Raw genomic sequence first — 56133 nt, 5'->3', positions numbered from 1 at the left:
GTACGGGCGGCGAACCTGACCGGGGCCACGATCGCGACGGATTTCCAGGCCGAAGTGCTCACCGTCGGCCACGCGATCGTGCACGACAAGATTGTTATCATCGATCCGATGGAGGACAACGCCACCGTCATTACCGGCAGCCATAACCTCGGTTACAAGGCGTCCTACGAAAACGACGAGAATTTGGTCATCGTGGAAGGCGACAAGACCTTTGCCGCGGCCTATGCCGTGCACATGCTCGACGTCTTCGACCACTACAAGTTCCGGGCCTGGCGCAGGACGATCGGCAAGGGGCCTTCCGACGCTGACGGGATTGCCATCGACGACAAGTGGCTGAAGCCCTATGCGGACGGCAAGAAAGGCGCAATCGCCCGCTACTTCCCGTAGCCGTCGCGTTCTGCTTCCAAGTTCATTCGGGACCGATTGGTGTCGGCCGGTCGGTCGATTTCCTTGGTGCAAGCGGATCTCCGGTTCGGCTCTTCCTTTCCTCTGGTCGAACCAGTAGCTAGTCGTGCTTGCTGGCCGATGGCCGCATTGACATGGATGACGGCATGGTCGCGACCGGCTCGAGCGAAGGCGAAGCGGGAACGCAATGGGCGGCGCTCGCGGGCGTCACCGCCGCATTAGCCATGTTCGGAGCGGCGCAAGGGTTGAGCTCGCCGCTGTTCACGCTCCTGATGCAGAAGCAAGGCATGTCGCCCGCCCTGATCGGCTTGTCGGCGGCGATGATGCCGGTTGGCCTGATTCTTTCGGCCTCTTTCGTGCCGGCTGCCGTGCGGCTGGTCGGGGCGCGAAACCTGGCGGTTGGCTGCTCGCTGATTGGGGCGATGTGCTTCCTGGCCATCTTCTGTCTGCAAGACTGGGTTGCCTGGTACGTCATCCGATTCATCATCGGCATCGTCATCAACCCGCTCTATGTGCTGGGCGAAGTCTGGGCGCTGTCGCTGGCGCCGCCGTCGCGGCGCGGGCGAGTGATGGGCGTGTTCAACACACTGATGGGCGCCGGCTATGCCGCCGGCCCCTTTACGCTCACTCTGGTCGGTATCGAGGGCTGGGCACCTTTCAGTGTCGGCATTGGCGGGTTTGTGCTTTGCGCCGTCATTTTGCGCCTTGTCTCCTCGAAGCTCGCCGGTTTCGAGGATGACGGCCAGCCTGCCGGCAGCTTTGTCGGTTTTGCCCGGTTGGCGCCGGCGCTGCTGCTGGCGGTGCTGGTCTCGGCCGCCGTCCAGCAAAGCACCTATGCCCTGGTTCCTGTGTTTGGGGCCGGCTATGGCTTGCCGGAGGCGGTGCTCGCCGCGCTGGTGATGTCGCTGTCGCTGGGCAACATCCTTCTGCAGATCCCGCTCGGCCTGCTCGCCGAACGCTTCGGTGGCCGACCGATGATCCTGGCCTGCGCGGTGGCGACGACCGTTTGCGCTGTTCTGCTCCCGCTGCTGATTACCACACAGCTGATCTGGGGCGTGCTTCTGGTGATGGGCGCGGTGGGCTACGGTGTCTATACGATGGCGCTGGTCGAACTCGGCAGCCGCTTCAGAGGTTCGCTGCTGGTCACCGGCAATGCGGCGTTCGCCTTGCTATGGGGTGTCGGCGGTATCGTTGGTCCGCCGGGCGCGGGCCTGCTGATGCAGGCGATCGGGCCGGTGGGTTTGCCAACCGTGATCATTGGCCTCGACGCTTTGCTGGTCGCCTTCGCGCTTTATAGATCGGCCAGCCGCGCAGGCTCCTGACAGGGTTTGGCTGGAGCCGGGCATCCGTCCGGGCCGCGGGGCTTACCGCCGCCGGGCCGAACCGCTAAGTCTGCAACCGCGACAGCGTTATGGATCATGGACCTGGTGGACACGAGAAGCGACGAGACGATGCAATGGGCGGCGATCACCGGTGTGATCGCGACCGTGTCCGTTTTCGCCATCGCGCAGGGCCTGTCCTATCCGCTGCTGAGCTTCATCCTGCAGCGCCAGGGTGTCTCGCCCGCGATGATCGGCCTGTCGGCGGCGATGACGCCGATCGGGTTCATCGTCTCGTCGCCAATTATTCCAGCGCTGGCGAGGCGGTTCGGAGCAGGGCGCACGGCCCTCACTTGCGCGGCGCTTTCAGCTGTCGTGCTGGCGCTGATCGGCTGGACGCAGAACGTCTATCTCTGGTTTCCGCTGCGCTTGCTGATCGGCGCCGTGACCAACCCGCTCTATGTGCTCAGCGAAATCTGGGTAATCGCGCTGGCGCCGCCGGCCCGGCGCGGCCGCATCATGGGCCTCTATTCGACGATCATTTCGGCCGGCTTCGCCTCCGGCCCGCTCTGCCTGCTCGCCGTTGGCACAGAAGGCTGGCCGCCGTTCCTTGTTGGCATTGGCGCCTTCGTGCTCTGCGGCATCTGCCTGGCGTCGGTTCTGCCACGGCTGCCCAGAGTAGACGAGGCCGGGCATCAGGTTTCGGTGATGGGTTTCATGCCGCTCGCCTGGCTGCTCCTGTCGGCGGTGGTCGTGGCCGCCGGCTTCGAGCAGGCGGTGCTGGCGCTGCTGCCCGTCTACGGCACGCATCATGGCATCGCGGAGGCTCGCATGTCGGCGCTGCTGTCGGTCATGATCGCCGGCAACATCGCCATGCAGGTTCCGCTTGGCCTGCTGGCCGAGCGGCTGACGGCCCGTCTCGTGCGCTTCATCTGCGTCCTGCTGACGCTGTTTGGCTGTGTGCTTTTGCCGATGCTGATCGACACGCCGCTGATCTGGCCTTGCGTCTTCGTCTGGGGAGCTGTGTCCTACGGCATCTACACGATGTCCATCATCGAACTTGGCGAGCGCTTCACCGGTTCGGCGCTGGTTGCCGGCAATGCGGCATTCTCCCTGATGTGGGGTGTCGGCGGCATTGTCGTTCCGCCGCTAGCGGGCGGCATAATGGATGTGACCGATGCGAGCGGCCTGCCGCTGACGCTCGGCGCGATCTGCGCCATGCTTGCGTTGGCGACGATTATCCGTCGGCGGGTGCGGTGAAGCAACGCCGCGAGGGCCGCAAAAGACCGTATCGCACCTTGAATGTCAGCGCCGCCAACGCAATGTAGGCGAAGCCGTTCAAAATCCCGGAGACCTGCATGACCGCTTCGACGACCAGAGCCCAGCCCTTTCAGAAGACCGGCGATCCGTTCCTCTGGCTGGAGGACAGGACAAGCAAGGAATCGCTCGACTGGGTGCATCGCCAGAACGAGGTCACGGTGGCGGAATTGCAGGGCGATCCATCCTATCAGGCGTCGTTCCAGACGGCGCTCGACCTGATGACGGCCGAGGACAATATCGCGGTTGGCGCGGCGATCGCCGGTCATGTCTACAATTTCTGGCAGGACAAGACCAATGCGCTCGGCCTGTGGCGCCGCACGACGGTCGCTTCCTACAAGACCGACAAGCCCGACTGGGAGACGATCATCGACTTCGACCAGCTGGCTGGGAAGGAGGGGATAAAATGGGTGTTCGGCGGCGCGGTCAGGCTCTACCCCGATTTCAACCGCTGCCTGGTCTCGATGTCGCCCGATGGCGGTGACGCCAGCGCGATGCGCGAGTTCGACATCGCGGCCAAGTCCTTCGTGGAAGGCGGTTTTCAGGCACCGGCCTCGAAATCGGGCTTCGGCTGGCTGGACGAGGATACGGTCATCGTCTCGGCCGCTTTCGAAGAGGCCGACAAGACAGAGTCCGGATATCCGCGTGTGGTCAAGCTCTGGAAGCGGGGCACCAGGCTGGAAGAGGCGACCCCGATCTTCGCGGGAGAGATCGAGGATCTTGCCGTTGGCGCCGGTGTCGAGTTCGACGGCGAGAAGCGTCACCTGTTTCTGGCGCGGACACTCAACTTCTTCGCATCACACAGTTTCCTGCGCCTGCCTTCGGGCGAGAACCGCCGCATCCCGCTGCCCGACGACGTCACTGACACCTCGCTCTTTAGGGATCAACTGGTGTTCGGGGTGCGCACGCCATGGACAGCACCGGACGGCACCGCATGCCAGCCGGACGGGCTTTACTCCTTCGACTTCGCGCATTGGATCGAAACCGGCGGTTTTGGCGCCATCGAAACCTTGTTGGCGCCGGCGCACCGGGTTTCCATTGCCGGGCTCGCCAGAACGCAGGACCGCCTGTTCATCAGCTTGATGGACAATGTGCGCGGCAAGATTCTCGTCTGCGAGCGCGACCGCGGCGCCTGGTCGCTGAAACCCGTCATGCTGCCTGAAAACGGCACTGTCGGGATCAGCCATGCCGAGCATTTCGGCTCCACCGTCTCCTTTTCCTTCACCGATTTCCTGACGCCAAGCTCGATCATCTGGTCCGATGACAATGGCGAGACGCTCGCGACCGTGAAATCGCAGCCGGCCCGCTTCGATGCCTCGCCGCTGATCTCGGAGCAGTTCGAGGCGCGCTCGAAGGACGGCACGATGATTCCTTATTTCGTCGTCAGGCGGCGCGACCAGAATGGTCCGGTACCGACGCTACTCTACGGCTATGGCGGTTTCGAAGTGCCGCTGTTGCCCGGCTATGCCGGCGTGCGCGGCAGGCTGTGGCTGGAGAAAGGCAATGCCTATGTGCAGGCCTGCATTCGCGGCGGCGGCGAGTTCGGACCGGCCTGGCACCAGGCGGCGCTGAAAGGCAAGCGCCAGAACGGCTTCGACGACTTTTCGGCGGTGGCCGAAGATGTCGTCAGGCGCGGTATTGCCACTGCTCAATCGCTCGGCATCCAGGGAGGCTCCAATGGCGGCCTGCTGACCGGCGCTTCCCTGACGCAGCATCCCGAGCTTTTCGGCGCCGTCATCATCGAGGTGCCGCTGCTCGACATGCTGCGCTACACCGAATTGCCGCCGGGCGCTTCGTGGATGGCCGAATATGGCGATCCGTCAAAGCCGGAAGACGCCAAGTGGCTTTCCGCCTATTCACCCTATCAACATGTCAAGGCCGATGCCGCCTATCCGCCGGTGCTCTTGACGACCTCGACCGCCGACGACCGGGTCCATCCCGGCCATGCGCGCAAGATGGCGGCCCGCCTGCAGGAGGCAGGACACGGCAAGACGCTGTTCTTCGAGGAGACCGAAGGCGGACATGGCGGGCGCGGCGACCGCCGGCCGCAGGCGGCGCAGACGGCGATGAAGTATGTCTTCCTGCAGCGCGCACTGAGCGGAAAAGCCTGACCTCATTCCATGGCACCCCTGAGCAAAGGGTGGTTCACCTCGACCGCCCTTTGCTCTAAGGTACCTTCATGGCTCTCGCTACACTATCAGCTCGCGCATTCCGGGTCGCGGTGACACCGTCGTCACGCACGCTGCGCGCCGAGCTTTTGCGGCTGTGCGCCCGCATCGGCTATTCGCCGCCTGCCGTCCTCTGACGAATTCGCCCCGGCACCGCCGGAATGATTTCAGAGGAAAGACCAGATCAATGACCTACCAGAATTATTCGCTGAAGCAGCTTCAGCAGATCGACGCCGCGCATCACCTGCATCCCTTCACCGATCATAAGGAGCTGCGTGAGGCAGGCGCCCGCGTCATCACCCGCGCCAATGGCCCGTTCATCTACGATTCCGAAGGGACGGAACTGCTGGACGGCATGGCCGGCCTGTGGTGCGTCAATATCGGCTACGGCCGCGACGAGCTGGCCGAGGCCGCCTATGCACAGATGAAGGAACTGCCTTACTACAATTCCTTCTTCAAATGCTCCACGCCGACGCCGGTGCTGTTGTCGAAGAAGCTGGCCGAGATCGCACCACGCAACGTGAACCAGGTGTTTTACGGCTCGTCCGGTTCGGAGGCCAACGACACCGCCTTGCGCCTGGTGCGCCATTACTGGGTGCTTGAGGGCAAGCCGGAGAAGAACCGCGTCATCTCGCGCAAGATGGCCTATCACGGCTCGACCATTGCCGGCACTTCGCTCGGTGGCATGGATGCCATGCACAAGCAGCTCAACGGTGCGGTGCCCAACATCGTCCATGTGATGATGCCCTATGCCTACGAGCTGGCTCTGCCGGGCGAAAGCGACCACGATTTCGGCCTGCGCGCGGCAAAGTCCGTCGAGGACGCCATCCTCGAGGCCGGTGCCGACAAGGTCGCGGCCTTCATCGGCGAGCCGGTGATGGGCGCTGGCGGCGTCAAGATACCGCCGACGAGCTACTGGCCCGAAGTGCAGCGCATCTGCCGCAAATACGATGTGCTTTTGATGCTGGACGAGGTCATTACCGGCTATGGCCGCACAGGTGAGTGGTTCGCGGCGCAGACCTTCGGCATCGAGGCGGACACCATCACCACGGCCAAGGCGCTGACCTCGGGCTATCAGCCTCTTTCGGCGCTGCTGGTTGGCGACCGCATTGCCTCGACGCTGGTCGAGAAGGGCGGCGAGTTCAACCATGGCTACACCTATTCGGGGCACCCGGTGGCTTGCGCCGTGGCCTTGAAGAACCTGGAGATCATCGAGAGGGAAGGGCTGGTCGACCGTGTCAGGAACGACACCGGACCTTATTTCGCTAGCGCGTTGCAGGAGCGTATTGCCGGGCATGATCTGGTCGGCGAGGTGCGCTCGATCGGCCTGATGGGCGCGATCGAGATCGTCAAGGACAAGGCGACGAAGGAGCGCTTCCTGCCGTCGGGGAGTGCCGCGGTGACGGTGCGCGACCACGCGATCGCCAACGGCATGATGCTGCGCGCCACCGGCGACACGATGATCCTGTCGCCGCCGCTGATCTGGACCCGTAATACGATCGACATGGCTTGCGAGCGCATCGGCAAGGCGCTCGACCTGGCACAGGCGGACCTGCGCAAGCGATAGGAGCAAACCTCGATTGGGCGTTTTTGCGAAGAAACGCCCAATCCCGGAAATATGCGCTATGAGCGGGAACGAATTTCGCCTTCGGCGCGTAATGTAAGGGGCGGCCGATCCGGCCGCGACAGGGGATTGCCCACATGAGAAAGACCGGCAAAAGCCGACGCGTGCAAGAGGCGGCCAGCCTTGGCGCGGACCTGATGCTGGCGCCGCTGGTGGTGATGATGCGGCTGCCGCTGATGGCCATGGAGGCGCGAAGCGGCGAGCCCTGGAGCGCGGAGACGGCAATGGCTGTCAGCGAGAAGACCGTCGCCATGGCCGAGGGCGCGCTTGCGGCGCAAATGTCTTTCCTGCAATCGGCGTCACGTTTCTGGCCGGAGGTTCTCTCGGGTCGAACGCCGTCGCTGTTCAACGGCGTCGCGGCCGAACGGTCGATCAGCGCAGCGCTGAAGCCGGCCGGCCGCGCGGTGAGGGCAAATTTTCGCCGCCTTTCCACAAAGGGTTGAGGCGGAAGCCCCGGAACTTTTTTGCGCATCGTCGAAGTCTTGCGCTAGAACCAATCGGCATACACGCCGATGGGGAACAACATGGCCGGACAACCGCTCAACCAACCGGCTGAAATTCCAGCCGAACTCGATCGCTGGAACTGGGGCGCCTTCTTCCTCAACTGGATTTGGGGCATCGGCAACAGCACCTTCATCGCGCTGCTGGCGCTGATCCCCGTCGTCAACCTCATCATGATCTTCGTGCTCGGCGCGCGCGGCAGCCGCTGGGCTTGGCAAAACCGGGCTTGGCGCGACGCCGAGCAGTTCCGCAAGACGCAGCGCAATTGGGCGATTGCCGGCCTTGCCGTATGGGTGGTCAGTATCGGCGGTTGTGCGACGATGGTCGGCAGCATCCCTTTCGTGCTCAAAGGCAGCGACGCCTACCGCATGACCATGGACGCCGTCCGCACCGATGTTCGGGTCAAGGCCGCCATCGGCGACGATTTGGCCGACAATTTCTGGGTCGGCGGTCATCTCAACGTCAATGCAAATGGCGCGGGCGACGCCCAGTTCAGCATTCCCGTCCACGGCGCCAAGGGCAAGGGCACCGTATATTCCCATCTGGTTCGCAATGCCGGCACATGGAGCACGCGCCTGCTCGTGGTCCGCGTCGACGGCGTCGATGCACCGATCGTGCTGACCAATGAAGACCATGTGCCGATCCCGGGTGCGGCGATCGGAATATAGACGGATCGTCGGTAATAAAGGGGCCGGAAATGCAAAAACCGCGCCCCATCGGGAACGCGGCTTTGCCAGATACGCATGGCGTTTCGCTACCAAGACACTTGCGAAACTTACGGGCTCCGGTACGCGAGACCTGATCCGGAGCGCCGGGCGGATGCGATATGTCCGCCTCGCAATCTGTTTTATAGGGACATCGTTACCGCGGAGTTATCGAGAGCTTAAGCAAATCTAAATTTGCGGCCCTTGGTCCGAAGAACCCGAAAAAAACTAAACCAAATCCGCTGCTTACGCCGAGTTGCCGCGCAGAAAATTTATTATGCCGGAGAAATCGGCGCCGCCATGGCCCTGGGCGTTGAAAAGGGCATAGAGCTGCGCCGCTTCTGCGCCAAGCGGTGTCACCGCGCCCGCGCCAAGCGCTGCTTCCTGCGACAATTTCAGGTCTTTCAGCATAAGAGCCGCCGCAAATCCGGGCTTGTAATCCCTGTTGGCGGGCGAAGTGGGAACCGGGCCAGGCACGGGGCAATAGGTGGTCAGCGACCAGCACTGGCCCGACGAGGTCGAGGCGACGTCGAACAGCGCCTGATGCGACAGGCCGAGTTTTTCCGCCAGCACGAACGCCTCGGCGACGCCGATCATCGAAATGCCGAGGATCATGTTGTTGCAGATCTTCGCCGCCTGTCCGGCGCCGTCACCGCCGCAATGGACGATGCGGCCGGCCATCGGCTTCAGGATCGGCTCGGCGGCCGAGAAAGCATCGTCGGCTCCCCCAGCCATGAAGGTCAATGTACCGGCCGTGGCACCACCGGTGCCGCCCGAAACCGGCGCGTCGATGGACAGCAGGCCGTGCTTTGCTGCAATCGTATGCGCCTTGCGCGCCGATTCGACGTCGATCGTCGAGGAATCGATGAACAGCGCGCCGTTCCTGGCCTTGGGAGCAATGTCCCCATAGACCGACAGCACGTGCTTGCCGGCCGGCAGCATGGTGATGACCACGTCGGCATCCTTCACCGCCGCGAGCGCATTGGCCATAACGACGACGCCATGTTCGCGCGCGACCGCGAGGTTTTCCGGCATCAGGTCGAAACCGTGCACGGCATGCCCAGCCTTGACCAGGTTTGCGGCCATCGGATTGCCCATATTGCCGAGGCCGATGAAGGCGATCGTCGTCATAGTCTCTCTCCCGGAGTTTGCTGGCGTCAGCGGCCGATCAGGGCGCGCGCGATGATGACGCGCATGATTTCATTGGTGCCTTCGAGGATCTGGTGCACCCTGAGATCGCGCACCAGCTTCTCGATGCCGTAATCATGCAGGTAGCCGTAGCCGCCGAGCAGTTGCAGCGCGTCGTTGGCGACGTTGAAGCCGGTGTCGGTGACGAAGCGCTTGGCCATTGCCGACCATTTACCGGCGTCCGGCGCCTTGCGGTCGAGTTTGGAGGCCGCCGCATAGAGGAAGATGCGCGCCGCCTGCAACTCTGTCTCCATGTCGGCCAGCCTGAACTGCAGGGCCTGGAACTGGTTGATCTTCGAGCCGAATGCCTTGCGCTCGGCGGTATAGGACAGCGCCTTGTCGAGCGCCGACTGGGCGCCGCCCAGCGAACAGGCGGCGATGTTCAGCCGGCCGCCGTCGAGCCCGGCCATGGCGATGCCGAAGCCGGCGCCTTCGCCCGACAAGAGGTTCTCCGCCGGCACCTTGCAATCCTCGAAGATGACCTGGCGGGTCGATTGCATGTGCCAGCCCATCTTGTGCTCATTGGCGCCGAAGGAGAGGCCGGGCGCATCCTTGGGCACGACGATGGTGGAGATGCCTTTCGGGCCGTCGGCGCCGGTGCGCACCATGACGGCATAGACATCGCTGTCGCCGGCGCCGGAGATGAACTGCTTGGAGCCGTTGAGGATGTAATCGCCGCCGCTTTTCGCCGCGCGCGTCTTCAGCGCCGCCGCATCCGAACCCGAGCCAGGCTCGGTCAGGCAATAGCTCGCCAGCCATTCCATGGAGGTGAGCTTCGGCAGGAAGCGCTGGCGCTGCTCATCATTGCCGAACCGGTCGATCATCGAGGCCACCATGTTGTGGATCGAGATGAAGGAGGAAAAGGCCGGGTCGGCGTGCGACAGCGCCTCGAAGATCAGCACGGCGTCGAGCCGGCCGAGCGCGGAACCGCCGACATCGTCCCTGACATAGATGCCGCCGAGGCCGAGCGGCCCCGTCTCGCGAATCACATCGGCGGGGAAATGTCGCCTGCGGTCCCAGTCGAGCGCATTGGGCGCCACGCGATCGGCGGCGAAGGCCCGCGCCATCTCCTGGATGGCACGCTGTTCCTCATTGAGTTCGAACTGGCTGGTGCTCGCATCGACCGCGGCGTCCATGGCGTGCTCCCTGTAGGCTGGCCAGCTAGCCCGCTGGCCTGTCGTTTTTGGCTTTGCGCGCGCATCAATCTAGACCAATGATGCCGCCGCGCAACCCGACCTATCGCGGAGCGGCTGTGCACCAATGCATGCCCGGAGCAAGATGTGACGACAAAATTCGATGAGCTGCTGGAAAAGTTCCACGCCTATCTCGCTTCCGTCCATGACGCTCTGGTGCGCGACGCCGTGGCACGCACAGGTTGGGACATGCCGGCCCGAAAGTTGGAGCCGCATGCGCTTGGCTGCCTGCGCCATCTTGATCGCGGGGCCGGACTGGCACCGCCGGATGCGAGGCCGCTGGTGCGATTGCTGGCCGAGCAGCGCAACGAACTGCATTGGGGACAGACCTACACCGAGGCTGATTTCGGCAGGGCCTTCATCGACAATTACGGCTGGCTGGAAATCTTCGGCACGCGTGGGCACTTCGTCAACGAAGAGGCTGCCGCCGGGCTGCTGATTCTTGGACCCGGGATCGTCTACCCCGACCATCATCACGTCGCCGAGGAAATCTATATTCCGCTGACCGGCGGTACGGAATGGCGCATGGGCGAAAGCGGTTTTCGCAGGCGGGAGGCCGGCGAGGTCGTCCACCATGCCTCCAACGTCAACCATGCCATGCGAACGGGCAAGGAGCCGCTGCTGGCGCTCTATATCTGGCGCGGCGGGCCGTTGGCGCAAAAATCCACGATCACCGGCACCGCGACGCAGGTCAGAGGCTGATGGCCAGGGCAATCATGCTGCAAGGCACAGGGTCGGATGTCGGCAAGACGGTGCTGGTCGCAGGCCTTTGCCGCGCCGCGAAAAAGCGTGGCCTGAAGGTGCGGCCATTCAAGCCGCAGAACATGTCGAACAACGCCGCCGTCGCCGATATCCCCGGCGACAACAACCATGGTGGCGGCGAGATCGGCCGCGCGCAATGGCTGCAGGCGATCGCCTGCGGCGTGCCGCCATCGGTGCATATGAACCCGGTGCTGCTCAAGCCGCAGACCGATGTCGGCGCGCAGGTCATCGTCCAGGGCAAGGTGTTCGGCGAGGCGCGGGCGCGCGACTACCAGGCGCTGAAGGGCCGGCTGATGGATGCAGTGCTGGAGTCCTGGGGCAAGGTCGGCGAGGGCGCCGACCTCGTCATCGTGGAGGGCGCCGGCTCGCCGGCCGAAATCAACCTCCGCAGCCGCGATATCGCCAATATGGGCTTTGCCACGCGCGCCGATGTGCCGGTGGTGCTGGTCGGCGACATCGATCGCGGTGGCGTCATCGCCTCGGTCGCGGGCACGCATCTGATCCTGCCGCAAGAAGACCGGCGCATGATCGTCGGCTATCTCATCAACAAGTTCCGGGGCGATGTCTCGCTGTTCGATGACGGCATCAAGGCGATCGAGAAGTTCACCGACTGGCGCTGTTTCGGCGTCGTGCCGTGGCTGAAGGCTGCGGCACGGCTACCCTCGGAAGATTCCGTGGTGCTGGAGCGGCTGGCATCCGGCGAGGCGCGCGCGCTCAAGGTGGCGGTGCCGATGCTTGGCCGCATTGCGAATTTCGACGATCTCGACCCGCTCAAGGCCGAACCGCAGGTCGAAGTGGTGTTCGTGCCGCCGGGAAAGAAGCTGCCGCCCGATGCCGGGCTGGTGGTCATTCCCGGCTCCAAGTCGACGATCGGCGATCTCCTGAAGTTTCGCGAGAATGGTTGGGATCGGGATCTTGCGGCGCACCGCAAGCGCGGCGGCCATGTCGTCGGCATCTGCGGCGGGTTCCAGATGCTCGGCCGCATGGTACGCGATCCCGACGGCATCGAAGGCTCCGTCATGGAAGCCGAGGGGCTCGGCCTGCTCGATGTCGAGACGGTGATGGAGCCCGAAAAGACGGTGCGCAATGTCAGCGCGCGCTCGATCCAATTCGACCTGCCGCTCGAAGGCTACGAAATCCATCTCGGCAGCACCACGGGCCCCGACACCAGGCGGCCGTCGGCGATCATCAATGGCGCCGAGGATGGCGCGATCTCGGCAGACGGCAAGGTGATCGGCACTTACATGCATGGCCTGTTCGGCGCCGACGGCTTTCGCGGGAAATTCCTCGAAAGCCTAGGCATCAAGGGCGGTGGCCTCGACTATCGTGCCGAAGTCGAGCGGGCGCTGGACGAAGTCGCGGCCGAGCTGGAGACCCATCTCGACTGCGACGCGATTTTTTCGCTGGCGCGTTGAAGGTCAGGCCTTCTCGCTGGCCTTCGGCCAGTACGTGCCGAACGACCAGACATCTCGATTGGCATTGCCCATCCTTCCGCCAAGCGAATCTAGCAGAGCCCGCATTAGAATCAAAAACGCCCGGCTTGGCCGGGCGCTCTCAGTCCCCGCTTGTCGAGGGAAACTTGTCAGGCGCCGCGCATCAGGCAGCCGGCGGCCAGCACGATGTAGGCGATAAGCACAATCCACACCGATGCGATCGGAATGAACGCAAGGACGCCAAGCGCGGCAAGAATGCCGATGATGGCGATGACAACGGAGATGATGAAAACAATCTGGGTAGGCGCGCTGAGATTCATGTCTGGCTCCTCCAACATGATTCGAACATCAGCATTGTAACAGGCGCGTGATTACAGACCAATCATGACGCGCAACGGGTTGGCCGGATCGGCAAGCAGCTTCACCGCCAGAGCCACGCAGACGATGACCAGCAGCGGCTTGATCAGCTTGGCGCCGATGCGCATGGCCAAGCTCGCGCCGACGCGGGCACCGAGGAACTGGGCGACGCCCATCATCAGGCCAATCTTCCAAGATATGACGCCGACGGCGGCGAAGATGATGAAGCCGCCGATGTTGGAGGCGAAATTGAGCAGTTTGGTGTGCGCCGTTGCCTTGAGCACGCCGTAGCCGGCGAGCGTCACGAAGGCCAGCATGTAGAAGGAACCGGCGCCCGGCCCGAATACGCCATCATAGAAGCCGATGGCCGGCACCACGGTCACGCCGAACAGGAAGGGCGACAGGCGCTCGGCCCGGTCGACATCGTTCATGTTGGGCTTGAGCGCGAAGTAGAGCGCAATGGCAATCAGCACCAGCGGCAGGGCCGCGCGTAACAGGTCGCCGGGCACGATCGTGGCCAGCAGTGCGCCGATGGCGCCGCCAGCGAGGGCAAGCAGCGCCGATGGCAACTGCCGGCGCAGGTCGACATGGCCTTTCGAGGCATAGTGGATCGTCGCCGACCCGGAGCCGAACATGCCTTGCAGCTTGTTGGTTCCAAGCGCCTCGACCGGCGAAAAACCGGCGAGCAGCAGCGCCGGAATGGTGATCAGCCCGCCGCCGCCGGCAATCGAATCGACAAAGCCCGCGGCAAAGGCGGCGAAAGCGAGCATGGCGATGGTCTGGGCGGTGAGGTCGATCATCTGATATGTCGAGATGTCCGTCGGCTGCAGCGCGCGTTCGACCACGGCCACCCCGTTTGCGCAAGGCCGATTCCGCGCTAATTCTGTTGACGAGGAATCGGAAAGGGGCCGTTCATGGCATTCGCATTGCTGGACCAGATACGCTCGATCTTCGACGGCGACCCGGGCGTGCGCAAGGTCGCGGACGATCCCGTCCTGTCGGCGGAACTGCTGATGCTGTTCCGGATGATCCTGGCCGATGGCACGGTGAGCGAGAGCGAGATGATCGCCTTCCGGCGCATCTGCAAGGATGCTTTCGGCATTCCGGAAACCAGCATCGACGCGGTCATCGAATATCTCAACGAATTCGGCTACGAGACCAACGGCTCGCAGGCGATCGCGCTGTTTCGCGACCTCGACGTCGGGCGGCGCAAGCAATTGGCGCAGCACATGGCGGAAATCGCCAAGGCGGATTCGCAACTGGCCGAGACCGAGGTGCGCCTGTTGCGCCGCACGCTCGATTTGCTCGACATCAGCCCGGTCGATGTGGTGAAGCCGGAAGAGTAGCGGGCGGATCGGCAACTCACCCTTGTTCCTGCATCCGTTTCGCGATCGCCCGGCGCAGATCCGGCGCCGCAGCGACAAGCGCCTTGGCCGCCTCTGATTGTGGCTGATCGAGCACTTCGCTCGTCCTGCCGCGCTCGACGATCTTGCCGTCATGCATGACAAGCACCTCATCCGTGATGGCGCGGGCGACGGCCAGGTCGTGAGTGATGAAGAGATAGGCGATGCCGAGTTTCTGGTTGAGTCCGGCGAAGAGGTCCAGGATCTGTGCACGAATCGAAACATCGAGCGCCGAGACCGGCTCGTCGGCGACAACGAGCTTGGGGCGTGTGATGATGGCGCGGGCGATCGACAGGCGCTGGCGCTGGCCGCCGGAAAATTCGTGCGGATATTTGTCCATGTCGCGTTGGTCGAGGCCAACCTCGTGCAGCGCATGCGCCACCATCTCGCGGCGCTCGGCGCGCGTCGGTTTTTTCTCCAGGACATGCAGGGGTTCGGCGACCAGTTTTTCGACCTTCTGGCGCGGATCGAAGGAGCCGTAGGGGTCCTGGAAGACAACCTGCATATCGCGCCTGGCCGGCTTCAGCTCGGCCTCGCTCCTGCCGGTGATGGGTTCGCCGCGAAAGCGGATCACGCCCGAACTCGGCCGGTCCAACGCCAGGACCATGCGGGCAAGGGTCGACTTGCCGCAGCCGGAGCGGCCGACCAGCGCCACCGACTGGCCCGGCGCCATCGACAGGGAGACATCGTCGACCGCACGTATGTCGGGCGCGCGCCTGAACAGCGCGATGCGGCGGCCGGGGTAGTCGCGGCTGACGCCCTCAACCTGCAGCAAGGGTTGGTCCATCCCGACACGATGAGGCTTGGCGCGCGCCGGAACATGCATCGAGGCCTGCGCCAGCTGGCGCGTATAGGGATGGAACTGTTCGGAGAGCGTGCGCGCCGTGTCGCCGGCGTCCATCACCTCGCCATGGCGCAGGATGGTGATGCGGTCGGCCATCTCTGTTACGACAGCGAGATCATGCGAGACCAGCAGCAGACCCATGCGGTTCTCCTCCACGAGATCGCGCAGGAGGTCGAGGATCTGTGCCTGCAGCACCACGTCGAGCGCCGTCGTCGGCTCGTCGGCGATCAGCAGCTTCGGCTTCAGCGCGCAGGCGATGGCGATGACGACGCGCTGGCGCTGGCCGCCCGACAATTCGTGCGGATAGCGCGACAGCGGGAATTTCGCTTCGGGCAGGCCGACGCGGTCGAGCATTTTTCGCGCCCGCTCCTCGGCGTCGGCACGGCTTGCCCTGGTGTGCCAGCGTATGCCTTCGGCGACTTGTTCGCCGATCGTCTTGACCGGATTGAGCGCCGTCATCGGCTCCTGGAAAACCATGCCGATGTCGTCGCCGCGCAAGGCACACATCTGGTCCTCGGTCGCGCCGAGAATATCGATGCCGTCGAATGTAATGCGCCCGGTGGCGCGTGCGGCATGGGGCAGGAGCCGCATCACCGTCAGCGCGGTCATCGATTTGCCGGAGCCGGATTCGCCGACCAGCCCCATCACTTCGCCGGGCGCGACGGAGAGCTCCATGTCTTTCAGGATCTGTGTGTCGCCGATGACCAGCGACAGATTATCGACTTCGAGCAGGCTCATCGCTGCCGCCGCGATTTCGGGTCGAGAATGTCGGCGATGCCGTCGCCCAGAAGATTCAGGCCGAGCACGGTGACGACGATCGCCATGCCGGGGAAGATCGCCATCCACGGCGCCACCACCATGCGCGTCTGGGCGTCGAACAGCATGCGGCCCCAGCTCGGCATCGGCGGCTGAGCGCCGAGGCCGAGATAGGAAAGCCCGGCTTCGGCCAGGATGCCCAGCGCGAACTGGATTGTGCCTTGCACTAGGAGCAGCGTGGCGATGTTGGGCAGCACGTGTTCGATCGATATCTGCGTGCTGCTCTTGCCGGCGGCGCGCGCGGCGAGGATGAATTCGCGCGGCCAGACGGCCAGCGCGCCGGCGCGGGCGACGCGGGCGAACACCGGAATGTTGAAGATACCGATGGCTATGATCGCGTTGACGGCGCCCGGCCCGAAGATGGCTGTTATCATGATGGCCGACAGCAGCGCGGGGAACGCGAAGACGAGGTCGTTGATGCGCATCAGCGCCTCGTCGGCGAGGCCGCCGCGCGCGGCGGCGAAGGCGCCAAGCGGCACGCCGACACCCATGCCGATCCCGACGGCGACCAGCGCCACGGCGATCGAGTTGCGGGCGCCAACCATGATCATCGACAGGATATCGCGGCCGAAATGGTCGGTGCCGAACCAGTGCGCCAGCGAGGGACCTTGCGTCTTGTCCGCTATGACGAGCCTCGTTACATCGAAGGGTGTCCAGACATAGGAGACGACAGCCATCGCCAGGATCAGCACGGTGATGACGAAACCGGTAACGAAAGCGGTGTTCCCAAACGCCTTGGCCAGGATGCCGCGGAACGTCTCGTCGGGGATGTCGATGCGCAGCGTCATTGCCGGGTCCTCAGGCGGGGATCGACCACCGCATAGGAAAGGTCGACGACGAGGTTGACGGCAATGACGGCGGCGACCAGCAGCATGACGACGCTCTCGACGACGATCAGGTCGCGCTGGGTGATCGCCTGGAACACCAGCCGGCCGAGTCCGGGCAAATAGAAGACATTTTCGATGATGATGGTGCCGGCGAGCAGGAAGGCGAACTGCAGGCCAAGGATGGTCAGCACCGGGATCATGGCGTTGCGTAGCGCGTGCCGCCACAGCACGGCTCGATAGGGCAGGCCCTTGGCGCGGGCGGTGCGGATGTAATCCTCGTTGAGCACCTCGATCAGCGCCGAGCGGGTGACGCGCGCCAGGATCGCCGCTTGCGGCAAGGCAAGCGCCACCGCCGGCAACAGCAGCGATTTCAGTGCCGGCCAGGCGCCGGCGCCCCAACCAGGAAAACCACCGGCCGGGACCAGACGCAGCCAGACGGCGAAGATATAGATCAGCATCAGCGCGAACCAGAAATTGGGCACGGCAACGCCAAGCTGCGCGACGCCCATTGAAATCGTATCGCCAGCCCGTCCGCGCCGGCTGGCGGAAAACAGGCCGACCGGAATGGCGATCAAGGTGGAGAGCGCGAGCGCGATCAGTGCCAGCGGGAGCGAGACGGCCAGCCGTTCACGCACGAGATCGATGACCGGGACCGAGTAGGTATAGGAGCGGCCGAAATCGAGGGTGAGCAAGCCGCCGGCCCAGTGCAGATAGCGCAGTACGATCGGCGCGTTGAGGCCCATCTGGTTGCGCAAGAGTTCCACTTGGTCGGCACTGGCGTTCATGCCCAGCATCAGCCGCGCCGGATCGCCGGGGAGGATCTCCAGCACGGCGAACACCACCATCGAGGCAAGCACCAGCGTGGCTAAAGCGACGGCGAGGCGCTTGAGGAGGTAGGCGCTCATGGAAGGCGAGGGAGTGGCGCGCGCACCACGAACCTCACTCGCTCCACTTCACCTTGGTCAGGTCATTGGCCTGGATCGGCGCATTTTCCCACAGGCCTTGCAGCTTGGCGTCCCAGACACCGACCTTGGGCAATTCGTAGAGGAAGCCGACCACGGCGTCGTCGGCCAGGATCTTCTGCGCCTCGCCAAGCAGTTCCTTGCGCTTGGCCTCGTCGGAGGTGAGGTTGAGGTCGGCGATCACCTTGTCGAAGGTCGGATTGTCGTAGTTGAAGTAATAGTCCTTGCGCGCATAGATATCGATGTCGTTGGGCTCGGTGTGGGAGACGATGGTCAGGTCGTAATCCTTCTTGGTGAACACCTGGTCCAGCCACTGCGCCCATTCGACCGGGATGATCTCCAGGTTGATCCCGACATCGCGAAGTTGCGAGGCGATGATCTCGCCACCGAGCCGTGCATAGCTGGGCGGCGGCAGTTTCAGCGTTGCCTTGAAGCCGTTCTCCAGCCCGGCCTCCTTCAGCAGTTCCTTGGCCTTGTCGACATTGTGTGGATAGAGGCCGGTGAGGTCGACATAGTCCTTGTTCGCCGGCGACATATGCGAGCCGATCGGCAGGCCAAGGCCGGCTGAGGCGCCGTCGATGATCGCCTTGCGGTCGAGCGCGTAGGAGATCGCCTGCCTGACCTGCAGCTTGTCGAAAGGTGGCTTCTTGTTGTTGATCGAGAGGATGGTCTCGCCTTCGGTCGAACCGATCACCACCTTGAAACGCGGATCGTCCTTGACCTGTGCGAGGCTGTCGGGATCGAAGAAGGGGAAGGCCTGGATGTCGCCGGACAAAAGGGCCGGCACATAGGCCGCGGCATCGGGCACGATGCGGAACTCGACCTTGGCGAGGAAAACCGGAGCGCCCCAGTAATGGTCAGATTTGACCAGCGTGATCGATGATCCCTTGGCCCAGTTCTGGAACTTGAACGGGCCGGTGCCAACCGGGTTTTCCTTGTTGGTGTCGGCGGATTTCGGCGACACCATCACCGCGTCGCCCCAGCCCATATTGTAAAGGAAGGATCCTTGCGGGTTTTTCAGCGTGACGTTCACCGTCGCCGGATCGATGACATCGACCTTGTCGATGGCCGCGAACAGGCCCTTCTGCGCGTTGACCGAATTGTCGGCGCGGGCACGGTCGAGCGAGAATTTCACGTCATTGGCGGTGAAATCGGCGCCGTCGTGGAATTTGACGCCGGTGTGCAGCCTGAAGGTATAGACCTTGCCGTCATCGGAAATGGTCCAGCTTTCCGCCAGATCCGGCAGCACTTCGCCATTGGGTCCGATCCGGGTCAGGCCCTCGAAGACATTGGCGTAGAGCACTTCCTTGATCGCCGCAGCGGCACCAGCGGTTGGGTCGAGATGCGGCGGTTCGAGCGGAATGCCGATGACCAGGTCGGTTCGGGCCGCAAAGGCGGAGGTTCCAGCGGCCAATGCGAGAACCGCGGCGGCCAGAATGGTTTTCCACAATCTCATCGTGCAACTCCCCATGCGTTCAGGACACGTGCTCAAGCCGGGCGATAGAAGCGTGATTTCGCGTGGGAGTAAATTGCGTTTCGTGCTGCCAGGCGGGATGGCGGGGAATGTTTTTGCCGTGCCAGCCCTGTCGGCGGGCCGAAGCTTATCGCGATGCAGGGTTATCCCGTGGCCGTGCCGCGCAGCAGCACGTTCAGCCCGATCGCCATCACCTTGGCCGATTCCACCATGTCCGATATGCCAACCCACTCGTCCGGCCGATGGGCGAGGTCGAGAATGCCCGGGCCATAGGCGATGCAGTCGTAGATATGCCCGATGCGGGCGATGTGCTTCTGGTCGTAGGTGCCGGGCGAAATGACGTAGTCGGGCTGGCGGTCGAAGATCGCATGAATGCCTTGCGCCACCGCCTTGACGACGGGCGCGTCGCGCTCGGTCATCAGCGGCAGTACTTCCATCAGATCGCGGATCTCGTAGTCGAATTTTTTGCGCTCGCGCTTCAGCCGGTCGAGAATGCCGGTCACTTCGGCTTTGACGGTTGCCAGATCCTCCTCGAGAAGGAAGCGGCGGTCGATGGTCAGACGGCAGGAATCGGGCACGTTGGGGGAGGGCAGGCCGGGGCGGAAATCCTCGGTCTGGCCGCCATGAACGGAATTGATGTTCATGGTCGAGCGCCTGGCGCCTTCCGGCACCACCGGCATGCGCGTGATCTTGCGGTCGAGTGCCGGGAACAGTTCGTCCTCGAATGCCTGCAGCACCGCACCCATATGGCGCACCGCATTGTCGCCGAGAAACGGCATCGAGCCGTGCGCGATCTCGCCCTTGGTCTCGATTTCCGCCCACCAGACGCCGCGATGACCGAGGCAGATGCGGTCCTTGTTGAGAGGCTCGGGAATGATGACGTGATCGACCCTGGGCTTCGAGAAATAGCCGAGGCCGGCCAGGTGGGCGACGCCGCCGAAGCCGCCGGATTCCTCATCGACCGTTCCCGAGATCTCGATGGCGCCCGGAAAGTCCGGGAAGACTTCCAAAAAGGCTTCGACAGCGATGATGGAGGCGGCGAGGCCGCCCTTCATGTCGCAGGCGCCGCGTCCATAGACCTTGCCATCCCTGACGATGCCGGCGAACGGATCGACGGTCCAGCCGTCGCCGGCTTCGACAACGTCGATATGCGAATTGAAATGGACGCAGGCACCAGGTGACCGTCCATCAAACCGCGCAACGACGTTGATGCGCGGATAGCGATCGGTGTCGCCGGGCGTGCCGTCGGCGCGGATGAACTCGGTCTCGAAGCCGCTCTTCCTTAGCCGCTCACCGATATAGTGGGCGCATGGTCCGTAGGCTTCGCCGGGTGGATTTATGGTCGGAAAGCGGATCAGGTCGGCGGTCAGCGCCACCAACTCGTCGCGCCTGATGTCGATTGCCTTGAGGAGTCGCCCGTTCATGCCGCGAGTTGAGCAGCGATCCCAGTGGTTTTGCAAGCCCGTCGATCAAACCCGTGCAACGTGTCGTTGTGGCAACTATCGCGGGAAATCGTTCAAATTCACTGCTTTGGATTGGCGAATTGGTCAAAGACTGTGTGTTATCTGTTCACCGCCATTAAAAAGGTGAAAAACAACGTGATGGCGAGCAGGCAAGGGCAATCAAAGGGGTTTGATCGCATGAAAATGTCATTTCTCAAGGCAGCAGTATTGGTCATCGCGCTGTTTGGCGCATCGGCCGCAAGTCAGGCCGCCACATTGGTGGCGAACATTGACGTGTCGTCGCAGACAATGACGGTTCGTTATGGCGATTCTGTCTATCGGTGGGCTGTCTCGACCGCCCGTCCGGGCTATTTCACGCCGCGCGGCACCTACCGGCCGCAGCGCACGGCGCGGATGTGGTATTCGCGCAAGTACGACATGTCGCCGATGCCGTACTCGGTGTTCTTCCGTGGCGGCTATGCCATCCATGGAACGGGCGCCGTCAGGCAGCTCGGCCGTCCGGCTTCGCATGGCTGCGTAAGGCTGCATACGGCCAATGCCGCGGCCTTCTATTCGATGGTCCGCGAAGTGGGCTTCGGCAATACGCGCATTGTCGTCACCAATTAGGCAATTGGCGATTTGTTGATACTGGCTTTGCTTGCTGGCGGAGGAACGCACGTTCCCGCCAGCGGCTTGCTCAGGTGTTTGAGACGGGAGCCGGCTTGGTGCGGTTTTTTCGCCGCCACTTGCTGATCTCCCACCTTTTGTGGAACCACATCCATTGGCCTGGATCCTCTCGGACCCAGCGCTCGACGACGTCATTCAGCATCTGGGTGGTGGCGTGGACATCGACGCTGCCGTCGGCGGTGCGCGGCAGGACCAGCTTGTCCTCGATCTCGAGCCGGAAGCGGTTGCCCGGCAATCTGATACAACGCGCCGGATAGACGTCGCAGTCATAGTGGCGGGCAAGGGTGCCGAGCACGCGGTTGCTCTGGCAGGGACGGCCGAAGAAGGTCGTGTCCAGGCCGTTGGAGAATTTCTGGTCGACGAGAACGCCGATATTGCCGCCATTCTCCAACACCCCCGCCAGCGCGAACGAGGCACCGGCCATCGAAGGCAGCAAGCCTCCCATGGTCGATCGCCTTGTCGAAAGGATGTAGTCGGCGAGGTAGGGGTTGTTGGGCGGCCGAAACAGCGCGGTGATGTTCATGCCGAAGGTCGCGGCCGCCACCGGCAGCAGCTCGAAATTGCCGAGATGGCCGGTGAAGACGATGTGCGGCTGCTTCTCGGCCGCGATCTCCACGAAATGCTCTGTTCCCTTGACCTCGATACGGCCGGACTTTCCGGCCGCTGGATCATAGTCGAACAGGGCATCGAGGAAGATGTATTCAGCGGCAAGGCGGGCCATGTTGCCCCACATGTCGGAGGCGATGGCCCGGATTTCGTCCTCGCTCTTTTCCGGATAGGCCTTGCGCAGATTGTCGAGGGCGACCTGGTGGCGCCCGACCTTTGGACCGATGAGGCGTGCGGTGCGGTCGGCAAAATTCAGCGCGCTGTCGACCGGCAGCAGGCGCAGCAGCGACATGATGACCATCGCGAGACGCGCAACAAACCAGTAATTCACCTGGCGCAATTGTCTGCCATAGCGAAATTTCAGATCGCGGCGAAGCTTCTTGAGCACGGAAATCGGGGCTCTAGAGCATGATGCCGAAAAGTGTGAAAGGGTTTTCGGATGACATCATGCTCTATTCCTTGATTTACAGGGGGATTCAGATTTCAGGTCGATTCGACCTGAAATCATCCGACTCTAGGCGACGCGCAGGACGATCTTGCCGAAGACGTCGCGGCCTTCCATGCGCTTCAGCGCGGCATCGATATCGTCGAAGCCGACCTCGGTGTCGATCACCGGAGCGACCTGTCCAGCGGCCATCTTCTGCATGGCGTTGGCCATGTTCTCCATGCGGCAACCGAAGGATCCGAGCAGTTTCAACTGCTGCTGGAAGAGCTGCATCAGGTTGATCTGCGTCGACACGCCGGAGGTCGAACCGCAGGTCACCAGGCGACCGCCGCGCTTCAGGCACAGCATCGAGCCGGCAAAGGTGTCGGTGCCGACATGCTCGAACACCACGTCGACGCCTTTCTTCTTCGTCAGCTTGCGCACGACGCCCTCGAAACGATCGTCGCGGTAGTTGATGACATGGTCGGCGCCGAGCGCCTTGGCCTTGTCGATCTTGTCGTTGGAGCCGACCGTGGTGATGATCGTGCAGCCCATCCGCTTGGCCAACTGGATAGCCGCCGAGCCGATGCCGGATCCGCCGGCATGGACGAGGATCGTCTCACCGGGCTGCAGCCTGGCATTGTCGAACAGCATGTGCTCGACGGTGCCGAAGGTAACGGGCGCCACGGCGGCCCCGATGTCGGTCACACCGGGCGGGGCGGGGACCAGCAGGCGCGCCGGCAGGTTGATCTTCTCCTGCGCGAAACCGTCGAGATGGAAGCCGTGAACGCCCGAAACATGCTCGCACAGATTGTCGCGGCCTTCGCGGCAGGCACGACAGAGGCCGCAGGTGCGTGCGCCGTAGATCGATACCAATTGTCCGGGCAGCAGGCTGGAAACGCCGGGACCGACCGCCTCTACCTCGCCGGAGGCCTCGGCGCCCACGACCAGCGGCAGCTTGCGCTTGGCGAAGGCCATGCCGCGCCAACCCCAGACGTCGATGTGGTTCAGCGCCACCGCCTTGATGCGCAGCGTCACTTCGCCAAGCGCGGGAGGCGGCGGGGGTGGCAGGTCCACCGTTTCAAGGCGGCGGTCCTCGATAAGTTGCAGTGCGCGCATGGAGCCTGTCGGTTCTGTTAAGCGGAAAGGGCTCGCTTAGACCGGTTCCCGCGCCATGACAAGGCAAGTGTTCTGGCCGCCAAAGCCGAAGGAGTTCGACAGAACGGAGCGAACCTGCGCATCGCGCTTCTTGTTCGGCACGACGTCGAGCACGATCGCCGGGTCAGGATTGTCATAGTTGATGGTCGGAGGAATGACGCTTTCGCGCATCGTCATCAACGAAAACGCCGCTTCGACAGCGCCCGCCGCCGACAGCGTGTGGCCGATCATCGACTTGTTGGACGAGATTGGCATCGAGCCGATGCGCTCGCCAAACACCGTCGACAGCGACAGGTGCTCCATCTTGTCGTTTTCCGGCGTCGAGGTGCCGTGTGCGTTGACATAGTCTATCTCGTCTTCGCCGAGACCCGCATCCGCAAGTGCGGCCCGGACAGCGGCAATCGCCGGCGATCCATCCGGCTTGGAGCGCGTGCGATGGAAATCGTCGGCCTTTTCGCCACAGCCGCTGAGGATGCCGAGAACGGCGGCCCCACGGGCAAGCGCCGCCTCCAGCGATTCCAGCACCAGAGCGCCGGATCCCTCGGCCAACACGAAGCCGTCACGGTCCTTGGAAAACGGCTTGGAAGCCTTTTCCGGATTGTCGTTGTGGGTGGAGAGAGCCGACAGCAGCGAGAAGCGGATCAGCGCCTCGGCGGTCGCCGAGCCGTCGGCGCCGATCGACAGCGCCCGGTCGCATTCGCCACGGCGGATCGCCTCGACGCCGAGCTGGATGGCGGTGGCGCCGGAGGCGCAAGCCGTCGAGAGCGTGATCGGCAGGCCACGCGTGCCGAACCGGTTGGCTAGCCGGTCGGCGATCGAGCCGAACTGGGTGGTTTCGAAGAGATCGAGTTCCTTCAGGCCGCGCGCCACGCGCAGCAGCCTTTCGGCGCCGGAATCCTGCTTGTCGGAATTGTAGAGCGAAAAGCGATCGTGCCAGTCGAGTTCGACCGGCGGCGAGGCGAGGAAGAGAGGGCCTCCGAAATCGCCGGAATTCAGGCCGGCTTCGCCAACAGCCTCCTGAGCCGCGGTTTCCGCCAGTTCATAGGTGAGAAGGCTTGCCCCCCTGGAACTCGACGGCAGAAAATCGACCATGCCGGAGATACGTGTGTTGAGGTGATCGACCGGAAAGCGGGTGATCGGGTGGATGCCCGACTTGCCCGAGGTCAGCGCGCCCCAATTGTCTGATTTGCCGACGCCGAGCGAGGTCACCACCCCGATACCGGTAACGGCAACGACGGGCCTGCCCATGTGATCTCTGAAATTGGCCATCCGGGAGCCCTCTTATCTCTGCAGTGCGTTCGCCAGACGCCGCCTCAAGCGGCGTTGACCAGCGCCACGCCCTCGAATTGGTGATAGCCGATCGCCGTTGCAAGGACGCTCGCGGGAATGCCTTCAAACGGCTTTTCGGCAGTGGCGTCAAAGACAGGGTAGGCGGCCTTGCGGTCGACCGCCAGTGCCGCCAGCGCCACGGCGAAGGGAAACTGCGCTTCCTTCATGTGCCCGGTCAACGTTGCAAAACCGCGCGCCGATATCGCCGGATTGGCGTCGAGCGCCGCCTTTTCGGCTGATGTTGCCGCATGCGCGCCTGATGCTCCCGACATGGCGAGCAGCTTGCCGTTCAGCGGCAGCGCCTGTTTGAGCAGGAGAGCGATCTCGGCGTCGAGTTCTCCGCGCGCGCGCCTGGCGCGGCCGGAGACGACGGGGCCGAGTTCAGCGTAGATCTTGCGTCCGCGGCTTGCCGCGTGTTCGCGCTGCTCAAGCACCAGGAAGGCACCGCCGGAACCTGAGACCACGCCGCCGCCCTCGGCGCCCTGCCTTTGCCAGACGGGCTTCCACGGGCCGCGATGCAGGTAACCGGCCAGCTCGTAGCCGAGCAGCATGTCGGAATGTTCCGTCTGGAAGGCGCCGCCGACCAGGATGTGCGTCGACTGGCCGGAGCGAATGCGCGCGGCTGCCGTCTCGACGGCGGCGACGCCAGCGCCTTCCTCGCCCATGAAGGTCCTGGACGAGCCGGTCACCTTGTGGACGATGGAGATGTTGCCGGCGAGCAGATTGGAAAGCTGCGCCAGGAAAAGCGTCGGTCGCAATTCGGTGGTCAGCTTCTCGTTGAGCAGCACGTCGCGGTCGTTGCGGTTTTCCGAAGCGGCTAGAATGTCGGCGTCGACCGCTTCGTCGCGCTCGCCGCCGCCGGCCGCCACAACCATGTCCATGGTGGTGCAGAGTTCGTCATTGCCCTTGATGCCGGCGTCGTCGAGCGCGAGGCCCGCGGCATAGGTGCCGAGCCTCTGCCATGTCTCCATCTGCCGCTGATCGCCGCGCTTGGCGATCTGCAGGTTCCAGTCGATCTCGGGCAGCGGATGAACCGTGTAGGGCGCGAAGCGCCCGGCCTCGAGCACCGGCTCCCGGCCCGGTTGCGCCAGCTTTTGCCAATGGGCGTCGGGACCTTCCCCCAGCGAGGAAACAAGGCCGATACCTGTGATGACGACGTGGTGGGGGCTGCTCATGAGCGGCTTTGTGGGTCAGGTGACGGAGCGCGTCAAGTCACGCGCCCTGATGACCTCAGGCGGTCTTGGCGGCAACCAGCGCGTCGATCTTGGCGCACAGGTTCTTCATGACGAAGTAATCGTCGGTCGAAGCCTTGCCGTCATTGACTTCCTGGGTCCACTTTTCCAGCGGCACCTTGATGCCGAATTCCTTGTCGATGGCGAACACGATGTCCAGGAAGTCGAGGCTGTCGATGCCGAGATCGTCAATGGTGTGGCTCTCGGGCGTGATGGTGTCGATATCGATCTCGCTGGTGTCGGCAATGATCTTGGCGACTTTGTCGAACGTTGTAGACAAGGGGCTTTTCCTTCTTTGCGGGCGGAATCTGTCCGCATTCGTTTGGGCGCTGTCTAATCGGTTTTTCCCGGCAGGAAAAGGCCTGTTAAGCCGGGCGCAGATGGGTAGGATGCCCAGGAAACGCAAGAAGGGCCGCCGGTCGACCCGGCGGCCCTTCCGTTGACGCTACGTAAGCTCAGCTGTCGCGGAGCTTGACAAGGTCGTTCAGCAGCCCGCCCGTTCCGTTGTGGACGGTCAGTCGCTCGACCTTGCCGGCGATGGTTTCCAGAGCTTCGAGCTCCTTCAGCCGCAGCATCACCGGGTTCTCCGCCATCACCTTGGCCGTGTTGAGCAGGGAACGCGTGGCGTTCGTCTCCTCGCGGCGGCGGATGACGTTGGCCTCGGCCTGCTTTTCGGCCGAAACCACCTGGTTGAGGATCTCGCGCATCTCACCCGGCAGGATGACATCCTTGAGCGTGATATCGCTGACCTCGACCCCGATCTCGGCCATGTCGGCACGGACCTTGGCCGCCGCTTCCTCGTCGACCGTCACCTTCTTTTCGAGGATCTGGTCGAGCGTGAGCGCGCCCAGCGTCTTGCGGAACGCGTACTGCAGGGCGCGGTAGAGGGACTCGGAGAAGTCCTTCACCGCGCTCACCGCCTTGACCGGATCGATGACCCGGTATTCGGCCGCGATGTTGACGCGGATCGTGACGCGATCCCTGGTCAGCACTTCCTGCCCGGCGACATCGAGCGACTGGCGCTTGAGGTCGACGACCTTGATCTGCACCATCCGTCCGACGTTCCAGAAGCCGTGCACGCCAGCGGCAAGCGTCCGCACAAGGACACCGTCGATGAACAGCAGCCCGGCCTGGCCGTCGACAACCGGGTGAACGGACATCAATTCCGCCTTCCGAGCCTGGCCGAGCCGGCGCATGACAGCCGGATCGATGGCAAGATCGGCCGAGGTGTCGATCACCGTCACCTTCCACGGTCCGGCATCGGTCCACAGTACCAGCTTACGGTCGGGGGCCTGCACGGAATGCAGGTTGCCGTCACGCTCGATGACGGCAACTTCCGTGCGCCCGGTGCGCACGACGGTGAAATGACGCGCGGCCACGTCCGGGAGCTTGTCGAACAACGCCTTCTCGTACGCCGAAACGAATTCCGGGCTCTTCAGATCGTGCCGGGACACCTCAAGGCTCTGGTCCCGGTTGGCGAGCCAGTGCTCACCCGGCAGCAGGACAGCCTTGATCTCTCCCTTGTAGAGAGTGAGGGCACGTTCGTTTTCCCTAACGAGGACGCGCTCGCGCCCAAGAACTGTATCGAGAATAGTCATTGTCTTACTCCTGTCGGGCATGGCCCCATGCGAGGCGTCACGTCATGCGTCGATCTTCCCTTCGTTTCTCGTTTCACTTCCAATTCCGGACACGAATGATCCGGGGACTGGTGGCATCGATGCGCGGCGGGCCTGCGGGAGCGGATCGAGGGGCAGCGAAGCGGGCGCCGGAGGCGAGCCTCCCTTGCCGGCGACACTGCGCCTTGACCATCACCGCGAGCCTGGCCGCGAGCCGATGGCATCGGACCTTTCGATACGTCCTGGCCCGAAGGCCTCGGCCGTCCGTCACGTCTTCAGCATTCCAGTCCCCGGACCGTTTCAGATAACACCTGGCAGGGTGCTGGCTTATCGAGCCAATGGAGAAGGAATCGAACCTTCGACAATCAGATTATGAGTCTGATGCTCTACCAACTGAGCTATCCGTGGTGCAGACGACGGGACTCGAACCCACAACCTCCGGATTATGTCCGGCGCTCTCCCAGTTGAGCTACATCCGCGATCCCAATCCCCAAAGCGGCGCCGTATACAGGGCGGCAAAGCCGTCTGCACGGGCGGAGACGAAAGCTCCAACCGTTGTGCTCGCTTCGGTTTTCGTGACCGGGAGCGCGCCTATAGCCCCTGCGACGGGTTGTCGCAAGCGACATTGTCGTACCGAATTCGCGGCTTCTTTCGGCGGTGGCATTTCGGCAACACTCATTGCCGTGCCCGCGTTCGGGAGCAGTGGTTCTCAGAAGGTGACGCGGCCGAGTACGCGCAAGCCGGCGCCTTGCGGCTCGACCACCACTGCTTCGCCTTCGCGCGGCGACACGCCGGTCAGCGCCACGATGTTTTCGAGATGGGTGACCAGGACCAGATTGTCGGAGCCGGAATAGGCGCGGATTTCCTTCATGATGGCGGCGATCTGCGCTGCTTTCTGCGCATCGTCACCCTTCAGGAGATCGAGCGGTGCGAACAGCTCCGGCTCGGCCTCGAAGGCGGTGCGCGCGGTGTCGAGGCAGCGGCAATAGCGGCTGGATAGAATGCGCTCGATGGGAGCCGCGCGGGCGGCAAACAGGGCGCCGATCTTGCTTGCCTGCTGCTTGCCGCGCGCCGACAGATTGACCTGGGTGGCGCAATTGCCGATGTCGAAATTGGCCGGGTCGGTGGTGCCGGTGACCATGGCGTGGCGCAGCAGCACGACATGGCCGCCATCGCGCAGCAGCGCCCAGCCGGCGTCCGTCGCGTGCGCGGCGGCGGGGACGACAAGCAGGAACAATGCCAAGGCTAACCGGATCATCGCCACCCTTCCATGCTCCCGTGTCGGGCTCCAACCATTCGCATATAAGGATTGGAAAGCAGGCACAAAGACAAGCCGGGCGTCAGCCGCGTCTCACGCCTCACTTTTTGGCGCTGCTTCACCAGATCGATCTTCTGATCGGTGAGCGGGATGGGGATCGTGTAGCCGGCTTCGGTAAAGCCCTGTTTGGCATTATCGAAGAAGGCAATCGCCTTGAGGTATTCGGGCTGGTCGCCGCGCACCGGTTCCAGCCCGCCAGCTCCGATCGGCTCGGCCGAGGCGGTTTGGCGCGCGCCGCACCATGGCATCGGCAGGAAACGGATTGGTGCGGCAGGCATCGAGCAGCATGATCGGGTGCGATTGCGCAGCGACCGTGGCTCGCCTATCCCTGAAAAATGTCTCCGCTTACCGAAACCGTCCTGTTCGTCTTCAGTCTTGTCGCGCTCGGCTATCTCGCCGGGCTCTCGGGCTATTTGAGACCGGCGAGCGGCGAGGGGATATCCGACTTCGCGGTCTCGGTGGCAATGCCGCTGCTCCTGTTCCAGACCATGGTCAATGCCGATTTTCATGGCGTGGCGCCATGGCCGCTATGGGGTGCCTATTTCACCGCCGTGGCGATCACCTGGGCCGTCGGCCATGTCGTCACCACGCGGATCTTCGGTCGCGATGCGCGCGCCGGGGTCGTCGGCGGGGTGTCGTCTGCCTACTCCAACGTCGTGCTGCTCGGCGCTCCCTTCATCCTTGGCATATTCGGTCCGAGCGGCTTCGAAGTGCTGTCGCTGCTGGTCTCGGTGCATCTGCCGATCATGATGATGGCTTCGATCGTGCTGTTCGAGATGTTCGGGCGCGGCAGCGGCGAACACGTGCATCCCTTGCGCGTTATCAGAAGTTTCCTCAGGCGGCTGTTCATGAATCCGCTGATCATCGGCATTGTCCTGGGCCTGGCATGGCGGCTCAGCGGCGTGCCGCTGCCTGGTCTCGCCATGCGCCTGGTGGATGCATTGGCCGATACGGCCGGGCCGGTGGCGCTGTTTGCCATGGGGCTCAGCCTGCGCCGCTTCGGGATATCAGGCAATGTCCGGCCGGCGCTGGCGCTTTCGGCGCTCAAACTGTTCCTGATGCCGGCACTGGTTCTTGCCTTCGTCTGGCTGCTCGGCCTGCCGCCCCTGACCGCCAAGGTGGCGGTTGTGGTGGCGGCGCTGCCCTCCGGCATCAATTCCTATCTCATCGCGGTGCAGTTCAACACCGGCCAGGCGCTGGCATCGAACCAGATGACCATCGCCACGGCCTGCGCGGCGATCACCACCGCTTTCTGGCTGACGGTTGTCCTGCATGTTTTCGGATAAGGTTGGCGACGCCGTACGCCAACGCGCTCGTCTTGTGCTGGTCCAACCCCTATATGCCATCTTGCGATTGCTTGCGGGGCTTTCCCTAGGTTAAGAGCAATGGCTCCAGCGCGGGGCCCTGCCTGCGCTTTACCGAAGACATCCAGATAGCGGCCCGTGAGCGCCGAACGGAGGCTAGACCATGCTTCAGAAAACCAGCCATTTCATGCGGCAGGCCAATCTCATCAACGGCGAATGGGTGCAGGCCGACAGCGGCCAGACGGTCGATGTGAACAATCCGGCTACAGGCCTCAAGATCGGCACCGTACCGAAGTCGGGCAAGGCAGAAACTCGCCGCGCCATCGAGGCCGCCGATGAAGCTTTCAAAACCTGGCGCAAGACGACCGCGCTCGAGCGCTCGAAGCTGCTACGCAAGCTGCATGACGCGATGATGGACAATCAGGACGTGCTGGCCGAACTGCTCACCATCGAGCAGGGCAAGTCGCTGTTCGAGTCCAAGGGCGAGATCGGTTCGGCTGCCGCCTACATCCTGTGGTTCGCCGAAGAAGGCCGCCGCACTTATGGGGATGTCGTGCCCTCGCCATGGGCGGACCGCCGCATCCTGGTGACGAAAGAACCGGTCGGTGTCATCGCCGCCATCACGCCGTGGAATTTCCCGTCCTCGATGCTGGCCCGCAAGCTCGGTCCCGCACTTGCCGCGGGCTGCACCGCTGTCGTCAAGCCGGCCTCGCAGACGCCGTATTCCGGCCTTGCCTGGGGGGCGCTTGCCGAGGAAGCCGGCTTTCCCAAGGGCGTCGTCAACATCCTGACCGGCGCCGCCGGTGAGATCGGCGACGAGATTTGCGCCAATCCGCTGGTCAAGAAGATCACCTTCACCGGCTCCACCGAAGTCGGCAAGATCCTGATCCAGAAATCGTCGGTGACCGTCAAGAAGGTATCGATGGAACTCGGCGGCAACGCGCCGTTCATCGTTTTCGACGACGCCGATATCGAACGTGCCGTGGCCGGCGCTATCACCGCCAAATATCGCAATTCCGGCCAGACCTGCGTCTGCACCAACCGCTTCCTGGTCCAGGCCGGCGTCTATGACAAGTTCGTCGAGAAACTCGCCGCGGCCAGCAACGGGCTGAAGGTCGGTTCCGGCCTGGAAGAGGGCGTCCAGCAGGGGCCGCTGATCGACGAGAAGGCGGTCGAGAAGGTCGAGGAGCTGATTGCCGACGCCACGGCAAAGGGCGGCAAGGTCGTCGCCGGGGGCAAGCGCCACGCGCTCGGCGGTTCGTTCTTCCAGCCGACGGTCATCGCCAACGCGACGCCGAAAATGCGCTTCATGAAGGAAGAGATTTTTGGGCCGGTCGCTCCCGTGTTCAAGTTCGAGACCGAGGAAGAGGCCGTGGCACTCGCCAACGACACGGAGTTCGGCCTTGCCTGCTACTTCTACACCGGCGATCTCGGCCGCGCCTTCCGGGTCATGGAAGGCCTGAAATACGGCATGGTCGGCGTCAATGAAGGGCTGATCACCACACCTGAAGCACCGTTCGGCGGCGTCAAGGAATCCGGACTTGGCAAGGAGGGCGGACATCAGGGCATCGAGGATTACCTCGATACCAAATATGTGTGCATCGGCGGCCTCGGCCTCTGATAGGCTAGTCTTGTGGCAGGCTCGTAAACCTGCCTCGAGGCTGAAGAACCAGCCGAAGTCCTTTGGATCCACTGACGTTTGCGGGCATGATGATGAAGGACGGCGAGGTTTTCGGCACGACGCAGGCAGGCGAACCGGTCCGCCGCTTCACGATCAGGGGTGGCGGCCTCACCGCCAACATCATCGGGCTCGGCGCCATCGTCCAGGACCTGCGCCTGGCCGGGCATGATGCGCCGCTGGTTCTCGGCTACAGCACTCTGGAAGCGTATGAGACCGATACTGGCTTCTTCGGGGCGGTTGTTGGGCGCTACGCCAACCGCATCGGCGACGCTCGTTTCACAATTGGCGGCAACCGCTATCAGACCGAGCGCAATTTCCTGGACAAGCATACGCTGCATGGCGGCTCGCAAGGCTATTCCCACCGGCCATGGACGGTTTCGCTGCACGGCAGGGACTTCGTCACGCTGACGCTGCATGATCCCGATGGCGCGATGGGCTTTCCCGGAGCGCTCGACGTTACCTGCACCTACCGGCTGAAAATTCCCGGCACGCTCAGCGTCGAACTGACGGCGACCTGCGAGGAGCCGACGCCGTGCAATCTCACCCAGCATTCCTATTTCAACCTCGACGATGGCGGTGCCGGCGACATTCTCGACCATAGGATGATGCTGAACGCCGGCGCCTATCTGCCTGTCGACGGCGACATGATCCCGACCGGCGTGGTCAAGCCGGTCGACGGCACGCCCTTCGATTTTCGCCAGGCGCGGCCGCTGCGCATGGAGACCGAGGGCGAACAGTTACCCTACGACCAGAATTTCTGCCTGGCCGCGGCGCGCGGTCCGCTCAAGCAGGCAGCTTGGGTGCAAGGGGCGAGTTCCGGCATCGAGATGGAAGTCTGGACCACCGAGCCCGGCGTCCAGCTTTATACCGGGCAATATGTGACGCCACGCACCGGCCTGGAAGGGCGGGGTTACAAGGCCTTCAGCGGCTTCTGTCTGGAGCCGCAGATATGGCCCGACGCGCCGAACCGGCCGTATTTCCCGCAGGCGACGCTATGGCCTGGCGCGATCTACCACCACGTGACGGAATATCGGTTCCGGCAGGGCTGACTTTTTCAGGACTGGCCGAACGCCGCCCGTAGCGTCTCGAACGGCGCCAATGCGCCGCGGACCTGCACGACGGCGGCGGCGACGCGGTGCGCACGCTGGACAGCGTCCGCCGGGGCAATCCCGCCAAGCCGTGCGGCGAGATAGCCGCCGTTGAAGGAATCGCCGGCACCGGTCGTGTCCACGGGCGCAGGCACGTGGATTGCGGCGACCTCCCGCAGCGCTCCACCCTTGCCAATCAACGCCGGTGCCTCGCCGTTCTTGACCACGACCTCCTTGGCCAATTGCCCGAGGCGCTCGGCGGTCGCCTGCGGTGTGTCATCGCCGAACAGCATCTGCTCGTCCGGGAACGTCGGCAGCGCGATGTCGGTAACCGCAAGCGCCCCGGCAATCGCTGCTTGTGCGTCCTCGCGGTTGCGCCAGAGCCGTGGCCGATAGTTCGGATCGAAGGCAATCAGCGAGCCCGCCGCGCGCGCCTTTGCCACTGCGGCCAGCAGCGTCTGGCGCGCGGCCTCATCGAGAATTGCCAAAGTGATTCCGGAAAAGTACACAAGCGCCTGATTTTCCAGGTTTTTCGCCAGTGCCGCCGGGTCCGAGGCGAGCTGCCTGGCGGCGGCGTCGCCGCGCCAGTAGGTGAAGGAGCGCTCGGCGCCGGTCAGCGTGATGGCATAGAGGCCGGGGCGCGCGCCCGGTATGACCGGACTGGAGCCGATGCCGATGCCGTTTTCGGCTAAGAAGTCGATCTGGCCCTGCGAGAAAGGGTCGTCGCCGAAGGCCGAGACATAGGTTGCCGGCCGGTCAGCGCTTAGGGCATGCAGCGCCCACAGCGTGTTGAACGTGTCGCCGGCAAAGCCCATGCGCCAGTTCGGCCCGGTCTGGCCCGACAGTTCCAGCATGCATTCGCCGATCGAGGCGACGCCGTTTCCCACCATCTGCAATCCTCCAGTGCTTTCGGTGCTGTAGCTTTTTGCCGAACGCAGCGCCATGCTTGGCAAGCAGGCTTTTTTCCGCCACAGCGTTTTCCCACAGGCCGGCGGGATGCGATCCGCCCGGCAGGACGTTATCTGCGAGAGAGGAACCGGTTTGGCATCGTTATGGCGTTATCTCCTGGCAGGTCTTGGTCTGGCTGCTTTGCTGGTCGGCGTTCTCGCGGCCGTTTATCTGACCGCGCCGCATTCGGCACAGCCCGCCGGCCCGGATGTCTCGCGGACGAAAAAAACCGACAACGGGTTGTACGTAGCGAGTTTCGTGCCGGAACGGGGCGTCGTGCGGCAGGGCGAACTGGAATCCTGGCTACTGACGCTGAAGACAAAGACGGGGGCTTCGGTGGAACGAGCCGCGATTGCCATCTCCGGCGGCATGCCGCAACACAATCACGGTCTGCCGACCAGCCCGCAGGCGACCGACTATCTAGGCGAGGGGCGCTACCGCATCGAAGGGGTGAAATTCACCATGAGCGGCTGGTGGCAACTGCGTTTCGCCATATCGTCCGGCGCGGGCTCCGACACTGTGCTGTTCAACGTGGTGCTGTGAGCGGTCGATGAGGCGCTTTTTCTGCTTTTTGGCACTGACGGTGGCAGCCATCCTTGCCGGTTGCGGCAAGCCGGATTTTTCCGATGCCGAGAAGAAGACGATTGCATCGCTCGCGCTGAATACGCTGCCGGCGCTGAAGCCTGATACCACCAACCGCTTCGCCGATGAGCCGGCCGCGGCGGCGCTCGGCTCGACGCTGTTCTTCGACGTCGGGATGAGCCGCGACGGTACGGTGTCCTGCTCGACCTGCCACAAGATCGACCGGCAGTTCCAGGACGACCTGCCGCAGGCGGTCGGAGTCGGCCACACCAACCGGCGCACCATGCCGCTGGCCGGCGTGGCGCGCGACCCCTGGTTCTTCTGGGATGGACGGCGCGACAGCCTGTGGGCGCAGGCGCTGACACCGCTCGAAAACCCGTTGGAACAGGCGGGAAACCGTGCTGCCTACGCGCATTACATGAAGGCGCGTTTCGGCGAACGCTATGAGCGCATCTTCGGGCCATTGCCTGATTTGTCCAGCATTCCGCCAAATGCCAGCCCGCTTGGAAGCGATGCCGAAAAAACCGCCTGGAACGCGATGAGCGATGCGCAGCGCGACGCAATCAACGGCGTCTATGCCAATATCGGCAAGGCGATCGCCGCTTTCGAACGCTCGATCGAGCCGGCACCGACACGCTTCGACCGCTTTGCGCTGGACCTTGCGACAGGCGCCGAGCCGAAAGGCGATGCCGTCTTTTCCACGGAGGAAATCCTTGGGTTGAAACTTTTCGTCGGCAAGGCCAATTGCGTGAGCTGCCACAACGGCCCGCGCTTCAGCGACAACGGTTTTCACAACACGGGTGTACCGCCTGCTGCCGGCCTGCCGGCGGATCGTGGGCGCGTCGATGCGGTGGCCCAGGTCGAGGCCGACCCGTTCAACTGCTTCGGAGCCTATCGCGATGGCGAGGCCAGTGCCTGCGGCGAGCTGCGCTTCATGGTCAAGGATGCGCCGGAACTTGTGCGCGCCTACAAGACGCCGTCGCTGCGCGGTGCGGCGACGCGGCCGCCTTACATGCACGCCGGGCAGTTTTCATCGCTCGACGAGGTCGTCGCTCACTATGCCAAGGCTGCGCCAAGCGTCGAGGGCAGTTCTGAAATTCACCCGCTGGAGCTCTCGGACCGCGAGCGCGCCGCACTGGTGGCGTTCCTGAAGACGCTATCGGAATAGGTTACCTGTCCTTGACCGTCTCCATCGCCACGAAGGTCGAGGTCTGGGCGACGTGGGGCAGGGCGGAGATGCGCTCACCGAGCACGCGGCGATAGGCGGCGATGTCCTTCGTGCGGACCTTAAGGAGATAGTCGAAGCTCGACGCCATCATGTGGCACTGCTCGATTTCCGGCACGGCTTGTACGGAGCGGTTGAAGGCATCGAGCGCGGCGGATCGGGTGTCCGATAATTTCACCTGCACGAAGGCGACATGGCCTTCGCCCATGCGTTCGCGGTCGATGATCGCCTGGTATCCCCTGATATAGCCGTCCTTCTCCAGCCGCTTCACCCGCGCCTGCACCGGTGTCTTCGACAGGCCGACCTTGACCGCCAGTTCCGACATGGAAAGCCGGCCATTGCCGGCCAGTGCCGACAGGATGTTCCTGTCGATGCGGTCCAATTGATCTTCTGTCATCGAAACTGCAGCCCGAATGAGCAATTTTTCGGAAACATGATAGATCAATTGAGCTGCCCTGTCGATTTTTTCAGACCGCCTGAAATCTGGCACTTGTGCTAGCTTGCGCCATTCGGTCCGGTGACCGCCGGCCCGTTCCCTTGTGCTTGCTCATAGGACCGCCATGCCGCTCGACGCCATCCGCCAGCAGATCCGCGCTAATTATTTGCCCGACGAAGACGCAGCGGTTAAGCGATTAGCCGAGGCGGCCGGGCTTTCGGCCGGAGACCGTAAGGCGATCTCGGCGCGTGCGGCCGACCTGGTGCGGGCGGTGCGCGGTTCGTCCGATCCCCGGCTGATGGAAGTCTTCCTCTCGGCCTACGGCCTCTCCACCAAGGAAGGCGTGGCGCTGATGTGCCTGGCCGAGGCGCTGCTGCGCGTACCCGACACAGAGACGATGGACGATCTCATCGCCGATAAGATCGCGCCGCACGACTGGTCGGCGCATTCGGGCGGTTCGAGTTCGATCTTCGTCAACGCCTCGACCTGGGCGCTGATGCTAACCGGCCGCGTGCTCGATGAAGGTGAGGGCGGTATCGAAGGCACGCTGCGTTCGATGGTGCGCCGGCTGGGCGAACCGGTCATCCGCAAGGCAGTGGCCGCCGCCATGCGCGAGATGGGCGAGCAGTTCGTGCTTGGCCGCACGATCGCGGAAGCCGTCAAGCGCGGCCGGCCGATGACACAGAAGGGTTATCTCTACTCCTTCGACATGCTGGGCGAGGCGGCCCGCACCGAGGCGGACGCGCTGCGCTATCACAAGGCCTATGCCGACGCCATTTCCTCGCTCGATGCTGGCTCGAACGGGCCAGATATCCGCCAGAACCATGGCATCTCCGTCAAGCTTTCGGCACTGCATCCACGCTACGAAAAAGCGCAAAAGGAAGAGATGCTGCCTGTGATGGCCGAGCGGCTGTTGTCGCTGGCCCTGGCCGCACGGCATTCGCGGATGGGGCTCAACATCGACGCCGAGGAGGCGGATCGTCTCGACCTGTCGCTCGACGTGATCGAGCGGGTGCTGGCCGAGCCGGAACTCGCCGGCTGGAACGGCTTTGGCGTCGTTGTGCAGGCGTATGGTCCGCGCGCGGCTTTCACCATCGATTGGCTCTATGCCCTGGCCAACAAGCATAATCGCAACATCATGGTCCGGCTGGTCAAGGGTGCCTATTGGGACACGGAGATCAAGCGGGCGCAGACACTCGGGCTTGCCGGTTATCCCGTGTTCACGCGCAAGGCCAACACCGACGTCTCCTACATGGCTTGCGCGAAAAAGCTGCTTGGCATGACCGACCGCATCTATCCGCAGTTCGCCACCCATAACGCGCACACCGTCGCCGCCATCCTGTCGATGGCTGACAGTCGCGACACCTTCGAATTCCAGCGCCTGCATGGCATGGGCGAGGCTTTGCACGAAACGGTGCGCAAGGCCGAAGGCACGCGTTGCCGTATCTATGCGCCGGTCGGCGCGCATTCGGACCTGCTGGCCTATCTGGTCCGCAGGCTCCTGGAAAACGGCGCCAACTCCTCCTTCGTGCACCAATTGACCGACGAGGAGGTCGAGCCGGAGGATATCGCACGCGATCCGCTGGAAACGGTTGAAAGCCAGGGTCCCGCCGCCAATCCGGCGATTGCCCGGCCTTCCCAGATCTTTGGGATCGGGCGCCGCAACTCGAAGGGGTTCGACATCACCGACACGGTGACGCTGGCTGATATCGAGCAGGCCAGAGCGGCATTTGCGGGTCCCGATCGCTGGCACGCCAAGCCGATCACGCGCGCCGCCGGCTACGGCAAGCAGCGCCCGATCCTCAATCCGGCAAAGCCTTCCGAGGTGGTCGGCACGGTTCACGAGGCCGCCGCCAAGCAGGTCGCAACCGCCGTGCGCATCGCTGTCGAGGCGCAGCCGGCGTGGGCAAAACGCCCGGTCGCCGAGCGTGCCGCTATCCTCAACCGTGCCGCCGATCTTTACGAGGCCAATGCCGTCGAGTTCTTCGCGCTCGCCACGCGCGAGGCCGGCAAATCGCTGGCCGACGGCGTCGCCGAAGTGCGCGAGGCGGTCGACTTCCTGCGCTATTACGCCACCGAGGCGGCGAACGCCGAAACGGGCACGCAAGCGCGCGGCGCCATCGTCTGCATCTCGCCGTGGAATTTCCCGCTCGCCATCTTCACCGGCCAGATCGCGGCAGCACTTGTCACTGGCAATTCAGTGATCGCCAAGCCAGCCGAGCAGACCCCGCTGATCGCCTTCCGCGCCGTCGAGATGCTGCGCGAGGCCGGCGTGCCGGAAGACGTCATCCAACTCCTGCCCGGGGACGGCCCGTCGGTCGGTGGTCCGCTGACAGCGGACCCGCGTATTGCCGGCGTCTGCTTCACCGGCTCGACCGAGGTCGCCAAGCTGATCGAAAAGCAATTGGCCGAGACCGCGGCGCCGGACGCCATGCTGATCGCCGAGACCGGCGGCCTCAATGCCATGATCGTCGATTCCACGGCACTTCCTGAGCAGGCGGTGCGTGACATCCTCGCGTCGGCCTTCCAGAGTGCCGGCCAGCGCTGCTCGGCGTTGCGCGTGCTCTATGTCCAGAAAGACGTCGAGAAGAAGATGCTGGAGATGCTGAAAGGCGCCATGGAGGCGCTCAATGTCGGCGATCCCTGGCGGATTTCGACCGATGTCGGTCCGGTGATCGACGATGACGCGCAAAGTTCGATCCGCGATTATTGCACGACGATGGGCCTGCAGGGCCGGCTGATCGCTAAACTTGAGGCGCCCAAGGATGGCCGCTTCGTCGCGCCGCATGTCTTCCGGGTCAAGGGCATCGAGGAGATGGAGCGCGAAGTGTTCGGTCCGGTGCTGCACGTCGCGACCTTCGACGCCGACCAGATCGACAGCGTCATCGCCGCCATCAACCGCAAGGGCTACGGCCTGACCTTCGGCCTGCACACCCGCATCGAAGGCCGGGTGCAGCATTTCGTCGACGGCATCCATGCCGGCAACATCTATGTCAACCGCAACCAGATCGGCGCTGTCGTCGGTTCGCAGCCATTTGGGGGCGAGGGCCTGTCCGGCACCGGGCCAAAGGCCGGCGGGCCGCACTATCTCAGGCGTTTCCGCAAAGGGCCTGAAGCGGGCACGGAAGTCGGCGAAGGCCATAAGGTGACGGCGACCGAACTGGCCGACAATCTGCCCGATCCCGCTCTCGGCGGCTGGTCGACGCGGCCGGACCGGGTCGCCATCCTCAGGAAGCATCTTCGCGGCAAGGGCGCGGCCGCGATCGGAGCCGCCGCCAGCATTGATTTCGGCCAGGTCGATCTGCCCGGGCCGACCGGCGAGGCCAACACGCTGTCGCTGTCGCCGCGCGGCCGGGTGCTGTGCTTGGGGCCGGACGGCGACACGCTGCTGGCGCAGACCATCCAGGCGCTCGCCGCCGGCAATGCGGTGCTGGCTGTTGCACCGGGTGCACCGGCGGCGCTCTCGGCATTGACCGGCAAAGGCCTGCCGCTGGCGGCCATCGACGGCCGCCCCGATCCTGTCGAGGCGCGCTCGCTGCGGGTCGATGTGGTTGCTTTTTCAGGCACGCCCGAGGCGGCGCGCATCGTGCGCAAGGTCATCGCCGAGCGCAGCGGGCCGATCGTCCCGCTGGTCAGCGAGGTGCTTTATCCGGCGGCTTATGCGCATGAGCGGGCGGTCTGCGTCGACACGACCGCCGCGGGTGGCAACGCCAGCCTCTTGGCCGCCGCATAGGTCGGCATCTACGCGCCCTCGACGACGGAAAAACCCTCGAATTGCGGGTGGCCGAGATAGTGGACTTTCGTCGTGCCGACATTCCGGTGGGCGGCGCGGAAGTTCTCCGACTTGGTCCAGGCGACGAAATCATCGTGACTTGCCCACGCCGTGTGCGACGCGAACAGCGTGTAGCCCTCGGTCTCGTTGACCGGGCCGCGCAGCAGGTGAAATTCGCGAAAACCCTTCATCTCGGCCAGGCTGGAGTCGCGGTTCTTCCACATGGCTTCGAAGTTGCCCTCCGAGCCGGTCTGGACCTTGAAGCGGTTCATGGCGATGTACATGGGGTCCCTTTCATGCGGATGTTGATGGTTGAGCCGCACCGCTTGTTCCGGGCCTAGTCAAAACGGGCCGATCCCGACCTCGAACTCCAAGCTCGAGTTCGATGCCTGTGACGGAATTGGAGGGAAGGGAGCGGCCTTGCGCACGATGCTAAGCGCGGCCTCGTCGAAAGTCGGCGATCCTGAGCTTTCCAGAATGCGCAACTGGTCTATGTCGCCCTTCCTGCCTATGGCGAACGCCACAACAGCATTGTTACGCGCGGCCAGTTGCAGCGAAGGCGGGAGAGTACGATTGACGCTGCCGAGCTTTCGAAAGACGTTGCCGCGGTAGCTGTCTTCCGCGGCGCTGCCTTGGTCTTTTTGCCTTTTGCCCTTGCTGGCCGCTTCCGCCAGCCGGTCCTGGCCATCGGCCGTGCCGCTCCGTTCAGTCGCTGCTCCAGCAGTGGCAGGGGCAGCCGCCGGAGTTGGCCTTGCAACGGGGATCGGCGGTTGGTCCGGAACGGTGACAGGAATTTCGGTGGTTCCGGCCTGGGCGTTCGGCTGTGCCGGCGTTTTTGTCCTGGCAGCCACGCTCTGGTCGTCCGGGCGCGGGGTTGCCGCCACCAGTATGTCCGGCGTGGCCACGGGCTGTTTGACCGGTTCCGCCGAGGGCTCCGAAGCCTGCTTCGCGGCGTCACGGGCAGGCTCGGGAGCGTGTGTCGCCGGTTCCTGCGCGGGCTGTGAAGGTGCGGTCGGCGCCGGCCTGGCCGCCTTTGCCGGATGAGGCTTGGCCGTCGGCGGGGGCTGCACCAGCGTGACATTCATTGCCGCCGGGTCCTTGTCCAATGCACTGCCGGCGACCTTGTCACCTTTGTGATCGCCGCCTTCCGACTGCTCTGCCTCCCTGGAATCGAACTTGCCGGCGGACGAGATCAGAAAAGCCGCCGCCACGCCGGCATGGAGCAGGCAGGAGATGGCGATCGCAGCCTGCCACTTGCCGTTGCTGGCTTGCGGTCGTGCCTGGGCAAGTCGCTCTGCCGGCGCTATTGCCAACTCGCTGCCAGTGTCGGGGAGTGGACTGATTTCCTGCATGTCGCGGGCGCGAAATTGCAGCGATACGCGCAGACTTGTCAAATCAAGATCGGCTGCCTCAACCGGTAAGCAATCGAAGCCGGCCAGCGGCCCTGCCACGGTCTTTTCTTATGCGGTCCCACTTCAGACGCCGAAAGCGATGCCGGTCCTGGTGTCCGTCTTCAGCTTGCGCATGCAGGCAGTTGGTTCGACGCCCGTGCCAGCGCAATCCGTTCCGCTGTTGACCAGCACGCGGCTGACCTTGGTGCAGTCGGTGCCGGCCAGGTCAAAGCGTGTCACCTTGGTCTTGCCGTGCGGCAGGTCCTTGAAGTCGAGCACGGTCAGCCGGTCGACGATGCCGGCCTTGTTGAACAGAGCGATCTCGAACGCCGCCTTGGTCAGGTCGGCGCCGAGATTGTTGCTGATCAGGAAGGTCAGCCGGCAGCCCTTGTCGAAAGGTTGCGCGGCATTGAGTTCGAGGGTCAGGACCGGCGCGGACTGCTCAGCCCACGCCGGAATTGTCGTCAGCGACATCGCCAGCGTCGAGGTCAGCAGACGAAGGGATGCCGTCAAGGGCGTCATGGTCAGCCTCCAAAGCGCATGGTTGCCGCTAGCTTCAGCGTGATACCGGGTTCGTAGACCGCAACCGTGGTGCTGCCGTTCAGCGGATTGGCGTATTTGACGTCGAACAGATTGTCGGCGCGGAAATCGACTTTCAAATTGTCGGTCGCCTGATAGCTGGCGAAGGCATTGATCAGCGTGTAGTCCGTCGCGACGGCATTGCCCTTTGGCTTGCCGTTATACTGCACCTCACCGCCGACGGTCAGCTTGTCCTCGAGGAAACGCAGGCCAAGCTGAGCGGTGACCTGAGAGGAGGGGATAGTGGCGAGGTCGGCTTCCATACCCTTGTGGGAAACGGTGTGGCCATCCGTGATCGAGGCCGAGAGGCCGGCATAGCCCCATGCCGCGTCATAGACGCCCTCCAGCTCGAAACCGTTGATCTTGGCCTTGGCGAAATTTTGATACTGGAAGCAGATCGGGATTCCGGGGCCGAAGGGGCAGCCACTGCCTGGAGCGAACGGCGACAGCGTTACGCCGTCGATATAGTCGTCGACATCGTTGTTGAAATAGGCTGCTTTCAGGCGCAAGGCGTCGCCCGGCTCGAAGATGTCGTTCTGCTTGTAGTTGACGCCGAACTCGGTCGTCTTGCCGGTTTCAGGCCGCAGATTTGGATTGGGCAGGAACGGGAAGCTGACGCCGGCGGGATGATTGCCGCTGATCAGCGTTTCCGTGATCGAGGGCGAGCGGTAGCCTTCCGCATAGGTGCCGTAGAATTGCAGGCCGGCAAGCCCGGCGCTCTCGAACGGCGAGACACCGACGGTGACGCGCGGGGATAGCCTGTCGCCGGAAATATCATGCATGTCATCCTTCAGGCTGTAGCTGTCGTAGCGCAGGCCAGCGACGACTTCGAGCCAGTCCCAGGTGAGCTTGTCCTGGACGTAGGCGCCGGACACGTTGCGCTTGCCCGACGGCGTGTAGAAACTGTCGCCCCCGGCCGCGCCACCCGTCTTGACGTTGTCGCCGACCCAATCGCCGCCATAGGTCAGTTCATGCGCGATGCCGTTCGTTTCGAACCGCGACGTGTTCCAGATATCGATGCCGGTCGTGCCGACATCGAATGTCGACAGTGATCCTGCCGGCAGCACCACGGGAAGACCGGTCACCGGATCGAAGCGGTTCTGCGGCGCGAGACTGGTCAGGTCGAGATTGGTCTTGTTGTAGGACGTGTTGATGTGGAGATCGAGCCAGCTCTTGTCTTCGTCCGTGATGTTGTAACGGGCCGTGAAGGTGTTCGACTTCAGGTCGACATCGTTGACCGGCACGCCGCCGCTGGTCTCGTCCCAGCCGTCGCTCGAACCAACCCAGCCGAGCTTGAGCTCACTGTTCTCGGTTGGCCGGATGGTCGTCTTGAGCAGGCCGCTCAGCACGTCGAAGCCGGTGCCGTTGACGGTGTCACCGTCGCCGTCCTTGTAGTTGTCGTAGTCGCGGTAAACGATGTTGCCCAACACGTCCCAGTTCTCATTGATGCGATAGGCACCGGTGGCGCTCGTGGTCCAGCCCTTGCCGTTGCTCTCGTAGCGTCCGGTGACGGAACCGGCCCACGTCTCGTCGGGCTTGAGGAAATCGACCGCATCCTTGGTGTCGAAGAAGACGACGCCGCCAATGGCGCCCGAGCCATAGGTGTTGGCGACGGGACCACGGATCACGTCGACGGATTTGACGAGCTCGGGATCGATGTAGAAGGTCGACTGGGTGCCGTGGTCGGAACGCTGGAAATTCTGGCGCGCGCCATCGACGATCACCGCGACGCGGCCGAAATCCTGCAGGCCGCGGATGTTGATGCTGGTGCTGACGCGCCTGGCGTCGGCCTGCGCAGCGACGCCAGGCACACCGAAAAGCATCTCGTTCGGCGTTGTCGCCATGCGGCGATCGAGCTGTTCCTGGTCGACATGGCTGGCCGAGGCCAGCGACTGTATCGCCGTTTCGCCGGTGCGGCTGAGCACCAGGATCCTGTCGAGCAACGTAGCGCCCGCGGGGGCTGCCTTTTGCTGGTCAGTCTTCTTCGATTGATCCGTCTGCTCGCTCGCCGCCTGCGTCGCAGGTTGCGCGTGCGCCGATGGCGCGGATAGAGCGATCGCCGCCACGCTTGCGAGCAAAGCCGCCGCACCGTTCGCCGCCCACCGACGGCGCCGTTCCCAACTTATCAACCCCATGCCCCAACTCCAAATCCCAGGTTCCATGCTGGCTGGCCCGGGGCTTGCTGGCATTTTGATCGTATCCGGCATCTTAAATGTTGACTCATTTAGTCCGGTATTGCACTGACTAGTAAACATGATTATTCAAGTCAAGAATGAATCGGCAATTCGCAACGCCTAGCCAGATGCCCGGCACAGGAAAGGGATCGACCCAGATGAACACGCACAATCCCAACGAGTTTCGCTATCGCGTCCGCCGTTCCGACGATACCTCCACCCGTTTCGATCGGGTCTCGCTGGCGGTGCGGACGCTGTCCAGCAACACGCTGTTCCAGGGCGAGCACGAAATCGGAATCGAGCATCATGGCGCGCTCTACCGGCTGAAGATCACCCGCCAGGGCAAGCTCATTCTCAACAAGTAAGGCAAGGCATCAGGGGTAAAGACATGGACCAGCGCGTAAAACCCGCTCCGCATGAAATCCGGCGGGCCCGGACCGACAATCCGAAAGCGCGCGAGCGTGACCTCGCCGCCCAGCTCGGCATTTCGGAGGCCGAGCTGGTGGCCGCGCATTGCGGCGACGGCGTCGTCCGCGTCGAACCGCGCGTCAACGACCTTCTGACCGGTCTCGAGGCCGTTGGCGAGGTGATGGCGCTGACCCGCAACGAAAGCGCCGTGCACGAGAAGATCGGCGTCTATGACAAGGTCGTCACCGGCAATCACAATGCCATGGTGCTCGGCGAGAACATCGACCTGCGCATTTTTCCGAAAATCTGGGCGCATGGCTTTGCCGTGGAGAAGCGCGACGGCGACGACATCCGCCGCAGCCTGCAGTTCTTCGATGCGGCCGGCGACGCGGTGCACAAGGTGCATCTGCGCCCGACCTCCAGCCTCCATGCCTACCAGAAACTGGTCGCCTCGCTGGAATCACCGAACCAGGAGCCGACGATCGACATCTCAGGGACAGTTCTCGATGAGGAAAGCGAGGCCGGGGCATCGACGGCGAGCCTGGACGACCTGCGTGACCGCTGGAGCCGGCTGACGGACGTGCACCAGTTCTTCGGCATGCTGAAGACGCTGAAGCTCAGCCGCCGCCAGGCGGTGCGCATGGTTGGCCAGGACTACGCCTGGCTGCTCGATAATGACGCGGTGCGCGCCATGTTCCATCACGCCGCTGAAAGCGAGATGCCGATCATGTGCTTCGTGGGCAACCGCGGCTGCATCCAGATCCACTCCGGGCCGATCAAATCGATCAAGCCCATGGGGCCGTGGATCAACGTGCTCGACGAGACCTTCCACCTGCACCTGCGCACCGACCACATCCATGAAGTCTGGGCGGTGCGCAAGCCGACCAAGGACGGCCATGTCACATCGCTCGAGGTCTATGCCGCCAATGGCGACATGATCATCCAGTTCTTCGGCAAGCGACATGAAGGCGAAAGCGAGCGCGAGGACTGGCGTTTTCTGGCCGAGCACCTGCCGCGCATTCCGAACCCGACGGCAGCCTGAGGAGAGTGCGATGCGGTTTGTTTCGAGGCCGTCCGCCCTGCGCGGATCGAGGGTCGGTTATGCAATCGGCCTTTCCATGGCTTTCGCCGCGCTGCAACCAGCCGGCGCCACCGAAGGCGTTTCGGTGTTCGCCGATCCTTCGAAGATCGCCGCTATTGGCGGCTCCATCACCGAGATCGTCTATGCGCTGGGCGAGGAGAGGCATCTGGTGGCGCGCGATTCCACCAGCCTCTATCCAAAGGCCGCGCTCGACCTGCCTGATGTCGGTTACATGCGCCAGCTGTCGCCGGAAGGCGTCTTGTCGGTCAATCCGACGGGCATACTGGCATTGCACGGCAGCGGCCCCAGGGAAGCCGTCGACGTGCTGAAGAAGACGAGCATTCCGTTCATAGAAGTGCCCGAGCAGTACAACCGCGAAGGCATCCTCCAGAAGGTCCGCATTGTCGGCAAGGCGATCGGGGTCGAGGCCAAGGCCGAGGTGCTGGCCAGGGCGCTCGATGCGAAACTCACAGCCGCCGAAAAGCGGACAGCCTCGATCAAGGAGCGCAGGCGCGTGCTGTTCATTCTCTCGACGCAGGGTGGCAAGATCCTGGCGGCCGGCAGCGAAACCGCGGCCGACGGCATGGTCAAGCTGGCGGGCGGGGTCAATGCGGTGGAAGGCTTTTCCGGCTACAAGCAAATGTCGGACGAAGCGATCATCACCGCAAGGCCGGACGTGATCCTGATGATGAGCAATGCCGGGCCGCCGGTCTCGGACGACGAAGTGTTCGGCAATCCATCCATCGCCTCAACGCCGGCCGGAACGGCGCGCAAGCTGATCCGCATCGATGGCGCCTATCTACTCGGCTTCGGGCCGCGCACGGCCGACGCGATCCATGATCTCGCCGTTTCGCTTTATGGCGCACAGGTCACGGACTGAGCATCATGGCCGACCAGTCGATCGCAGGTCCGGCGAAGCCGATTAGGGCATCCGAAGGGGATCGTTCCGGCCGCGCCCGTGCCGTCATCCTTCTGCTGTGCCTGGGCTTGGCGATCGCCATCTTGCTTTCGCTCACATCCGGCGCATCGGATGCATCCGCCGTGACCGTCTTCAGGGATTGGCTCTTTGGCTCCGTCCCCGGCGATGCGGCGCTCAACGCCCGCGACAGCTTGATCGTCCATGACATCCGCATGCCACGCGTCATCCTCGGCATGTTGGTGGGTGCGGCGCTCGCGGTTTGTGGCGCCGTCATGCAAGGACTGTTCCGCAATCCGCTCGCCGAACCCGGTCTGATCGGCGTTTCCGCAGGATCCAGCCTTGGCGCGGTGGTCATCATCGTTCTTGGCGGGACCGTGCTGGCGCCGGTGACCGCCTTGCTCGGAACGCTGGCGCTGCCGCTTGCGGCGTTCGTCGGCGGTCTCGTCACCACATTGGCGCTCTATCAGGTCGCCACGCGACGTGGGCAAACCTCGGTCGCCACCATGCTGCTCGCGGGCATAGCCCTGGCGGCACTTGCCATGGCGCTGACCGGAATCCTCATATTCATGGCCGACGATCGCCAGCTGCGCGATCTGACCTTCTGGTCACTGGGATCGCTCGGCGGTGCGACATGGGCCAAGATAGCTTCCGTAGGACCCATAATCGTCCTGGCACTGGCGGCGATGCCGTTCCTGGCCCGCGGCCTTAACGCGCTGGCGCTGGGCGAAGCGACCGCCGGCCATCTCGGCATTCCGGTGCAGCGGCTGAAATACACCGCCATCATCGGCGTTTCGGCGGCGGTCGGCGCCTCCGTCGCCGTCAGCGGCGGCATCGGCTTCGTCGGCATCGTCGTGCCGCATCTGCTGCGACTGCTGATCGGACCCGACAATCGTTACCTGCTGCCGGCCTCGGCGCTGCTCGGCGCCTCGTTGTTGCTGCTCGCCGATGCGGTCGCCCGCACCATCGTGGCGCCGGCCGAGCTGCCGATCGGCATCGTCACCGCGATATCAGGCGCGCCGTTCTTCCTGTGGATATTGCTGCGCAGGCGCGGCGTGATCGATTTGTGAGGCTGGAATGATCGAGGCGAGGGATGTTTCGGTCGATATTGCCGGCAAGAGAATTGTTGCCGGTGTCGATTTCGATGCGCGGCCGGGCGAGGTGGCCGCAATCGTCGGCCCCAATGGTTCGGGCAAGACGACCTTCCTGAGGGCATTGTCGGGGGACCTCGGCTATACCGGGAGCGTCGTCCTCAACGGCCGCGACCTCGCAGCGATGAAGCCGGTGGAGGTCGCCGTCCAGCGGGCTGTGTTACCGCAGGCGACGACACTGTCGTTTCCTTTCACTGTGCGGGAGGTCGTCAGGCTTGGCCTGGTCGGTGGCCGTTCGGGCGTGCTGCCGGGCGAGGACGGACGCCTGCCGGAACGGGCGCTGGCGTGGGTCGATCTCGACGGCTTTGCCGGCCGCTTCTACCAGGAACTTTCCGGTGGCGAGCAGCAGCGTGTCCAGCTTGCGCGCGTGCTGTGCCAGGTCTGGGCACCGGTGCTCGACGGTAAGCCGCGCTATCTGTTCCTTGACGAGCCGGTGTCCAGCCTCGACATCAAGCACCAGCTGATCATCATGAACATCGCCCGCGACTTCGCCAGAAGGGGCGGGGGCGTGGTAGCGATCCTGCACGACCTCAATCTGACGGCCATGTACGCTGACCGCATCTTCGTGATGCATCGCGGCCGGCTGGCCGCCAGCGGCTCGCCCCGCGACGTGCTGAGTGACGACCTGATCGAGAAGGTGTTCGATTGCCGGCTCAAGGTCGGCGTGCTGCCGGCCGGCAACATGCCGTTCGTGCTCCCGCAATCGTCGGTCAGCTGATATTCAGCCGACACTGCACGATGCGGCAGGGATCAGGCCGCTGGGGCGCGGCGCTCCATCAGCATGTCGATGCCGAGCAGGGCGCGTACATTTGGCCTTGCCGCCACGAGGTCGGCGATCGTGTAGCGGGCAAGCACGGCGAAGAAGGCGTTGAGCGCTTCGCGCAATGCGGAGTTCAGCGCGCAGCTGTCGACCAGCGGACATTCGGCGGCATCGTTCTCGAAGCACTCCGCCATGGCAAAACTTTCCTCGGTCACGCGCACAACGTCGAACAGGCTTATCGATTCGGCGGCACGGCCGAGCCGTACCCCTCCGTTCCGGCCGCGCACAGTCTCGACCATGCCATTCTCGACCAGAGGCTGCAGGATTTTGAACAGGAACAGTTCCGACACCGAATAGGCGGCCGCGATCTCCGGGATGCGGCTCAACCGGTCATTGTTGGCGGCGCAATACATCAGAATGCGCATGGCATAGTTGGTTTGGCGCGTAAGCCGCATCTTGTCCTCACTCGGCGCTGATATGATGCAACCACGCCAGAGTCTAAACTTTGCTGGCGCGGCCCTCGTCCGGAATCCGGATCGCTGCACTGGTCTTGGCGGAATATGGCCTATACCTTGGAATAATTCCAGACTAGCCGGGCATCATAGATGAATAAACTCGTCAACTTTATGTGCGCCGCCGGGCAAAAGCCGGGACAGACAAACCGGCTGCCACGGGCATTCCGGCGGCCGCGGCACTAGATAGGCCTAATAGACGAGGAGCGGCATGGCTCAATCGGACCAATCCCTGGCGCCAGTGCGGTTCGATGCCGACGCGGGCGCCAAGCTTTCCGCGCTGCGGCGGACAAAGTTCGTCGCCACGGCGGCATTGGCACTCTGCGTGGTGGTCTTTGCCTTGGCCAAGTCCTTCCAGAGCAGCTATCCATGGCTCGGCTTCGTCGCCGCCTTCGCCGAGGCGGCAACGATCGGCGGCCTTGCCGACTGGTATGCGGTGGTGGCGCTGTTCAAACGGCCGCTCGGGTTGCCCATCCCGCACACCGCCATCATCCCGGAAAACCAGGACCGTATCGCCGACAATCTCGGCCGTTTCATCGAGGCCAATTTCCTGGCGCCGGAACCGGTGCGTGAAAAACTCGCCGAGGTCGATTTTTCGGCGCTCGTGGCCGACTGGCTGGCCGATGCCGAACGCGCCGCCGGCCTGTCGCGCTTCGTCGTGCGGCTGGTGCCGCAGACGCTTGCCGCCGTCGAACAATCCGGTCTGCGCGGCTTCGTCACCAGCCGCATGCTCGAACAGATCGAAAAGGTGCCGCTGGCGCCACTTGCGGCCGAACTTCTGTCCGCGCTCACCGACGACCGCCGCCACCAGAAGCTGTTCGACGAGTTCATCAAGGTCATCGGCCGGTTCCTCAACGACGAACAGGCGCTGGCGACGATGCGCGACAAGATCCGCGAGGAACTCCCGTCGCTATTCAACCTGTTCCGGGCCGACGCCTATCTCCTGAAGAAGATCGTCGCTTCGGCTGGCTCCTTGCTGGACGAGGTGCGTGCCGATCCAGATCACCCGATGCGCGCCGAATTCGACCGTTTCGCGCAAAGTTTCGTCGAGCGGCTGCGCACGTCCAAGCAATATGCCAGGCGAGCAGAGAAAATGAAGCGCGACTTCCTCGCCAGACCCGAAATCAGGGCGCTGGCCGGCGACATGTGGGAGAGCCTCAGCCTGTTCATCGAGCAGGACGCCAAGGCGCCGAATTCGTTGATCAGGGAGCATCTGGCCAACATGTTTGTCGAAGTCGGCCGCCATCTTGCCGGAGACGCGCAGATCCGGGCCGACATGAACCAAGGATTCGTGGTGGCGCTGGCCTCCTTCGTCGAAAGCCAGAAGAGCGGTGTGTCGAAATTCATCGCCGACCAGGTCAAGCGCTGGGACCTTGCCCAACTGACACGCCTGATCGAGATGAACATTGGCAGGGACCTGCAATATATCCGCTTCAACGGCATGATCATCGGTGGGCTGGCGGGCATCGTGCTTTACACGATCGAGCTGCTGCTCCCGGTCAATTGATCCTAGCGATCGCCTAGGCCCGTGTTCGAAATGGACACGAGGCGTTCGAGTGCTATTCTCCTCGATGAGGGCGTCCGCGATCGCGGCAAAGGGGAGATGACAATCATGGCCAGACAATCGGAATCCGATTCCTTCATGGAAATGTTCGGCAGGTTCGGCCGTGACCTGAAGGTGCCGAATGTGGATGTCGAAGCGATTCTTGCGCATCACCGCAAGAATCTCGAAGCTTTGGAGAAATCCGCGCGTGCCGGAGCGGCTGGGACGTCCTCGCTGTTGTCTAGGCAACGCGAAATGCTGCAGGACACGCTGCGCGAGATCGCCGACATGGCGCAGAGCTACCGTGCACCGGGCAATCCGCAGGAGTTGATGGCCAAGCAGACCGAGTTTGCCAGAAAATCCTTTGAGGCGGCGCTCAAGAACGCCGCTGAAGTGGCTGAGCTAGCCAGGAAATCAGGCACCGAATCGATCGACATCCTGCGCGCGCGCATCAAGGAAGCGATGGAGGAGGTCCGCGCCGGTTACGAGCAGAAGTAGGTTCTCATGGGCTGTCGTTCCGCTCTCGGCCGGGCACACCCCGTTCCCGATTCCGTAACCTTTCGCACAGTTGCATTAGCGCCACGCCATAAGCTCCCGGCAGTCTGAAAGGTCGAAAAAGTCCCAATTCGCCTGCCATCGCATGGCAAGACGTGGCACGAGTGAGCGCGAATCCGCCGGAACGGATTTGCGAGGGACGAATTGACAGAGGCCGCCGGTTCGTGGTCCGGAAGCTTTGGAAGCGATCGGGAAAGCAGGCATGACGGAAGTACGGCCTAAAACGCCGCCAACCTACGAGCAGCTGAGAACGATGTCCGGACAGGAGCTCGGCGTCTCGGAATGGACCACGGTCGACCAGAACCGTATCAACCAGTTCGCCGAATGCACGGGCGACCATCAATGGATCCACGTCGATCCTGAACGGGCGCGGCGGCAAAGCCCGTTCCGCACCACGATCGCGCATGGCTATCTGACACTGTCGATCATCGGCGCGCTGGCCCTTGAAATGGGTATCGTGCCCGAGAATACGCAGGCCGCCTTCAACTATGGTTTCGACAAGGTGCGTTTCCTGGCGCCGGTCAAGGTCGGCGCACGCATTCGCCTGCGCACGACGCTGCTTTCCATGGACGACAAAGGCCCGGGCCAGTATCTGATGAAGGCAGCCAACACGGTCGAGATCGAAGGCGAGGAAAAGCCGGCGCTGATGGCTGAAACACTCGTCATGCTCTACGAGCGCCGCAAACGGGCAGGGGCCTGAACGGCGCCCGCCAGGCTCCTTGCGTCATTTCCTTCAGCTGTTCTTGTGCGGCAAGGAATAGGCCCAGATCTGGGTATGGCATTTCGGAAAAGGCATGATTGAGCATCCGCGCAAATGGTGAGATTTGGCGGCGTTCTGCCGTTTCATGGATGGTCTGATTTGATGGAGTAGAAGGCCGCAACAACGAGGTGTTGTCGCGGCTTATTTGTCTGCTGACTTGGTGGTTCCCATATCAGCGAGTCATCGCCGTTTCGAGCGCCTTGAAAATCCGCTCGTCCGCGCACTGGGCGACGTTGAAGCGCAGGAAGCGGCTGGCGGACTGCGACAGGCTAAACGCATTGCCGGGCGCCAGCACGATGTTGTCGGCGAGCGCACTGCGGGCGATTTCGGCCGCGTCCACGCCTTCCGGCAGGGTGCACCACAGGAACAGCCCAGCCGGCTGCTCGATCCAGGGCGTAATGCCGATCGCCTTCAGCCGGGCGCTGGTCTCGCCCATGGCCCGCGAAAGGCGGGCGCGCAGCAAATCCATGTGCTTTCGGTAGCTGCCGTCCTTCAGCAGCGTCAGCACAAGTTCGGCCGCCAGCCGTCCGCCGCCGAAAGTCGTGGCGATCTTGAGATCGGTCAGGCCCTCGATCCAGTCACGGGGCGCGGCGATGAAACCGCAGCGGACCGACGCCGACAGCGTCTTGGAAAAACTGCCGATCTGGACGACGCGACTAAGGCCGTCGAACGCCGCTAGCCTTGGGGCGGGAATGTGCTCGAAATCGGCGAAGATATCATCCTCGACGATGGTCAGATCCGACTGGTCGGCCAGTTTGAGCAAACGATGGGCCGTCACCGGAGACAGGATCGCGCCGGTCGGGTTGTGGATGGCCGAGTTGGTGATGTAGAGGCGCGGCCGGTGTTCGGCCAGCGCCTGGGCGAACAGCTCGATGTCCGGCCCCGATGGCGTGTAGGGCACGCTGACGACCTTGGCGCGGTGGGCGCGCAGCAGAGCATGGAAATTGAAGTAGCAGGGATCGTCGACCAACACGGTGTCGCCCGGCTCGATCAGGAACCGGCAGAGCAGATCGATGGCCTGGGTGCACGATTCCGTCAGCATGATCTGGTCGGGGGAGGCTTCGATGCCGTGCCCGGCCATGCGCCGCGCCAGCAATTGCCGCAGCGGCGGCAGCCCGAGCGGCGTGCCGTAATCTGCGAGAGCGACATCGTCGGCACGCGCGACCGTGCGCAATGCCCGGCGCAGCCCGGCCTGTGGCATCCATGAAGCCGGCAGCCAGCCGCAGCCGGGTTTCAGGACCTCGTCGCCAGCCTCCAGGGACTGGCGCGAGACCCAGAGCGGATCGACGGCACGGTCGAGCCGGGGACCGATCTCGGCGAGCGACAGCGGTGCCAGCGACCCGGCGGCATAGAAACCGGAACCGGGCCGCGAACGGATCGCGCCTTCGGCGGCAAGCCGTTCGTAGGCCTCGACCACGGTGGATTTCGACACCTGCATGGATTTGGCGAAAGCGCGGATCGAGGGCAACCTTGCTCCAGGCGTCAGGCTGCGCGCGGCAATCCGCTGCCGGATGGCGGCCATGACCCCTTCGACGAGAGTTCCGCCGCTGTCGAGCCTGACTGCTTCGTCCATCTGTACCTTCCAGAAAACCATGACAGTTTTATCGAATTGTACTGCATTGTCTCTGGTGGCGCCATAGCCGCGGGCCCCATAGAGGGGCGAAACAAACGGAGCCTGCGATGGACAAGACGGCGAGCGGCTGGGTGAGCGGATTTATCGGCGTGCTGATTTTCAGCGGTTCGTTGCCGGCGACGCGCGTGGCGGTGATGGATCTCGACCCGATATTCCTGACGTCGGCCCGCGCGGTTATTGCCGGCCTGCTCGGTCTCGCGCTGCTGCTTGTGTTCCGCGAGAAGCGTCCCGGGCGTCATGACTTGCTGTCGCTCGTCATCGTTGCGCTTGGCGTGGTCGTCGGCTTTCCCTTGCTGACGGCATTGGCGCTGAAGCATGTCACCTCGGCCCACTCCATCATCTTCGTCGGCCTGCTGCCGCTGGCGACCGCGATCTTCGGCGTGCTGCGCGGCGGTGAACGGCCTCGGCCGGCCTTCTGGCTATTCTCATGCCTGGGCAGTGCGCTGGTGGCGGGCTTCGCGCTTGCGCAAGGCGTGACGGCTTCGCCGGTCGGCGATGGGCTGATGCTTGCGGCCATCGTCGCCTGCGGCCTTGGCTACGCCGAGGGTGCCGCGCTGTCGCGCAAGCTCGGGGGCTGGCAAGTGATCTGCTGGGCGCTGGTGCTGTCCCTGCCGGTCATGCTGGTGCTGACTTTTGCGACCCTGCCGCCATCCTTCGCCAGCGTAGGCTCCAATGCCTGGATTGGCCTTGGCTATGTCTCGCTGTTCAGCATGCTGATCGGCTTCGTGTTCTGGTATCGAGGCCTGGCGCAAGGCGGCATTGCGGCGGTGGGGCAGTTGCAGCTTCTGCAACCGTTCTTCGGGCTCGCACTGGCGGCGACGCTGCTGCATGAACAGGTCAGCCCGATGATGATCGTCGTCACGCTCGGCGTGGTGCTTTGCGTTTTCGGCGCGAAGAAGTTTGCCAAGCAGGATTTGCCGCGTCGTGCGGCTGCATAGCGGTGCCGACCCTCACGAGAACTTCGTCACCACCCCAATGCCGATACCCTCGAAGCCGCCCATCGCCATCAAGGCCGCTGGCGCTTCGTCGAGGCTGATCTTCTTGCCGACCAGCAGTTCGGGTTTGAGCTTGCCGTGGCGGATCATCTCCATCATCGCGGGGTAGCGATAGGCCTGCATGCCGTGACTGCCGAGGATTTCGAGTTCGAAGGCGATCACCTTGTCCATCGGCACCTGCGGGCGGGCGTGTTCGCCCAGCATCAAGCCGACCTGCACGTGACGGCCGCGCCGGCGCAGGTTGGCGATCGAGTTGAAGGACGTCGTCGGATGGCCGAGCGCGTCCATCGACATGTGAGCGCCACCATTGGTGATCTGCTTGACGGCCTTGACGACGTTCGGCGTCGTCGAAGCGTTGATGGTCGCCACGGCGCCGATCTGTTTGGCGAAGTCCAGCTTTTCCTCAGTGAGGTCGATGGCGATGACGTTGGCGCCCATCGAACTGGCGATCATGATTGCCGACAGGCCGACGCCGCCGCAGCCATGCACCGCCACCCATTCGCCGGGCTTTACCCGGCCCTGATCGACAATGGCGCGGAACGATGTGACGAAGCGGCAGCCGAGGCTGGCGGCGGTGGCGAATTCCATTTCGTCGGGCAGGCGCACGAGATTGGTATCGGCGTGTTCGATAGCGACATATTCGGCGAATGAGCCCCATGTGTTGAAGCCAGGCTGGGACTGGTGTTCGCAGACCTGGTGATTGCCTGATGTGCATTCGAAGCAGTGGCCGCAGCCGACGGCAAACGGCACGGTGACGCGTTCGCCCGCCTTCCAGCGGGTGACGTGCTTGCCGGCGGCAACCACGACGCCGGCCAGTTCGTGGCCCGGCACATGCGGCAGGTGGATATCGGCGTCATGGCCCATCCAGCCGTGCCAGTCGCTGCGGCAAAGCCCGGTCGCCTCGACCTTGATGACGACGCCATCGGCCGCCGGCTTGGGGTCTGGCACGGTCTGGATCGTCGGCGCTTCGCCGAATTTCTCGAAGACGACGGCTTTCATCGTTCACTCCACCCTTGAGACGGCACGCACCGTGGGAAACGATAGCCGATTCCCTGTTCGGTCAAGCGGAAATCGATTCCGCCAGGCTGGCCAGTCCGCGGACCCCGCGGTCAGCTGTTTTCCTGGTTGCGGAAATCGGCAAGCCGGGTGTCACCGGGGGCAAGCAGGCGGCCGTCTTCTGCGTGCACTTCAAGACGCCTTATCGGCCGGCCACTCTCCGTGTCGACCATGAAGGTGTAGGGCTCGCCCGGACCGGAGAAATAGGTCTCGCCCCATTGCCGCAAGGCGATCAGCACGTAGAACAGGCCGCGTCCTTTTTGCGTCAGCACATATTCATGATGCGCGCTGCCGTCGGGGGCCGGGACGGTTTCGAGGATGCCGTGCGTAACCAGATTTCGGAGCCGCGCCGACAGGATGTTCTTGGCAACGCCCAGGCTCTTTTGGAACTCGCCGAAGCGTCGCAACCCGTCGAACGCGTCGCGCACGATGAGCAGCGACCACCAGTCGCCGATCGCATCCAACGGTCGCGCG

Annotated in this window: 54 protein-coding genes and 2 tRNA genes (2 of these 56 cut by a window edge); 27 read left to right on the top strand and 29 right to left on the bottom strand. The window is 63.6% G+C overall.

Annotated features, from left to right (window positions below; all coding sequences use genetic code 11):
- The 8 genes from FJ527_RS05180 to FJ527_RS05145 all read left to right on the top strand — a co-directional run.
- On the top strand, positions 1–387 hold the 3' end of the coding sequence (locus tag FJ527_RS05180; protein ID WP_140822028.1) for a phospholipase D-like domain-containing protein. It extends 1521 nt beyond the left edge of the window; 387 of the gene's 1908 nt are visible here — the last part of the coding sequence; its start codon lies beyond the left edge, outside the window; the stop codon is at positions 385–387.
- 164 nt (positions 388–551) lie between these two features.
- Positions 552–1727 (top strand): MFS transporter, encoded by a 1176-nt coding sequence (locus FJ527_RS05175; RefSeq protein WP_140822026.1) that lies wholly within the window; start codon positions 552–554, stop codon positions 1725–1727.
- A gap of 96 nt (positions 1728–1823) precedes the next feature.
- Positions 1824–2984, top strand: coding sequence for an MFS transporter (locus tag FJ527_RS05170; RefSeq protein WP_140822024.1), 1161 nt, complete (start codon positions 1824–1826; stop codon positions 2982–2984).
- 98 nt (positions 2985–3082) lie between these two features.
- On the top strand, positions 3083–5152 hold the full coding sequence (locus FJ527_RS05165) for a prolyl oligopeptidase family protein (RefSeq protein WP_140822022.1): 2070 nt from the start codon (positions 3083–3085) through the stop codon (positions 5150–5152).
- 68 nt (positions 5153–5220) lie between these two features.
- Positions 5221–5346 carry a capsid protein gene (locus tag FJ527_RS05160; RefSeq protein WP_083883030.1) on the top strand — a complete coding sequence of 42 codons (126 nt, stop codon included), beginning with the start codon at positions 5221–5223 and terminating at the stop codon, positions 5344–5346.
- A gap of 50 nt (positions 5347–5396) precedes the next feature.
- Positions 5397–6776 (top strand): aspartate aminotransferase family protein, encoded by a 1380-nt coding sequence (locus FJ527_RS05155; protein WP_140714867.1) that lies wholly within the window; start codon positions 5397–5399, stop codon positions 6774–6776.
- A 134-nt stretch (positions 6777–6910) separates the two neighbouring features.
- The gene (locus FJ527_RS05150; RefSeq protein ID WP_015317450.1) at positions 6911–7276 is read left to right on the top strand and encodes a hypothetical protein; all 366 of its coding nucleotides are present in this window, start codon (positions 6911–6913) and stop codon (positions 7274–7276) included.
- 81 nt (positions 7277–7357) lie between these two features.
- Entirely contained in the window at positions 7358–8002 is a 645-nt protein-coding gene (locus FJ527_RS05145) for a cytochrome c oxidase assembly factor Coa1 family protein (protein WP_015317451.1), read from the top strand.
- A gap of 282 nt (positions 8003–8284) precedes the next feature.
- Here the strand turns inward: FJ527_RS05145 and mmsB are convergent, their stop codons facing one another.
- Positions 8285–9169 (bottom strand): 3-hydroxyisobutyrate dehydrogenase, encoded by an 885-nt coding sequence (gene mmsB, locus FJ527_RS05140; RefSeq protein WP_015317452.1) that lies wholly within the window; start codon positions 9167–9169, stop codon positions 8285–8287.
- 26 nt (positions 9170–9195) lie between these two features.
- Positions 9196–10362 (bottom strand): isobutyryl-CoA dehydrogenase, encoded by a 1167-nt coding sequence (locus FJ527_RS05135; protein ID WP_140615970.1) that lies wholly within the window; start codon positions 10360–10362, stop codon positions 9196–9198.
- 144 nt (positions 10363–10506) lie between these two features.
- On the opposite strand from FJ527_RS05135, the gene FJ527_RS05130 reads away from it, so the two are divergent.
- Positions 10507–11121: a dimethylsulfonioproprionate lyase family protein gene (locus FJ527_RS05130; protein ID WP_140661069.1), complete on the top strand. Its 615-nt coding sequence runs from the start codon at positions 10507–10509 to the stop codon at positions 11119–11121.
- Entirely contained in the window at positions 11121–12596 is a 1476-nt protein-coding gene (locus FJ527_RS05125; RefSeq protein WP_140714872.1) for a cobyric acid synthase, read from the top strand. The genes FJ527_RS05130 and FJ527_RS05125 overlap by 1 nt, the downstream gene beginning before the upstream one ends.
- Before the next feature lie 167 nt (positions 12597–12763).
- Here the strand turns inward: FJ527_RS05125 and FJ527_RS05120 are convergent, their stop codons facing one another.
- Both FJ527_RS05120 and FJ527_RS05115 read right to left on the bottom strand, forming a co-directional pair.
- Complete coding sequence (locus tag FJ527_RS05120; RefSeq protein ID WP_023769888.1) at positions 12764–12934, bottom strand: hypothetical protein; 171 nt, start codon at positions 12932–12934, stop codon at positions 12764–12766.
- Between the two features lie 51 nt (positions 12935–12985).
- Entirely contained in the window at positions 12986–13771 is a 786-nt protein-coding gene (locus FJ527_RS05115) for a TSUP family transporter (protein WP_015317457.1), read from the bottom strand.
- 114 nt (positions 13772–13885) lie between these two features.
- Between FJ527_RS05115 and FJ527_RS05110 the strand changes: the two genes are divergently transcribed.
- Positions 13886–14317, top strand: coding sequence for a TerB family tellurite resistance protein (locus tag FJ527_RS05110; protein ID WP_015317458.1), 432 nt, complete (start codon positions 13886–13888; stop codon positions 14315–14317).
- Between the two features lie 16 nt (positions 14318–14333).
- Here the strand turns inward: FJ527_RS05110 and FJ527_RS05105 are convergent, their stop codons facing one another.
- From FJ527_RS05105 to FJ527_RS05085, 5 genes are all read right to left on the bottom strand, one after another.
- Positions 14334–15956 carry a dipeptide ABC transporter ATP-binding protein gene (locus FJ527_RS05105; RefSeq protein ID WP_140714874.1) on the bottom strand — a complete coding sequence of 541 codons (1623 nt, stop codon included), beginning with the start codon at positions 15954–15956 and terminating at the stop codon, positions 14334–14336.
- Positions 15953–16822: an ABC transporter permease gene (locus tag FJ527_RS05100; protein ID WP_140615978.1), complete on the bottom strand. Its 870-nt coding sequence runs from the start codon at positions 16820–16822 to the stop codon at positions 15953–15955. Before FJ527_RS05100 ends, FJ527_RS05105 begins: the two co-directional genes overlap by 4 nt.
- Complete coding sequence (locus tag FJ527_RS05095; RefSeq protein WP_140822020.1) at positions 16819–17766, bottom strand: ABC transporter permease; 948 nt, start codon at positions 17764–17766, stop codon at positions 16819–16821. Before FJ527_RS05095 ends, FJ527_RS05100 begins: the two co-directional genes overlap by 4 nt.
- A 34-nt stretch (positions 17767–17800) precedes the next feature.
- On the bottom strand, positions 17801–19279 hold the full coding sequence (locus FJ527_RS05090) for an ABC transporter substrate-binding protein (protein WP_140822018.1): 1479 nt from the start codon (positions 19277–19279) through the stop codon (positions 17801–17803).
- Between the two features lie 161 nt (positions 19280–19440).
- The gene (locus FJ527_RS05085) at positions 19441–20721 is read right to left on the bottom strand and encodes an acetylornithine deacetylase/succinyl-diaminopimelate desuccinylase family protein (RefSeq protein WP_140822016.1); all 1281 of its coding nucleotides are present in this window, start codon (positions 20719–20721) and stop codon (positions 19441–19443) included.
- 216 nt (positions 20722–20937) lie between these two features.
- On the opposite strand from FJ527_RS05085, the gene FJ527_RS05080 reads away from it, so the two are divergent.
- The gene (locus tag FJ527_RS05080; protein ID WP_140615986.1) at positions 20938–21366 is read left to right on the top strand and encodes a L,D-transpeptidase; all 429 of its coding nucleotides are present in this window, start codon (positions 20938–20940) and stop codon (positions 21364–21366) included.
- A 70-nt stretch (positions 21367–21436) separates the two neighbouring features.
- Here the strand turns inward: FJ527_RS05080 and FJ527_RS05075 are convergent, their stop codons facing one another.
- From FJ527_RS05075 to FJ527_RS05030, 10 genes are all read right to left on the bottom strand, one after another.
- Entirely contained in the window at positions 21437–22420 is a 984-nt protein-coding gene (locus FJ527_RS05075) for a lipid A biosynthesis lauroyl acyltransferase (RefSeq protein WP_181166282.1), read from the bottom strand.
- Between the two features lie 126 nt (positions 22421–22546).
- Positions 22547–23575, bottom strand: coding sequence for a zinc-binding dehydrogenase (locus tag FJ527_RS05070; RefSeq protein WP_140615990.1), 1029 nt, complete (start codon positions 23573–23575; stop codon positions 22547–22549).
- A gap of 36 nt (positions 23576–23611) precedes the next feature.
- On the bottom strand, positions 23612–24883 hold the full coding sequence (locus FJ527_RS05065) for a beta-ketoacyl-ACP synthase (protein ID WP_140822012.1): 1272 nt from the start codon (positions 24881–24883) through the stop codon (positions 23612–23614).
- A gap of 44 nt (positions 24884–24927) precedes the next feature.
- The gene (locus tag FJ527_RS05060; protein WP_140822010.1) at positions 24928–26118 is read right to left on the bottom strand and encodes a beta-ketoacyl-ACP synthase; all 1191 of its coding nucleotides are present in this window, start codon (positions 26116–26118) and stop codon (positions 24928–24930) included.
- A 55-nt stretch (positions 26119–26173) separates the two neighbouring features.
- Positions 26174–26455 carry an acyl carrier protein gene (locus FJ527_RS05055; protein WP_010909964.1) on the bottom strand — a complete coding sequence of 94 codons (282 nt, stop codon included), beginning with the start codon at positions 26453–26455 and terminating at the stop codon, positions 26174–26176.
- A 175-nt stretch (positions 26456–26630) separates the two neighbouring features.
- Positions 26631–27773, bottom strand: a complete 1143-nt coding sequence (locus FJ527_RS05050) for a slipin family protein (protein WP_181166281.1) — start codon at positions 27771–27773, stop codon at positions 26631–26633.
- Between the two features lie 357 nt (positions 27774–28130).
- Positions 28131–28195: transfer RNA gene (locus FJ527_RS05045), tRNA-Met, on the bottom strand.
- Position 28196: 1 nt separating this feature from the next.
- Positions 28197–28270: transfer RNA gene (locus tag FJ527_RS05040), tRNA-Tyr, on the bottom strand.
- A gap of 230 nt (positions 28271–28500) precedes the next feature.
- Complete coding sequence (locus FJ527_RS05035) at positions 28501–29049, bottom strand: histidine phosphatase family protein (protein ID WP_140822008.1); 549 nt, start codon at positions 29047–29049, stop codon at positions 28501–28503.
- Positions 29046–29387 carry a hypothetical protein gene (locus FJ527_RS05030; protein ID WP_140822006.1) on the bottom strand — a complete coding sequence of 114 codons (342 nt, stop codon included), beginning with the start codon at positions 29385–29387 and terminating at the stop codon, positions 29046–29048. The genes FJ527_RS05035 and FJ527_RS05030 overlap by 4 nt, the downstream gene beginning before the upstream one ends.
- A 57-nt stretch (positions 29388–29444) precedes the next feature.
- Between FJ527_RS05030 and FJ527_RS05025 the strand changes: the two genes are divergently transcribed.
- The 3 genes from FJ527_RS05025 to FJ527_RS05015 all read left to right on the top strand — a co-directional run bounded on the left by FJ527_RS05025 (position 29445) and on the right by FJ527_RS05015 (position 33143).
- Positions 29445–30395 carry an AEC family transporter gene (locus FJ527_RS05025; RefSeq protein WP_140822004.1) on the top strand — a complete coding sequence of 317 codons (951 nt, stop codon included), beginning with the start codon at positions 29445–29447 and terminating at the stop codon, positions 30393–30395.
- Between the two features lie 181 nt (positions 30396–30576).
- Positions 30577–32034, top strand: coding sequence for an NAD-dependent succinate-semialdehyde dehydrogenase (locus tag FJ527_RS05020; protein WP_140822002.1), 1458 nt, complete (start codon positions 30577–30579; stop codon positions 32032–32034).
- A gap of 86 nt (positions 32035–32120) precedes the next feature.
- Complete coding sequence (locus tag FJ527_RS05015) at positions 32121–33143, top strand: aldose epimerase family protein (RefSeq protein ID WP_140661080.1); 1023 nt, start codon at positions 32121–32123, stop codon at positions 33141–33143.
- Between the two features lie 5 nt (positions 33144–33148).
- Here the strand turns inward: FJ527_RS05015 and FJ527_RS05010 are convergent, their stop codons facing one another.
- On the bottom strand, positions 33149–34072 hold the full coding sequence (locus tag FJ527_RS05010) for a sugar kinase (protein WP_140822001.1): 924 nt from the start codon (positions 34070–34072) through the stop codon (positions 33149–33151).
- Positions 34073–34223: 151 nt separating this feature from the next.
- On the opposite strand from FJ527_RS05010, the gene FJ527_RS05005 reads away from it, so the two are divergent.
- Both FJ527_RS05005 and FJ527_RS05000 read left to right on the top strand, forming a co-directional pair.
- Positions 34224–34673, top strand: a complete 450-nt coding sequence (locus FJ527_RS05005; protein ID WP_041163818.1) for a FixH family protein — start codon at positions 34224–34226, stop codon at positions 34671–34673.
- A 7-nt stretch (positions 34674–34680) separates the two neighbouring features.
- Positions 34681–35880 (top strand): cytochrome c peroxidase, encoded by a 1200-nt coding sequence (locus FJ527_RS05000; RefSeq protein ID WP_140661082.1) that lies wholly within the window; start codon positions 34681–34683, stop codon positions 35878–35880.
- Between the two features lies 1 nt (position 35881).
- On the opposite strand, the gene FJ527_RS04995 is transcribed toward FJ527_RS05000, so the two are convergent.
- Positions 35882–36334 (bottom strand): Lrp/AsnC ligand binding domain-containing protein, encoded by a 453-nt coding sequence (locus FJ527_RS04995; RefSeq protein WP_015317477.1) that lies wholly within the window; start codon positions 36332–36334, stop codon positions 35882–35884.
- A gap of 163 nt (positions 36335–36497) precedes the next feature.
- Between FJ527_RS04995 and putA the strand changes: the two genes are divergently transcribed.
- The gene (gene putA, locus FJ527_RS04990; protein ID WP_140821999.1) at positions 36498–40106 is read left to right on the top strand and encodes a bifunctional proline dehydrogenase/L-glutamate gamma-semialdehyde dehydrogenase PutA; all 3609 of its coding nucleotides are present in this window, start codon (positions 36498–36500) and stop codon (positions 40104–40106) included.
- 8 nt (positions 40107–40114) lie between these two features.
- Here the strand turns inward: putA and FJ527_RS04985 are convergent, their stop codons facing one another.
- The 4 genes from FJ527_RS04985 to FJ527_RS04970 all read right to left on the bottom strand — a co-directional run bounded on the left by FJ527_RS04985 (position 40115) and on the right by FJ527_RS04970 (position 44250).
- On the bottom strand, positions 40115–40429 hold the full coding sequence (locus FJ527_RS04985; RefSeq protein ID WP_015317479.1) for an antibiotic biosynthesis monooxygenase: 315 nt from the start codon (positions 40427–40429) through the stop codon (positions 40115–40117).
- A gap of 57 nt (positions 40430–40486) precedes the next feature.
- On the bottom strand, positions 40487–41539 hold the full coding sequence (locus tag FJ527_RS04980) for a TonB family protein (RefSeq protein WP_246677683.1): 1053 nt from the start codon (positions 41537–41539) through the stop codon (positions 40487–40489).
- A gap of 81 nt (positions 41540–41620) precedes the next feature.
- On the bottom strand, positions 41621–42058 hold the full coding sequence (locus tag FJ527_RS04975; RefSeq protein WP_140821997.1) for a hypothetical protein: 438 nt from the start codon (positions 42056–42058) through the stop codon (positions 41621–41623).
- A 2-nt stretch (positions 42059–42060) separates the two neighbouring features.
- Positions 42061–44250, bottom strand: a complete 2190-nt coding sequence (locus tag FJ527_RS04970; RefSeq protein ID WP_140821995.1) for a TonB-dependent hemoglobin/transferrin/lactoferrin family receptor — start codon at positions 44248–44250, stop codon at positions 42061–42063.
- Positions 44251–44447: 197 nt separating this feature from the next.
- Here FJ527_RS04970 and hemP point away from each other — a divergent pair, with 197 nt between their 5' ends.
- From hemP to FJ527_RS04945, 5 genes are read left to right on the top strand one after another with little or no spacing between them, the layout of a single operon-like run.
- Positions 44448–44654 carry a hemin uptake protein HemP gene (gene hemP / locus FJ527_RS04965; protein ID WP_015317483.1) on the top strand — a complete coding sequence of 69 codons (207 nt, stop codon included), beginning with the start codon at positions 44448–44450 and terminating at the stop codon, positions 44652–44654.
- 23 nt (positions 44655–44677) lie between these two features.
- Positions 44678–45739, top strand: coding sequence for a hemin-degrading factor (locus tag FJ527_RS04960; RefSeq protein ID WP_140821993.1), 1062 nt, complete (start codon positions 44678–44680; stop codon positions 45737–45739).
- Positions 45740–45749: 10 nt separating this feature from the next.
- Positions 45750–46658 (top strand): hemin ABC transporter substrate-binding protein, encoded by a 909-nt coding sequence (locus tag FJ527_RS04955; RefSeq protein WP_140821991.1) that lies wholly within the window; start codon positions 45750–45752, stop codon positions 46656–46658.
- A 5-nt stretch (positions 46659–46663) separates the two neighbouring features.
- On the top strand, positions 46664–47764 hold the full coding sequence (locus FJ527_RS04950) for an iron ABC transporter permease (protein ID WP_015317486.1): 1101 nt from the start codon (positions 46664–46666) through the stop codon (positions 47762–47764).
- 7 nt (positions 47765–47771) lie between these two features.
- A complete protein-coding gene (locus FJ527_RS04945; RefSeq protein WP_140821989.1) occupies positions 47772–48563 on the top strand; it encodes a heme ABC transporter ATP-binding protein in 792 nt (263 codons plus the stop codon).
- A 32-nt stretch (positions 48564–48595) separates the two neighbouring features.
- Here the strand turns inward: FJ527_RS04945 and rirA are convergent, their stop codons facing one another.
- The gene (gene rirA / locus FJ527_RS04940) at positions 48596–49060 is read right to left on the bottom strand and encodes an iron-responsive transcriptional regulator RirA (RefSeq protein WP_015317488.1); all 465 of its coding nucleotides are present in this window, start codon (positions 49058–49060) and stop codon (positions 48596–48598) included.
- A 268-nt stretch (positions 49061–49328) separates the two neighbouring features.
- On the opposite strand from rirA, the gene FJ527_RS04935 reads away from it, so the two are divergent.
- From FJ527_RS04935 to FJ527_RS04925, 3 genes are all read left to right on the top strand, one after another.
- The gene (locus FJ527_RS04935) at positions 49329–50624 is read left to right on the top strand and encodes a DUF445 domain-containing protein (protein WP_140661089.1); all 1296 of its coding nucleotides are present in this window, start codon (positions 49329–49331) and stop codon (positions 50622–50624) included.
- A 105-nt stretch (positions 50625–50729) separates the two neighbouring features.
- Positions 50730–51158 carry a phasin family protein gene (locus FJ527_RS04930; RefSeq protein ID WP_140821987.1) on the top strand — a complete coding sequence of 143 codons (429 nt, stop codon included), beginning with the start codon at positions 50730–50732 and terminating at the stop codon, positions 51156–51158.
- Between the two features lie 259 nt (positions 51159–51417).
- Entirely contained in the window at positions 51418–51915 is a 498-nt protein-coding gene (locus FJ527_RS04925) for a MaoC family dehydratase (protein ID WP_140616028.1), read from the top strand.
- A 232-nt stretch (positions 51916–52147) separates the two neighbouring features.
- On the opposite strand, the gene FJ527_RS04920 is transcribed toward FJ527_RS04925, so the two are convergent.
- Positions 52148–53548, bottom strand: a complete 1401-nt coding sequence (locus FJ527_RS04920) for a PLP-dependent aminotransferase family protein (RefSeq protein WP_140714906.1) — start codon at positions 53546–53548, stop codon at positions 52148–52150.
- Between the two features lie 107 nt (positions 53549–53655).
- On the opposite strand from FJ527_RS04920, the gene FJ527_RS04915 reads away from it, so the two are divergent.
- A complete protein-coding gene (locus FJ527_RS04915) occupies positions 53656–54546 on the top strand; it encodes a DMT family transporter (RefSeq protein WP_140616032.1) in 891 nt (296 codons plus the stop codon).
- Between the two features lie 12 nt (positions 54547–54558).
- On the opposite strand, the gene FJ527_RS04910 is transcribed toward FJ527_RS04915, so the two are convergent.
- Together FJ527_RS04910 and FJ527_RS04905 are read right to left on the bottom strand one after the other, a co-directional pair.
- Positions 54559–55602 carry a zinc-dependent alcohol dehydrogenase family protein gene (locus tag FJ527_RS04910; RefSeq protein ID WP_140821985.1) on the bottom strand — a complete coding sequence of 348 codons (1044 nt, stop codon included), beginning with the start codon at positions 55600–55602 and terminating at the stop codon, positions 54559–54561.
- Positions 55603–55712: 110 nt separating this feature from the next.
- Positions 55713–56133, bottom strand: the 3' portion of a protein-coding gene (locus FJ527_RS04905; protein ID WP_015317495.1) for a helix-turn-helix domain-containing protein. Its footprint extends 41 nt past the window's final position; the window shows 421 of its 462 coding nt (coding positions 42–462); the start codon falls outside the window, past its right edge — the gene reads right to left on this strand; the stop codon is at positions 55713–55715.

The organism is Mesorhizobium sp. B2-4-18 (assembly GCF_006441385.1).
Lineage (GTDB): Bacteria > Pseudomonadota > Alphaproteobacteria > Rhizobiales > Rhizobiaceae > Mesorhizobium > Mesorhizobium australicum.
This window is presented reverse-complemented; position numbering and strand designations above follow the sequence as displayed.

Bases quoted from the DNA above. Each gene is read 5' to 3' on its own strand.
- FJ527_RS04960 (WP_140821993.1), top strand. From the start codon at position 44,678: ATGGACCAGCGCGTAAAACCCGCTCCGCATGAAATCCGGCGGGCCCGG.
- FJ527_RS05030 (WP_140822006.1), bottom strand. From the start codon at position 29,387: ATGCCTGCCGCACCAATCCGTTTCCTGCCGATGCCATGGTGCGGCGCG.
- FJ527_RS04985 (WP_015317479.1), bottom strand. From the start codon at position 40,429: ATGTACATCGCCATGAACCGCTTCAAGGTCCAGACCGGCTCGGAGGGC.
- FJ527_RS04930 (WP_140821987.1), top strand. From the start codon at position 50,730: ATGGCCAGACAATCGGAATCCGATTCCTTCATGGAAATGTTCGGCAGG.
- FJ527_RS05020 (WP_140822002.1), top strand. From the start codon at position 30,577: ATGCTTCAGAAAACCAGCCATTTCATGCGGCAGGCCAATCTCATCAAC.
- FJ527_RS05145 (WP_015317451.1), top strand. From the start codon at position 7,358: ATGGCCGGACAACCGCTCAACCAACCGGCTGAAATTCCAGCCGAACTC.
- FJ527_RS05080 (WP_140615986.1), top strand. From the start codon at position 20,938: ATGAAAATGTCATTTCTCAAGGCAGCAGTATTGGTCATCGCGCTGTTT.
- FJ527_RS05135 (WP_140615970.1), bottom strand. From the start codon at position 10,362: ATGGACGCCGCGGTCGATGCGAGCACCAGCCAGTTCGAACTCAATGAG.
- FJ527_RS04915 (WP_140616032.1), top strand. From the start codon at position 53,656: ATGGACAAGACGGCGAGCGGCTGGGTGAGCGGATTTATCGGCGTGCTG.
- FJ527_RS05100 (WP_140615978.1), bottom strand. From the start codon at position 16,822: ATGACGCTGCGCATCGACATCCCCGACGAGACGTTCCGCGGCATCCTG.
- FJ527_RS04925 (WP_140616028.1), top strand. From the start codon at position 51,418: ATGACGGAAGTACGGCCTAAAACGCCGCCAACCTACGAGCAGCTGAGA.
- FJ527_RS05175 (WP_140822026.1), top strand. From the start codon at position 552: ATGGTCGCGACCGGCTCGAGCGAAGGCGAAGCGGGAACGCAATGGGCG.
- putA (WP_140821999.1), top strand. From the start codon at position 36,498: ATGCCGCTCGACGCCATCCGCCAGCAGATCCGCGCTAATTATTTGCCC.
- rirA (WP_015317488.1), bottom strand. From the start codon at position 49,060: ATGCGGCTTACGCGCCAAACCAACTATGCCATGCGCATTCTGATGTAT.
- FJ527_RS05000 (WP_140661082.1), top strand. From the start codon at position 34,681: ATGAGGCGCTTTTTCTGCTTTTTGGCACTGACGGTGGCAGCCATCCTT.
- FJ527_RS05120 (WP_023769888.1), bottom strand. From the start codon at position 12,934: ATGAATCTCAGCGCGCCTACCCAGATTGTTTTCATCATCTCCGTTGTC.
- FJ527_RS05150 (WP_015317450.1), top strand. From the start codon at position 6,911: ATGAGAAAGACCGGCAAAAGCCGACGCGTGCAAGAGGCGGCCAGCCTT.
- FJ527_RS05170 (WP_140822024.1), top strand. From the start codon at position 1,824: ATGGACCTGGTGGACACGAGAAGCGACGAGACGATGCAATGGGCGGCG.
- FJ527_RS05115 (WP_015317457.1), bottom strand. From the start codon at position 13,771: ATGATCGACCTCACCGCCCAGACCATCGCCATGCTCGCTTTCGCCGCC.
- FJ527_RS05035 (WP_140822008.1), bottom strand. From the start codon at position 29,049: ATGATCCGGTTAGCCTTGGCATTGTTCCTGCTTGTCGTCCCCGCCGCC.
- mmsB (WP_015317452.1), bottom strand. From the start codon at position 9,169: ATGACGACGATCGCCTTCATCGGCCTCGGCAATATGGGCAATCCGATG.
- FJ527_RS05105 (WP_140714874.1), bottom strand. From the start codon at position 15,956: ATGAGCCTGCTCGAAGTCGATAATCTGTCGCTGGTCATCGGCGACACA.
- FJ527_RS04975 (WP_140821997.1), bottom strand. From the start codon at position 42,058: ATGACGCCCTTGACGGCATCCCTTCGTCTGCTGACCTCGACGCTGGCG.
- FJ527_RS05085 (WP_140822016.1), bottom strand. From the start codon at position 20,721: ATGAACGGGCGACTCCTCAAGGCAATCGACATCAGGCGCGACGAGTTG.
- FJ527_RS05095 (WP_140822020.1), bottom strand. From the start codon at position 17,766: ATGAGCGCCTACCTCCTCAAGCGCCTCGCCGTCGCTTTAGCCACGCTG.
- FJ527_RS04935 (WP_140661089.1), top strand. From the start codon at position 49,329: ATGGCTCAATCGGACCAATCCCTGGCGCCAGTGCGGTTCGATGCCGAC.
- FJ527_RS05155 (WP_140714867.1), top strand. From the start codon at position 5,397: ATGACCTACCAGAATTATTCGCTGAAGCAGCTTCAGCAGATCGACGCC.
- FJ527_RS04995 (WP_015317477.1), bottom strand. From the start codon at position 36,334: ATGACAGAAGATCAATTGGACCGCATCGACAGGAACATCCTGTCGGCA.
- FJ527_RS05110 (WP_015317458.1), top strand. From the start codon at position 13,886: ATGGCATTCGCATTGCTGGACCAGATACGCTCGATCTTCGACGGCGAC.
- FJ527_RS05060 (WP_140822010.1), bottom strand. From the start codon at position 26,118: ATGAGCAGCCCCCACCACGTCGTCATCACAGGTATCGGCCTTGTTTCC.
- FJ527_RS05065 (WP_140822012.1), bottom strand. From the start codon at position 24,883: ATGGCCAATTTCAGAGATCACATGGGCAGGCCCGTCGTTGCCGTTACC.
- FJ527_RS05165 (WP_140822022.1), top strand. From the start codon at position 3,083: ATGACCGCTTCGACGACCAGAGCCCAGCCCTTTCAGAAGACCGGCGAT.
- FJ527_RS04910 (WP_140821985.1), bottom strand. From the start codon at position 55,602: ATGAAAGCCGTCGTCTTCGAGAAATTCGGCGAAGCGCCGACGATCCAG.
- FJ527_RS04955 (WP_140821991.1), top strand. From the start codon at position 45,750: ATGCGGTTTGTTTCGAGGCCGTCCGCCCTGCGCGGATCGAGGGTCGGT.
- FJ527_RS05160 (WP_083883030.1), top strand. From the start codon at position 5,221: ATGGCTCTCGCTACACTATCAGCTCGCGCATTCCGGGTCGCGGTGACA.
- FJ527_RS05090 (WP_140822018.1), bottom strand. From the start codon at position 19,279: ATGAGATTGTGGAAAACCATTCTGGCCGCCGCGGTTCTCGCATTGGCC.
- FJ527_RS05010 (WP_140822001.1), bottom strand. From the start codon at position 34,072: ATGGTGGGAAACGGCGTCGCCTCGATCGGCGAATGCATGCTGGAACTG.
- FJ527_RS05025 (WP_140822004.1), top strand. From the start codon at position 29,445: ATGTCTCCGCTTACCGAAACCGTCCTGTTCGTCTTCAGTCTTGTCGCG.
- hemP (WP_015317483.1), top strand. From the start codon at position 44,448: ATGAACACGCACAATCCCAACGAGTTTCGCTATCGCGTCCGCCGTTCC.
- FJ527_RS05070 (WP_140615990.1), bottom strand. From the start codon at position 23,575: ATGCGCGCACTGCAACTTATCGAGGACCGCCGCCTTGAAACGGTGGAC.
- FJ527_RS04950 (WP_015317486.1), top strand. From the start codon at position 46,664: ATGGCCGACCAGTCGATCGCAGGTCCGGCGAAGCCGATTAGGGCATCC.
- FJ527_RS04945 (WP_140821989.1), top strand. From the start codon at position 47,772: ATGATCGAGGCGAGGGATGTTTCGGTCGATATTGCCGGCAAGAGAATT.
- FJ527_RS05125 (WP_140714872.1), top strand. From the start codon at position 11,121: ATGGCCAGGGCAATCATGCTGCAAGGCACAGGGTCGGATGTCGGCAAG.
- FJ527_RS05015 (WP_140661080.1), top strand. From the start codon at position 32,121: ATGATGATGAAGGACGGCGAGGTTTTCGGCACGACGCAGGCAGGCGAA.
- FJ527_RS05050 (WP_181166281.1), bottom strand. From the start codon at position 27,773: ATGACTATTCTCGATACAGTTCTTGGGCGCGAGCGCGTCCTCGTTAGG.
- FJ527_RS04970 (WP_140821995.1), bottom strand. From the start codon at position 44,250: ATGGGGTTGATAAGTTGGGAACGGCGCCGTCGGTGGGCGGCGAACGGT.
- FJ527_RS04920 (WP_140714906.1), bottom strand. From the start codon at position 53,548: ATGGACGAAGCAGTCAGGCTCGACAGCGGCGGAACTCTCGTCGAAGGG.